Source organism: Streptomyces montanus (assembly GCF_005786655.1).
GTDB lineage: Bacteria > Actinomycetota > Actinomycetes > Streptomycetales > Streptomycetaceae > Streptomyces > Streptomyces sporangiiformans.
Map to the genome: position 1 here is coordinate 1 of NZ_VBZC01000062.1, position 54678 is coordinate 54678.

Sequence of the window (54678 nt, forward strand, 5' to 3'; positions counted from 1 at the left end):
CTCCTCAAACGCCGGAGGGGCTGACTTTCACGGGGGTCTGGGGGCGGAGCCCCCAGGTACGGGATGGGACGGGTAGGGGCGGCGGGGGCGAGGAAACCCTGCGGCGCCCGCCGGCAGCGAAGCCGCTACGCCCCCTGGCGTGCGTGGTACGTCTTGCGCGTGTGCTCCGTGTGGGCGCGCATGACCTCCGTCGCGCGCTGCTCGTCACGCGCCGCGATCGCGGCGATGAGGTCGCGGTGCTCGATCCAGGACTGGTGGCCGCGCTGCCGGGCGACCGGTGTGTAGTACCAGCGGACGCGACGGTCGACCTGACCGGCGAGTTCGGCGAGGACCGCGTTGCCCGCCAGCTCCATGACCTTCGCGTGGAAGCGGGCGTTCATCGCGACCGCGCCGTCCACGTCGTCGGCGGCGACCGCCCGGTCACCCTCGGCGCACAGCTCCTCCAGCGCGCTGATGCCGGCGCTGCCCGCGTTGGCCGCGGCGAGCCGGGCCGCCTCGGCTTCCAGCAGCGTGCGGACCGTGAGGAGCTGGTCGGCCTCCTCCTCCGTCGGCTCGTGCACGAACGCGCCCTGTGCGGGCCGCAGATCGACCCAGCCCTCCGTGTTCAACCGCTGCAACGCCTCGCGCACCGGCTGCCGGGAGACCCCCAGATGTCCGGCGAGTTCGCTCTCGACCAGGTGCTGGCCGGGCTGGAGGGCGCGCGTCGTGATGAGTTCCAGCAGCGCTTCGTAGACGCGGTCCCGCAACGGCCCCGGTCGTTCGAGCTTGGGCACAGCCCCCTGCGGCAGTCCGGACGACAACATCGCGGTCCCCCTCTTGGGCATGTCCCCTCCCGGGGCTGCTCAGAAGCCGGAATGGATCGGCTTTGAAGCCGGAATGGATTGGCTTTCGTCTACAGTCTACCGAGCACAATGGCCAGGACCAGGGGGAGTTGGCCTCGTCACACCGCGGGGTCGGCGCACGTCAGGGACAGTGGACCACCTGTCCCGCGTACGAGAGGTTCCCGCCGAACCCGAAGAGCAGCACCGGGTCGCCCGTGGAGATCTCGCCGCGCTCGACGAGCTTGGACAGCGCGAGGGGGATGCTCGCGGCCGAGGTGTTGCCGGACTCCGTGACATCGCGCGCGACCACGGCGTTCACGGCGCCGATCTTCTCGGCGAGCGGCTCGATGATGCGCAGGTTCGCCTGGTGCAGCACGACCGCGGCGAGGTCCTCGGGGGCGAGGCCCGCGCGCTCGCACGCCTGGCGCGCGATGCGCGGGAGCCGGGTGGTCGCCCACCGGTAGACGCTCTGGCCCTCCTGCGCGAACCGCGACGGGGTGCCCTCGATGCGTACGGCATGCCCCATCTCGGGCACGGAACCCCACAGGACGGGCCCGATGCCGGTCTCGTCGGCGGCCTCGACCACCGCGGCCCCCGCCCCGTCCCCGACAAGTACGCAGGTCGTGCGGTCCGTCCAGTCGGTGACGTCGGACATCTTGTCCGCGCCGATCACGAGCACCCGGGTCGCACCGCCGGCGCGTACGGCGTGGTCGGCGGTGGCCAGCGCGTGCGTGAAGCCCGCGCAGACGACGTTGATGTCCATCACCGCCGCGGACGGGATACCGAGGCGGGCGGCGACCCGTGCGGCCATGTTCGGCGAACGGTCGACCGCGGTGGACGTGGCCACCAGGACCAGGTCGATGTCGCCGGGAGCGAGCCCCGCCGCCGCGAGGGCCTTGGCCGCGGCGTGCGCCGCCAGCTCGTCGACCGGTTCGTCGGGCCCGGCGACATGCCGTGTGCGGATGCCCACCCGGCTCCTGATCCACTCGTCGCTGGTGTCGACCAGGCCCGCCAGGTCCTCGTTGGTGAGTACCTTGGCGGGCTGATAGTGACCGACAGCGGCGATGCGTGAGCCCTTCATGGGCGGGTCCCCCTTGTTGCCTGGGTAGCGGGACCCACCAGTCTGATCAAGTACTCACGGGTACGAGGACAGGTGAAGCCACAGGAAAGGCGCGTCAGGCTTGTCGGCTTCCGTCACACCATCCGGACGCCCGAGTACGTACGCGGACGCGCCGGTACGCCCTCGGACCTCCGTGCGGTCACCCCGTGAACAGCTGGGTCGCCTTCCGCACCAGTTCGTACAGACCGTAGGCGAGCGGTACCAGCACCCAGAGCCAGGCGAGGGCGATCAGCCCTCGGCGGCTAGGCGGACTGCTGTCGCTGCTGGACATCGGCGGCCTCCCTCGGGGCGGGGATGTGGTGGCGGGCATCGACGGGACGGACGAGTTCGTTGGCGACGAAGCCGACGACGAGCAGCCCGATCATGATCATCAGGGACAGGCCGTAGAGGGACGCGCCGGATTTGCCCGCCTCCTCCTGCCGGTCCGCGATCCAGTTGACGATCAGTGGGCCGAGGACGCCGGCGGTCGACCAGGCCGTGAGCAGCCGGCCGTGGATCGCGCCGACCTGGTAGGTGCCGAAGAGGTCCTTCAGATAGGCGGGGATGGTCGCGAAGCCGCCCCCGTAGAAGGAGAGGATCACCAGCGCGCAGACGATGAACAGCGGCTTCGAGGAGTCCCCCAGCCATGCGATGAGGGCGTACATCAGCGCACCCGCGCCCAGATAGACGCGATAGATGTTCTTGCGCCCGATCAGGTCGGACGTCGACGACCAGCCGATACGGCCCGCCATGTTGGCCGCCGACAGCAGCGCGACGAATCCGGCCGCCGCGGACACCGAGACCGGCGTCGAGGTGTCCGCGAAGAAGTCCGTGATCATCGGGGCGGCCTTCTCCAGGATGCCGATCCCGGCGGTCACGTTCATGCAGAGCACGATCCACAGGCACCAGAACTGCGGGGTGCGTACGGCATTGCGGGCCGAGACCTGCACCCCGTCGAGCGGCCCGGGACCGCCGCTCACCGCGGGCTTGTCCGAGCGCGGCACGCGCACGAGCAGCACGCCGAGCGACATGAACACGGCGTACGTCAGTCCGTGCACGAGGAACGCCGCCGCGATGCCGGAGTTGTCGGAACCGAACGACTCCAGCATCTGCGCGGACCAGGGCGAGGCGATCAGCGCGCCGCCGCCGAAGCCCATGATGGCGATGCCGGTGGCCATGCCCGGCCTGTCCGGGAACCACTTGATGAGGGTCGAGACGGGCGAGATGTAGCCGATGCCGAGGCCGATTCCGCCGACGAAGCCGTAGCCGAGGACGATCAGCCAGTACTGGCTGATGGCGGCGCCGAGGGCGGAGATCAGGAAGCCGGACGAGAAACAGCACAGGGCGACGGTCATCGCCCAGCGCGGCCCGTTGCGCTCGACGAGCGTGCCGCCGAACGCGGCGGACAGCCCGAGCATCACGATGCCGAGCTGGAAGGGCAGCGCGCTCTGCGTACCGCTGAGGTCGAGCGCGGACTCCAGGGACGGCTTGAACACGGACCAGGCGTAGGCCTGGCCGATGGAGAGGTGGACCGACAAGGCTGCGGGCGGGACCAGCCAGCGACTCCAGCCGGGCGGCGCTATGGGGGGACTCATGATCCCGAACGATAGGAACCGGGCGGCCAGTTGGGAAGGCGGCAGGCCCGAACTCGTCGACGGTATGCGATGAACGGTATCCCGCGTCCGACGAACGGTCGTTGAGGGCCGACAAACGGCATCCCGTGGCGCGTTTTCCACCTTTCCGCGGATGGAACAGAAGGAGCCGGGCCGGAACACAACCATCAGTTGTCCTGTCAGGCTCACGAGTTGTTTGATCCAATATGTCAGCCAGGACTGTGATGGCGCTCCCGACAACTCACCGTTGTACTCCAGGAGTCGTCGCGTCCCGGTCCTTCACGCACTTGCACGTTCACACCCGGGCGCCACGCGAAGGTACTCCGTAGCGGGTTCCTTCGGTTCTTGTGGGGTTTCAGGCGTCTTATGTTCACTTCATTGACACGAGTCACCTCCGGCCGTAGCTTCCACCGCGTACCCGTGTCACCTGACGGCATTTCAATCGGCCCTGCACCAGAGCGCGTTCAAAGGTCGAACCCCCACTGCCGCCGCCGATGACACGTGTAACCCGGCACAACGACGTGCCCGCGCACCGAAGGAGTGACGGCTCATGTCCGACACCGTGTCCCGGCGATCGGCCCTGCGTCTGCTGGGCGGTTCGATCGCGGTCGCAGCCGCGGCCACCTCCACCGGATTCACCACCTCCTCGCACACCGCCGCGCACGAGAGAGCCGAACCGAGCGCGGGCCCGCGCGTGGAAGGCCTGATCGTCAAGCTCACGCTCGACGAGAAGATCTCGCTGCTGCACGGCGCCACCGACCCGGAGTCACTCGGCCAGGCCGGCTACATCCCCGGTGTGGAGCGCCTCGCCATCCCTCCGCTCCGTCTCGCCGACGGCCCCGCCGGAGTCCGTATCACCCGGCATGCCACGGCCCTGCCCGCTCCCGTCCTGCTCGCCTCGGCCTTCGACCCCGAACTGGCCCGCCGCTACGGCCAGGTCATCGGCCGCGAGGGGCGCGCCCTCGGTCAGGACGTACTGCTCTCACCGATGGTCAACGTCATCCGCACCCCGTACGCGGGCCGCAACTTCGAGACCTTCAGCGAGGACCCGCTGCTCTCCGCGGACCTCGTGGCAGAGGAGATCAAGGGCATCCAGGGCGAGGGCCTCATCGCGACGGTCAAGCACTATGCCATGAACAACCAGGAGAAGGACCGCATGACCATAGACGTGCGGGTCGACGAGCAGACGATGAACGAGGTCGAGCTGCGCGGCTTCGAGTCCGCCGTCCGCGCCGGCACGGGCGCGTTCATGGGCGCCTACAACAAGGTCAAGGGCACCTACGCCTGTGAGAACCAGGAGCTCCTCACCGACATCCTCCGCGACCGCTGGGGCTTCGAGGGCTGGGTGATGTCCGACTGGTACGCCACCCACAGCACCGTCGCCGCGATCACCGCCGGCCTCGACATGGAGATGCCGGACGGCAAGTACCTCGGCAAGGCCCTGAGGACGGCGGTCGAGAACGGCAGCGTCTCCGAGGAGTACCTCGACCGCGCCGTACGCCGCATCCTCGCGATGATGGACGGCTTCGGGCTGCTCGACGGCAGCGCCCCGCCCCGCCCGGACCGCGACCCCGCGGCGGGCGCGGCGGTCGCCCTGGACGTGGCCAAGGCCGGAGCCACGCTGCTGCGCAACGAGAACCGTGTCCTGCCCCTGACCGGCGCCGCCGCCCGGAGTATCGCCGTCATCGGGCCCACCGGCTCAGTCCCGTTCGTCAGTGGCGGTGGCAGCGCCCATGTCATTCCGGACCGGGCCGACAGTCCGCTCGACGCCATCAAGTCCCGTGCGGGGCACGGCGCCCGCGTGTCCTACGCATTGGGCGAGGACATCTTCGGCAAGGCCATCCCCGAGGGCGCCTTCTCGCCCGGTCTCGACACCGAAGGGCAGCGGGTCGCCGCCGGGGAGACCTGGACGTACGAGGGAACGCTCACCGCGGAGGACCCCGACGAGTGGACCTTCGTCATCCACTACTCGGGTACTACGCGCCCCAAGGTCCTCCTCGACGGCGAGGAACTCTTCCCGGTGCTGCCCGACTTCGGCGAGTACTTCACCGGCGGCCTCGTGTCGGCGGCGCCCGACGGGCTCGCCGTGCGCCGCAAGACACTCGACCTCGCCGAGGGCAAGCACAAGGTGGAGATCACGGCGAAAGGCGGCGACGAGGGGCAGTTGTTCCGGCTGCGGCGCGTCACCGGCGCGACCCGTGCCCGGGACGTCGCCCAGGCCGTGCGGGCCGCGCGCGCCGCACACAGCGTCGTGCTCTTCGCATACGAGGACGCCACCGAGGGCCAGGACCGCACGACTGTCGCGCTGCCCGGTCACCAGGTGCGCCTGATCGAGGCGGTGACGGCGGTGAATCCCCGTACCACCGTCGTCCTCAACACCTCGTCCTCCACGTCGATGCCCTGGCTGCGACGAGTCGCCGCCGTGCTGCAGATGTATTACCCGGGCCAGGAGGGCGCTGCCGCCACCACCGCCGTCCTGTTCGGCGACTGCGACCCTGGCGGACGCCTCACCCAGTCCTTCCCGGTGGACGACGATCACCACCCGGTCGCCGGCGACCCGCGCCGCTACCCGGGCGTGAACGGCACCGAGGAGTACTCGGAGGGCATCCACCTCGGCTACCGCTGGTACGACGCCGAGGGCGTGCGCCCGCTTTTCCCGTTCGGGCACGGCCTCTCGTACACCACGTTCTCCTACAGTGAGCTGGGCGTACGCAAGTCACGAGATGGCCTGGAGGTGACCTTCACCGTGCGAAACACCGGGCGGCGCGACGGCGTCGACGTCCCGCAGGTGTATGTGGGCCCCTCGCCGGACCTCCAACTCGACCAAGCGGTACGGGTCTTGTGCGGCTATCAGCGACTCGTGCTGCGGGCGGGAGAGAGGCGCCGGGTCAGCGTGCGCGTCGACGAGCGCACTCTGTCCTCATGGGACGCCGAGCGACACGACTGGGTGCTCGGCACCGGCCGACGGGACGTATGGGTCGGGGCCTCGGCGGGCGATCTGCGCCTGCGTACCGTCGTGGAGGTACACGCGTGATCCGTGACGGCATGCGACGCTGACACGGTGAAGGCCCTCACCCAGGGCTCGACATGCAACGCCGGTTCCGCCCGATGCGCGTCACCGCGTTCTGCATTCCCGGCGTGTGCCGCGAGGAGGCGCACGCCGGGAAGTCCACGGGGTCAGTCAGCCGGCCCCACCACCGTCCCACAGATCACACTTGTGTTCCTGGTGCACGGTCCTGCTCAGAGTGATCCCACCCTTCGACGCCGTCTTCAGCGAGAGCACCACCCCGGGGCGGCCGGGCATCGTGGGCTGTCCGTCGGCACGCGGCACCCCGTCCCGTACGAAGGAGCCCCAGTACTGGACCATCTGGCGCGCCAGCACCTTCTGCTCGGCGTTCAGCGGGGTCTCCAGACCGAAGTGCTTGAAGAGATACTGGATTTCGTTGACGTGTGTCGCGCCGAAGTCGAAGTCCGTGTTCAGGTTGCGCAGCGAGGCGAAGGGCGGTGACGTGCGGTCGGCGAACTCGTACGCGTAGACCGGGCCGCGCCGGGCGAGCACGCGGTCGAGCCCCAGCGCGGGGCAGGCGAAGACCGCGTCGCCCATGGCGGTGGCATACGCGATCGTCGGCGACGGGTAGTCCGCCAGCGGATAGCGCGCCGGCGCATCCTCGCCGAAGTCCGACCGCAATACCTCCGGGTACTGCTCGGCCGTGAGCGGATTGCCGTTCAGGTCGAACTGGGAGAAGGCGAACAGCCGTCCCTCGTCCTTGTTCGCCCCGTTGATCACGGGCACCCGTGCCGAGGCCCCCTCCGCCAGGGCCTCCACGGGCTGCAGGGGCAGGAAGTCGCCCCCGACCACTGGGTTCCACTCGAAGTCACCCTGGGCGGCGAGGATATCGGCGGCTGACCTGCCGCGCAGGCAGGCCAGGGTCGTGCAGCCGAGCCTCTCGGCGAAGGCGGCTCCCGAGGTCACCGCGTACTCGTGGTCACGGGTGTAGCACTCGTCGTACGCGCCGCTCTCGATGATCCCCGACCGGAACAGGCCCTTCGCCGTGGGTGAGGCCAACTGGCTGCAGACCGAGCGGCCGCCCGCCGACTCGCCGGCGATGGTGACGCGGCCCGGATCACCGCCGAAGCGGCCGATGTTGGCGCGCACCCAGCGCAGCGAGGCCTGCTGGTCGAGCATGCCGAAGTTGCCGGAGACGCCGTCGCTCGTCTCGCTGTCCAGGCCTGCCGTGGCAAGGAAGCCCATCGCCCCGAGGCGGTAGTTGACGGTCACGACCACCGTTCCGGTCTGCCGCGCGAAGACGTCGGGGACGACATCCTGGCCGGCGCCGCCGGTGAATCCCCCGCCGTGGAACCAGACCAGGACCGCGCGCCGGGCGGAGCCTTCGGGGACGTACACGTTCAGGTCGAGACAGTCCTCGGCGTACGAGGGCTGTTCGTAGCCGGGGTCCCAACTCGACTCCTGCACACACTTGTTGCCGAAGTCCTGTGCGGATCGCACCCCTTGCCAGGGCTGCACGGGCTCCGGCGCCCTCCAGCGGAGCTTCCCGACAGGCGGCTCGGCGTACGGAATGCCGAGGAACTGCCGTCCCTCGGCGGTGGTTTCCCCGCGTACCGAACCGGCGTCGGTGCGGACGACCAGGTCGCTCTGCTGGGCGGCCTGCACGGGTGCGGGGGCGACGAGCGCGGCTGCCAGAGCCGTCAGCCCGATGACGATGCGTCTTATCACGATCACACCTCCACGCTCGTACGCAGCCGCAGGTCTCGCGAGGAGGCTCCGACCCGAACGGAGCATGGCCGGCACCGAGCACCCAATCGTGACGCTTCGGGCCTCATGAGGACAATGTGCGTGCAGCTACTTCGTTCGGGCACAACTGCCGCCCGAAACCAGCCATCTTGGGCCTGCCGGTCTCTGCCCACCAGGTGGCTGACGAGCCCGATGCCGTAACCACCGCCGTGTGCGCGAACCCTTGCTGCCCCAACTCCCATACTGTAGACAATATTCCGTCGACAGATTTGCGACACCACAGTCACCTCCGCGGTAACCCTCGACCGAACGGAGACCCTCAAGTGAAAGTGGCAGTTCTCGGCGCCGGTGCGATCGGCGCCTACGTCGGTGCCGCGCTGCATCGCGCGGGCGCCGACGTGCACCTCATCGCCCGTGGACCGCATCTGGCGGCCATGAGGCAGCACGGCGTACGTGTGCTCAGCCCGCGCGGCGACTTCACCGCACGGGCCCACGCCACCGACGACCCGGCCGAGGTGGGCCCGGTCGACTTCGTCTTCCTGGGCCTGAAGGCCCACTCGTACGCGGCGTGCGGGCCGCTGATCGAGCCTCTTCTGCACGACACCACGGCGGTGGTCGCCGCCCAGAACGGCATTCCCTGGTGGTACTTCCACCGGCACGGCGGCCCGCACGACGGCCACCGGATGGAGAGCGTGGACCCCGACGGCGCGGTCAGTGCGGTGCTCGCGCCCGAACGGGCCATCGGATGCGTGGTGTACGCGGCAACCGAGCTGGCCGGCCCGGGAGTTGTCCGCCACCTCGAAGGCACCCGGTTCTCCATCGGTGAGCCCGACCGCTCCGTCTCGGCGCGGTGCACCGCGTTCAGCGAGGCCATGCGGACGGGCGGGCTCAAGTGCCCGGTCGAGCCGGATCTGCGAGGCGACGTCTGGCTCAAGCTGCTCGGCAACATCTCCTTCAACCCCATCAGCGCCCTCGCGCGCGCGACCATGCGTCAGATGTGTCTGCACGGCGGCACACGCAAGGTCATCGAGATCATGATGACCGAGACGCTCGCGGTCGCCCGGGCGCTGGGCTGCGAGGTTGGGGTCTCCATCGAACGGCGGCTGGCCGGCGCGGAAAGCGTCGGCGACCACCGCACCTCGACCCTGCAGGACCTGGAGCGCGGAAAACCGCTCGAACTCGACGTACTCCTCGCCGCCGTCGTCGAGTTGGCGGACATCACCGGCGTCGAGGTGCCCACGCTCCGCACCGTCCACGCCATCTCGGATCTGCTCGCATTGAGGATCGCCGCATGAGGAAACGCGACCGCACTCCGAAGACGTACACCCGACTCACGCACCCCCTGGTCCGCGACTCGCGTGACGAGCCCTTCCGGCAGGCCACCTGGGACGAGGCGCTGGACCGCGCCGCCCGGGGGATCGGCACCGCACGCGGCGCGTTCGGCATGTTCTCCTGCGCCCGCGCGACCAACGAAATGAACTATGTGGCGCAGAAGTTCGCGCGTGTCGTCATGGGCACGAACAACGTCGACTCCTGCAACCGCACCTGCCATGCCCCGAGCGTCGCGGGCCTGTCGGCGGCCTTCGGCTCGGGCGGCGGAACCTCCTCGTACGAGGAGGTCGAGCACACCGACCTCATCGTGATGTGGGGCTCCAACGCCCGCTTCGCGCACCCGATCTTCTTCCAGCACGTCCTGAGGGGGACCAGGAACGGCGCCCGCATGTACGCGGTCGATCCGCGCCGTACGTCCACGGCCGAGTGGGCGGAGAGCTGGCTCGGACTGAACGTGGGCACGGACATCCCGATGGCGCACGCGATCGGCCGCGAGATCATCCACGCGGGGCTGGCCAACCACGCGTTCATCGAGCGGGCGACGACCGGCTTCGACGAGTACCGGCAGCTCGTCGAGCCCTGGACCCTGTCGCTCGCCGAAAAGGTGACCGGGGTACCGGCCGCGGCGATACGGGAGCTGGCGCACGCGTACGCCCGCGCCGAGCGGGCCCAGCTGTGCTGGACCCTCGGTATCACCGAGCACCACAACGGCACGGACAACGTACGCGCGCTCATCAACCTGTCCCTGCTGACCGGCCATGTGGGGCGCTACGGCTCGGGGTTGCAGCCCTTGCGCGGCCAGAACAACGTGCAGGGCGGCGGCGACATGGGCGCCATCCCGAACCGGCTGCCGGGCTTCCAGGACATCCTCGACCCGGACACGCGCCTCAAGTTCGAGTCCGCGTGGGACACCGCCATCCAGCCGCACTACGGGCTGAACCTGACGGAGATGTTCGAGGCCATGGAGGAGGGCACGCTCCGGGCGGTCTACTGCATCGGCGAGAACCCGGCCCAGTCCGAAGCCGACACCGAGCAGGCGATCCGCCGCATGAGGGCCCTCGACTTCCTCGTCGTCCAGGACATCTTCCTCACGAAGACCGCCGAGCTGGCCGATGTCGTGCTGCCCGCGACGGCCGGCTGGGCGGAGACGGACGGCACGACCACCAACAGCGAGCGGCGGGTTCAGCGCGTCCGGGCGGCGGTCACTCCGCCCGGTGAGGCCCGCGAGGACATCGACATCATCTGCGAGCTGGCCGCCCGGCTCGGCCACGAGTGGAAGTACGCGGACTCCGAGGCCGTGTGGAACGAGCTGCGGTCGGTGTCACCGGACCACTACGGGATGACGTACGAACGCCTGGAGGAGCACCAGGGCATCCAGTGGCCGTGCCCGGACACGGAGCGGCTCGAACCGACGTACCTGCACGGTCGTCTGTGGTCGCCGGATCCGGCGGGGCGCGGCCGTCTCGCGCCCTTCGGGCTCGTCCAGCACGATCCGCCCGTCGACCTGACGGACGAGGAGTACCCGATCCGCCTCACCACCGGGCGGCGGCTCGACTCGTACAACACCGGTGTGCAGAGCGGCGGTTTCGCGTCTCCGTTGCGGCGCGGCGAGTACGTCGAGCTGTGCCCGGAGGACGCGGAGCGCTACGGCGTGGTGGTCGGCGAGGAGGTCCAGGTCTCCTCGCGGCGCGGTGCGGTGGTGGCGCCGGTGTGGATCGACACGGCGCTGCGGCCGGGGCTCGCGTTCATGACCATGCATTTTCCCGACGAGGTGGACACCAACCAGCTGACGATCGAGGCGAACTGCCCGATCGCGGGGACGGCGGAGTTCAAGGCGTCGGCGATCCGGATCGAGAAGCTGCCGGTTGCGACTCAGGTGAGGTGATCTGGTGGATCTGCACTTCGGTGACAGCAAGCCCACGGACGAGGAACGGGCGGCGGTCGACGCGCTGCTCGGGCCTCCGGAGTCGTCGTGGGAGGGCGCCGACCGTTCCGACGCCGACCTGAGGTGGGCCCGCGGGGGCCGAGCGGCGCGGGAGCGGCGCGACTTGCTGTTGCCGGGGCTGCACGCGATCAACGATCGTGTCGGCTGGATCAGCGAGGGCGCCCTGGACTACCTGTGCCGACGGCTGACGGTGCCACCGGCGGAGGCCTACGGGGTCGCGACCTTCTACGCGATGTTCTCGGTGAAGCCGCGCCCCGCGACGGTCCTGCACGTGTGCACGGACCTCGCGTGCGCGGCGGCGGGCGCGGCGGACCTGTGCGCCGGGGTCGAGGCCCGGCTGGGTCTCGGGAGCGGGGTGTCGGTCGAGCGGAGCCCGTGCCTGGGGCTGTGCGAGAGGGCTCCGGCGGCGTTGGCGGTGCGGGCGGGGGCGCCTGAGGCGGACTTCCACAGCCCGGGCCGGCACCCATCAGCCCGTCCGGCGATTGAGGACGAGGCCGTTCAGGCCGAAGGGGATCTGGGGGCAGCGCCCCCAGGGTCGGGAATGGGAAGGGGCGGCGGGGGCGACCCTCTCCGGGCCACCGCCGTCGCCGCACCCGCCACCGTCGAATCCGCCGTCCTCACGGCCACCGCACCCGGCTCGGCACCCGCGGAGCCACCCGCGTCGGTGGCCGTTCCTCAAGCCGGTGACCCGTCGCTGGTGCTGCTGCGTCGCGTCGGCGCAGTCGACCCCGCCTCCCTGGACGACTACCGAGCACAGGGGGGCTACACGGCCCTGCGCCGAGCCTTCGCACTCGGCCCCGCCGGGGTCATCCGCGAGGTATCCGAAGCCGGCCTGGTCGGTCGCGGCGGCGCCGCCTTCCCCACCGGCCGCAAATGGCAGGCCACGGCGTCCCAGCCCGACCATCCGCACTACCTCGTGTGCAACGCCGACGAATCCGAGCCGGGCACCTTCAAGGACCGCGTGGTCATGGAGGGCGATCCGTACGCGCTCGTCGAGGCGATGACGGTCGCCGGGTACGCGGTCGGCGCCCACCGGGGGTACCTGTATCTGCGCGGCGAGTACCCGCGCGCGCTGGAGCGCATGGAGCACGCGATCGGGCAGGCACGCGCGCGTGGCCTGCTCGGGGACGACATCCTCGGCCAGGGGTACGCCTTCGACATCGAGATCCGGCGGGGCGCCGGCGCGTACATCTGCGGTGAGGAGACCGCCCTCTTCAACTCCATCGAGGGGTACAGAGGAGAGCCGCGTTCCAAACCGCCCTTCCCTGTGGAGAAGGGTTTGTTCGGCAAACCCACTGCCGAGAACAACGTGGAGACACTGGTCAACGTGTTGCCGATCCTCACGATGGGGGCGCAGGCGTACGCGGCGATCGGCACCTCGACGTCGACGGGCCCGAAGCTGTTCTGTGTGTCGGGAAGCGTGGACCGGCCCGGCATCTACGAGCTGCCGTTCGGCGCGACGCTCGGTGAGCTGTTGGAGCTGGCGGGCGTACGGCAGGGATTGCGCGCCGTCCTGCTCGGCGGGGCGGCCGGTGGCTTCGTACGCCCCGACGAGCTGGACGTCCCGCTCACCTTCGAGGGCACGCGGGAGGCGGGCACGACGCTCGGCTCGGGCGTCGTCATGGCTTTCGACGAGACCGTTCCCCTCCCCCGTCTGCTCCTGCGCATCGCCGAGTTCTTCCGTGACGAGTCGTGCGGCCAGTGCGTGCCGTGCCGGGTCGGCACCGTGCGCCAGGAGGAGGCGTTGCACCGCATCGTCGAACGCTCGGGTGCCGACGCGGCGGGCGACATCGCTCTCCTGCGCGAGGTGGGCCGTGCCATGCGGGACGCCTCGATCTGCGGTCTCGGGCAGACCGCGTGGAACGCCGTGGAATCCGCCATCGACCGCTTGGGGGCGTACGAATGACCGGGACCTGCCGCACAGGAGCCGCCGTATGACCGTGACACCGCTGGGGATTCCCCGTCGTCTGCTGGCGTTCACGCTCGACGGCGAGCCGGTCCGGGCTCCCGAGGGGGCCACGATCCTCGACGCCTGCCGGGCAGCGGGCAAGGACGTGCCGACCCTGTGCCAGGGCGACACCCTGACGCCCAAGAACGCGTGCCGGGTGTGCGTGGTCGAGGTCGAGGGCTCGCGCACGCTCGTCCCGGCCTGCTCGCGGAAGGCGGAGGCGGGCATGGAGGTACGGACCGACACCGAGCGGGCCCGGCACAGCCGGAAGATCGTCCTCGAGCTCCTCGCCTCTTCAGTCGATTTGTCGACCACACCGCAGGTGGACGAGTGGATCAAGGAGTACGAGGCGAAGCCCGACCGTTTCGGCCCGGCAGCCGCCCGCCTGAACGAGGACCCGAAGATCGACAACGACCTCTACGTCCGCGACTACGACAAGTGCATCCTCTGCTACAAGTGCGTGGACGCCTGCGGCGACCAGTGGCAGAACACCTTCGCGATCTCGGTCACCGGGCGGGGCTTCGACGCCCGGATCGCGGTCGAGCACGACGCCCCGCTCACCGACTCCGCGTGCGTGTACTGCGGCAACTGCATCGAGGTCTGCCCCACGGGAGCCCTGTCGTTCAAGTCGGAGTTCGACATGCGCGCGGCGGGTACGTGGGACGAGTCGGCGCAGACCGAGACGACCACGGTCTGCGCGTACTGCGGAGTGGGCTGCAATCTCACGCTGCACGTGCAGGACAATGAGATCGTGAAGGTCACCTCCCCGCACGACAACCCGGTGACCCACGGCAACCTCTGCATCAAGGGCCGTTTCGGCTACCAGCACGTACAGAACCGGGGCTGATCAGGACATGGGACGAGTCACGGAACGACGCAAGGTGATCCGCATCCGGGACGGGGCGGTCTCCACCCGCCCGGACACGCTCGTCGCCGAGGAACCTCTGGAGATCCGGCTGAACGGCAAGCCGCTCGCGATCACGATGCGCACGCCGGGCGACGACTTCGCGCTCGCCGCGGGCTTCCTGGTCAGCGAGGGCGTGCTGGGCGCGGCGGACGAGCTGCAGAACATCGTGTACTGCGCGGGCGCGACGGTGGACGGCTCGAACACGTACAACATCGTGGATGTGAAGACGGCGCCGGGCGTCGTGATCCCGGACATCACGCTCGAGCGCAACGTGTACACGACGTCGTCCTGCGGCCTGTGCGGCAAGGCGAGCCTCGACGCGGTTCGTACGACGGCCCGCTGGACGATCGACGACGGAGACGGCACGCAGGGAGACGGCACCCACGGGGACGGCGCTCCCCCGATCCGTCTCGAACCCGAACTGCTCGCGAGTCTCCCCGACCGGCTGCGCGCGGCGCAACGGGTCTTCGACCGGACCGGAGGTCTGCACGCGGCGGCCCTGTTCAGCGTGGACGGCGAGCTGCTCGACATCCGTGAGGACGTGGGCCGGCACAACGCGGTCGACAAGCTGGTCGGCCGCGCCCTCCAGAACGGCACGCTGCCGCTCTCCCGCACGGTTCTGCTGGTTTCGGGCCGGGCGTCGTTCGAGCTCGCCCAGAAGGCGGTGATGGCGGGCATCCCGGTGCTGGCCGCGGTCTCGGCGCCGTCGTCGCTGGCGGTGGATCTCGCGGCGGAGACGGGTCTGACCCTCGTGGGCTTCCTGCGGGGTGCCTCCATGAACGTGTACGCGGGCGAGCACCGGATAGCCCTGCGGGCCGCGGCCGCCCAGAGCTGACCGGCTCCCCGCGACACGGCGGCGGGGCCCCCACCCGGCGGGGAGCGCCCCCTGCGCCGGAGGGGCCCCGCCTCAGTCCTCGGGGACCTCTAGACGAAGTGCACCTCCGAGCCGGTGACGACGGTTCCCAGCCGCGGGAAGTCCAGGCGGACGGCGGCTTCGTGCTCGGGGGCCGTGAGCGCGGCCATGGCGTCCTCGACGAAAACGAGGTCGTAACCGAGGTCACCGGCGGCGCGGGCGGTGGACTCGACGCCGAGGTTGGTGGCGACTCCGCCGAGCACCAGGGTGGAGATGCCGCGTTCGCGGAGCCGCTCGTCCAGACCGGTGCCCTGGAATCCGCCGAGGGTCCGCTTGACGATCTCCATGTCTCCGTCGGCGGCGAGTCCCGACACCAGTCCGCTGCCGGGCGGCTGCTCGGGGACGCCGGGCCGCTCGACGCGGACGAGTACGACGAGCGCGCCCACGGCCCGGAAGGCAGCCGCCAGCTCCTCGGCCGTGGCCAGCACTTCGTCGCCCTTGCGGGGTTCCAGGGGCAGTCCGACGATGCGGTCCATCAGGTCGACGAGCACGAGTGCGGTGCGCGCGGGGTCGACGGCGAGGCGGCGGCGTTCGGTGTCGGCTACGGTCATGGCCGAACGCTAGCCCGCGTCAGCGGTCCGTACCGGAAATCCGGTTCAACAGGTTCATGAACTGCTCGCGTTCGGTTTCCGAGAGCGGTGCGAGCAGTTCGTCACTCGTCCGAAGGTACCGGCACGGTGCGGGCACACCCCCGACGGCTCCTGGCTCGTTACTCCGGACGACCTCAACCGGGCCACGTCCGCGTGGCCCGTCGTCCAGGTAGGAGGCAGTTGCTTGGATGCCGGCACCACCCTGCTCGGCTCGTTACTGGCCTGTGTGGGCGTGCTGGGCGCGGCCCTGGTGGCGTACTTGGGGAAGCGGGGCGAGAACGCCCTGAACGGGTACTCCAGCCTGACCGAGAAGCTCCAGTCCGAACGCGACCGCCTCGAGCGCCAGATCGCCGAACGCGACACGCGCATCGACGAGTTGCACTCGATGCACGCCGCCGACCAGTCGGAGATCGCCCGTCTGCGACTCGACATCCACCGACTCGGAGGAGCGCCGTGACCTGGTTCCAGCGGCTGCTTGCCGCGCGCTGGCGCAGCGTCTTCCTCGTCTGCGTGCTGATCGCTCTCTCCGGCATCGCGGTGATCCTGTGGGCGCGGATCGACGCCGGTGATCGCAGGGCCGAGCAGTTGCGCGTCGAGACGGACCGGCGCGGCGAGGCCGTGTCGACGCTGGCGCAGGACGTACGGGATCTGCGCGCCCAGATCGAGGCCGGCGGCGGCACCCCGGCGGCACCCGACCCCGCCGAGGCGGTCGACGACCTGATGGACCGCGTTCAGGTACCGGCCGCGATCCCCGGTGAGCCGGGCGCCGAGGGCAAGCCTGGGGCGACCGGGGCGGGAGGGCAGCGCGGGCCCGGCGGGGAGCGAGGACCGCGAGGCGAGCCCGGACCGCCCGGCCCCTCGGGTTCGCAGGGCCCCTCCGGAGAGCCGGGCGAGCCGGGACCCCCGGGTGCCGACGGCACGGACGGCGTGAACGGCACGGACGGCGCGGACGGCTCCAGCGGTCCTGTCGGGCCACCCGGCGCCGAGGGCCCGCAGGGCTACCAGGGGCCGAAGGGCGATCCCGGGCCCCAGGGCGAGAAGGGCGACCCCGGCCCCGCATGCCCGGACGGGTACAGCCTCCAGGTGCCCGCGGACGACCCCGACGCCCTGGTCTGCCGCAAGACCGGCGCGGGCGACCCGGCACCGGCTCCCGAGCCGGCGGCGGTCCTGCCGGTCCTGCCACCGCCACTTCGACGGAGGGAACTCCCCTGAGCCCTGGCGGACCAGCTACGGCACGGCACAGCACGGAGGCAGGCGCGATACCGACGCGCACGCTTCTTGTGGGGTGGCTCACAGCCCAAGTAGCGTCTGTGGTGCGCACGTTGGACGTGGGATGTCCAGATGTCCAGACGCATGAAGGGCAGGTCGCACCATGCCGTCAAGTGTTCGCGCAGGACTCAGATCCAGTCTTCGCACGCGACTGAGATCCACCGTCACGGCGGTGCTCACCACCGCCGCGTTACTGGCGCTGCCGAGCCCCTCGCACGCCCGGCAACCGGCCGCGGAATCCACGGGCTTCGAGCAGCAAGTACTCTTCAAGGCCTCCCAGGATCCCGGATACGCCTGCTTCCGGATCCCCGCCGTCGTGAAGACGGCACAAGGCACACTGCTCGCGTTCGCCGAGGGCCGGGTGAACGACTGCAGCGACGCCGGCGACATAGACATCGTGCTGAAACGCTCCACCGACGGCGGCCGCACATGGGGCCCGCTCCAGGTGATCAACGAGGGCGCGGGCGACACGCACGGCAACCCGGCCCCCGTCGTGGACCGCGAGACCGGCCGCATCGTACTGGCCGAGACCTACAACACGGGCCGTACGGACGGCCGCAACTGCGACGTCCCCTGCGACCGCACCCCGCACATGCAGCACAGCGACGACGACGGCCTCACCTGGTCAGAGCCGCGCGACCTCAGCGACCAGATCCTTCCGGCGCACTGGAACTCCTGGTACGCGACCGGGCCCGTGCACGGCATCCAGCTGACCCGTGGCAAGCACGCGGGCCGCCTCGTCTTCGGCGTCAACACCGAGACGTGGAACGGCGAGCGAAGCGAGATGGGGGTCCCCCCGGCCGGAGGCTGGGGGAGGGTCTCCGCCAACCACGCCGCGCTCATCGTCAGCGACGACGGCGGCGACCACTGGCGGATCGGGGCGACGGACTCGTACCCGATACCGGACGGGGGCACGTTCCGGCAGAAGCCGTCCGAGATGACCATGACGGAGCGCGCCGACGGCGCGATCCTCGTCAGCGGGCGCGAACAGGACGGCACCGATCTCGGTCATCGCACGCAGGCGGTCAGCCGCGACGGCGGCGACAGCTTCGGCTCGTCCTTCCGTGCCCTACCGGATCTCTACACCCCCCAGGTCCAGGGCTCCAGCCTGCGGTGGGGCGACCGGATCCTGCTGGCCTGCCCCGGCGACCCGGACCGGCGCCGGACGATGATGATCCGTTCCTCGTACGACGGCGGCCGCACCTGGGACAGCGTGGACCGCGGCACGGTCGTCACGACGGACTGGTCCGGCTACTCGGACATGGTCGCGATCGACCGCGCCACCGTGGGCCTGATGTACGAGGGCGGCGCGGTCGACGCACGCGACGAGATCCGCTTCGCCCGCTTCACCGAGGACTGGCTGCGGCCCCGCCGCGGCCCGGACCCGACCACCGCCGACCAGGCCCCGGACGCCCGCCGCGCGTCGGTCCTCGGCGGCGCGCGGGCGACGGACGGAGTGATCGGCGGGGCTCTCCGATTCGACGGCACCGACGACGCCGTACGCCTGCCCTACCGTGAGCAACTGCGGCTCGGCACAAAGGACTTCACCGCGTCACTGTGGTTCCGCTACTCGGCCACGACCGGTGAGCAGCCCCTGCTGTGGATGGGCGGGGTCGGCAGCACGCAGCCTCAGGTGTGGCTGCGCGGCGAGCCCGCGAACAACCAAGTCCAGGGACTGATCACCGTCCGGGACGGTGCGTCGGCACCCAGGTCCGCGTCCGTGCGCACCACCGGCGCGTACAACGACGGCCAGTGGCATCATCTGGCGCTGCGTCGCGGCGGAGGACAGCTCACGCTGTTCATCGACGGCACACCGGTCAGCACGGCGGACGTGCCGGGTTCCGTCAGCCGCAACTCGCCGTTCGGCGTGCACATCGGCCAGAAGCTCGACAGCCGGGCTCACTTCACCGGCGCGATCGACGAAGTACGCGTCTACGACCGGGCGTTGAGCGACGCCGAGCTGACCGGTGTACGCACCACCAATGCCTCTGTGACCCAGGACACCGCCCTGTGGCTGCCCATGGACCGGGTGAGCGGCAGCCACTAACGTCCCGGGCGTGCCCGACGACACACGAGCACGACACCGTACGGGGGCCGGGCTGGGCCTGCTTCTGGCCCTGGTCCTCGGGGCCGCCCTGCTCACCGCCCTCCCGGACGAGGACGACGACCGGGAGGGCGGCTGCTCGGCCCGTACGGTCACCTCGTGGGCCGCGGAGCCGGACCTGACGGGCGAGTTCGCGCGGTACGGGGACGACGCCTCACGGACCGACGACTGGACCGGCGGCGACGGCACGCACTCGGTGCGACTGCCGGACGGGCGGGTGTTATGGCTGTTCTCGGACACCTATCTCGGCCAGGTGCACGGCCCGCCGAACCCGGTCGGCGAGTCGTACGCCTGGCGTGACCAGACCGCGCCGCTGGTGCGCAACTCCGCCGTGGTGATGTCCGACGGCCACCTCCGGAGGACCCTGCCCGCCCCGCTGTTCCAGGACCCGGCCCCCGGGCAGTGGCGCTGGCCGGTCGCGGCCCGGGTCGAGTCCCGCTCCCCCGGGTCCTCCGAACAGGTCGTACGCGTCCTGCTGTGGACCCGCACGTCCGGCGCGTACCCCTGGATCTACGGCATGCCCACCGCCACCGAGGTCGCCACGCTCTCGCTGCCCGATCTGAGGGTCGAGGGCATCGTCAAGGTCCTCGACCAGCAGCAGGTGCCGGATCCGGCGCGGCGGGTGCTGTTCGGGACGACGGCGGTGGCCGGTGACCGGAACTGGACGTATGTGTTCGGCGGCGACGACGGGCAGGCCGCCTCGCGCCCCGCCTCGAAGGCGTATGTCGCGCGCGTGCCCCGCGACCGGCTCGCGGAACCGGACGCGTGGCAGTACTGGGACGGCACGGCGTGGTCCAGCACCTCGGCGCGTATGAAACCCGTCCTCGGGGACGGCCGGCGCAAGGGCGTGGGCAGTGCGTTCACGGTCGTGCGCGACGGCGGCACCTGGGTGCTGTTCACGATGGCGGCGGGCGCCGAGGGACTGACGACCGTCACCTCGTACTGGGCCTGCTCACCCACCGGGCCCTGGCGCGGGCCCGCCAAGGGCTTCAGCCCGCCGCTGCCCGAACAGAAGTCGGGCGTGGCGGCGTACAACCCGCAGGTTCACCCGGCGCTCGGCGGCAGGCTCGTCCTCAGTTACGACGTCAACTGGCTGGACGCGACCGGGACCACGGCACAGTCGAACCTCAGCCGGAACGTGTCCCTGTACCGACCGCGGTTCGTGACTCTTCGGCTGGGACGGGGGTGAGGTCCGGCTCGGGGTCCTGGGATTCGGGGTCCTGGGAGCGGCGCTTGGCGATCACCGCGCAGACCATGAGCTGCATCTGGTGGAAGAGCATCAGCGGCAGCACGGCCAGCGAGGCCTGCGCCCCGAACAGCACGCTCGCCATGGGCAGACCGGAGGCCAGGGACTTCTTCGATCCGGCGAACTGGATGGCGATCCGGTCCTCGCGGCTGAAGCGCAGCGCCTTCGACCCGTACCAGGTGAGCGCGAGCATCACGGCCAGGAGCACCGCCTCGACCGCGAGCAGGCCGGCCAGTCGCACCGGGCTGACCTGGTGCCAGATGCCCTGCACCATGCCCTCGCTGAACGCGGTGTAGACGACGAGCAGGATCGAGCCCCGGTCGACGAGGCCGAGGACCTTCTTGTGGCGCGCTATGAACTCTCCGATCCAGCGGCGCAGCACCTGCCCCGCCACGAACGGCACGAGCAGTTGCAGCACGATCTTGAGGATCGAGTCCGTGGAGAAGCCGCCGCCGGCGCTGCCGAGGAGCGTCGCCGCGAGAAGCGGGGTGATCACGATGCCCGCGAGGGAGGAGAAGGAGCCCGCGCAGATCGCGGCGGGCACATTGCCGCGTGCCATGGACGTGAACGCGATGGAGGACTGGACCGTCGAGGGCACCAGCGTGAGGAAGAGCAGTCCGGTGTAGAGCGAGTGCGTCAGGAACACCGGCTCAAGGCCGCGGGCTGCCAGGCCGAGCAACGGGAACACCACGAACGTGCAGGCCAGAACCGTGACATGGAGCCGCCAGTGGCGCAGGCCGTCCAGGGCCTCACGGGTCGAAAGGCGTGCCCCGTACAGGAAGAAGAGAAGGGCGATCGCGCCGGTCGACGCCCCGGACGCGACATCGGCCGCTGTTCCCCGGGCGGGCCACAGCGCCGCCAGCCCCACCGTCCCGAGCAGGAGCAGGATGTACGGGTCGATCGGCAGCCAGGACGGCCACTTCAGGCGTTTCACGATGCTCCGTTGCTGAGTCGGTTCATGTGTCGAGATCGGTTCAGGGTGTCGATCTTGGTGCGGGATCGTGCCCTCTCCATCGTCCCCCTCCGACCCGTGATCGGGAATCCGGCATACCGCTCTGACTGTCATCACGAATCGCGATAGCCTTGGTACTGTGTACGACCCTTCGCAGCTGCGCACCTTCCTGGCCGTGGCCCAGACGCTGAGCTTCACGCAGGCCGCCCGGCGCCTTGGTCTGCGCCAGTCGACGGTGAGCCAGCATGTGCGCCGCCTGGAGGACACCGCCGGGCGGCAGTTGTTCTCGCGGGACACCCACTCCGTGGAGCTGACGGAGGACGGCGAGGCGATGCTGGGCTTCGCGCGCCGCATCCTTGAGGCGCACGAGCAGGCGGCGGCGTTCTTCACGGGGACGCGACTGCGCGGCCGGCTGCGCTTCGGCGCGTCCGAGGACTTCGTCCTGACCCGGCTCCCCGAGATCCTGGAGGGTTTCCGGTACGACCACCCCGAGGTCGACCTGGAGCTGACGGTGGAGCTCTCGGGCACCCTGCACGAGCAGCTCGCCGACGGGAAGCTCGACCTCGTACTGGCCAAACGGCGCCCCGAGGACCCGCACGGCGAACTGGTGTGGCACGACCGGCTGGTCTGGATCGGCGCGGAGCGCCTCCGGCTCGACCCCGAGCGTCCGGTGCCGCTGATCGTGTACCCGCCGCCGGGGATCACCCGCGCCCTCGCCCTGGAGGCCCTGGAGAAGCAGGGGCGGGCCTGGCGCATCGCCTGCACCAGCGGCAGCCTCAACGGTCTCATCGCCGCCGCCCGGGCGGGACTTGGCGTGATGGCTCACTCCCGGGGACTGATCCCCCCGGGGCTCGTCCCTGTCCCGGACCGCGCGGACCTGCCCGAGCTGGGCGAGGTCGACTTCGTTCTGGTCCACGGCCGACGCCGGACCGCGGCACAGGGAGCGGCCGACGCACTGGCGGCGACGATCCTGGCGGGCGGGGACCGGTTGCACCGCGGGCGGCGAGCCCGGTAGCGTCCCGCGCCCCTTCACACCCTGGCGCGGGTGCTCCCGCAGCGTAATCACGCGGTACAGATTCCGTGGAGATTACGGGCCCGAAACTTACTGCGGAGTAAGCATTCTGTCCGACCCTTCCCCATCTGAGCACTTTCCCACCGGTCGGTCACCACATATGTGACACATGCCCGGTTCCTCGCCCTCTCCCGTGCGGTCCCGAGGTGGGGTAGCTTTCACGGCGCTGTGCGGAGCGCCACAAGGAGCGGGGATTGCGCGAGTTCACCAACCCTCCATTGGCGTCGGCGCCGCCGGTGGGCGGCCTGGCCGATGCTGTCTATGACCATGCCCTGGAAGACCCACTTCATGTCTCGCTCGGCCGCAAGGACGAACGGGACCAGTGGCGCGATGTGACCTCCGCCGAGTTCCGAGACGAGGTGCTGGCCCTCGCCAAGGGGCTGCTCGCCCAGGGAATCCGGTTCGGGGATCGGGTCGCGATCATGTCCCGTACCCGCTACGAGTGGACGCTGTTCGACTATGCGCTGTGGTCGATCGGTGCCCAGGTCGTGCCGATCTATCCGACGTCCTCGGCCGAGCAGGTCTTCTGGATGCTGCACGACGCCGAGGTGGCGGCCGCGATGGTGGAGCACGAGGACCACGCGATGACGATCGCCACGGTCATCGACCGCCTGCCGGTGCTGCGCCGGCTCTGGCAGCTGGACGCGGGCGCGGTGCACGAGCTGTACGAGGCGGGGGCGCACCTCGAGGACGAGGTGGTGCACCGGCACCGGCGCGCTGTCACGCCCGAGTCGACCGCGACGATCATCTACACGTCCGGCACCACCGGCCGCCCCAAGGGCTGTGTCATCTCGCACGGCAACTTCATGTTCGAGGCGGACACGGTCATCGATCGCTGGGAGCCTCTGTTCCACTCGAAGAAGGGCGACCAGGCGGCCACCCTGCTGTTCCTGCCGCTCGCGCATGTCTTCGGGCGGATGGTCCAGGTCGCCGCCATCCGCGGCAAGGTCAAGTTCGGCCACCAGCCGCAGCTCAGCGCGGCGGCCCTGCTGCCCGATCTGGCCGCGTTCAGGCCGACGTTCTTCCTGGCCGTGCCCTACATCTTCGAGAAGGTCTTCAACGCGGCACGCAGGAAGGCCGAGAAGGAGGGCAAGGCGGGCCCGTTCGAGAAGGCCGTCGAGGTCGCCGTGCGGTACGCGGACGCGGTCGAGGCGAAGGCCTGGGGCATCGGCCCCGGCCCTTCGGCGGCCCTGCGGGTGCAGCACCAGCTCTTCGACAAGCTCGTCTACTCCAAGATCCGCGAAGCGATGGGCGGCCGCGTGAAACGCGCCATGTCCGGCGGCTCGGCGATGGACCGGCGGCTCGGGCTGTTCTTCGCGGGCGCCGGCGTCCAGATCTACGAGGGGTACGGTCTCACCGAGTCCACGGCCGCCGCGACCGCCAACCCGCCCGAGCGCACCCGGTACGGCACCGTCGGCCAGCCCATCCCCGGCACCACCGTGCACATCGCGGACGACGGCGAGATCTGGCTGCGCGGCCCCAATGTGTTCCAGGGCTATCTGAACGACCCCAAGGCCACCGACGCGACCCTGCACGACGGATGGCTGGCCACCGGCGACCTGGGCTCGATCGACGAGGACGGCTTTCTCACCATCACCGGGCGCAAGAAGGAGATCCTGGTGACCTCCGGCGGCAAGAGCGTCTCGCCCGGACAACTCGAGGAGCGGGTGCGCGACCATCCGCTGGTCGCGCAGTGCATCGTCGTCGGCAACGACCGGCCGTACGTGGCGGCGCTCGTCACGCTGGACGCGGAGGCGGTCGAGCACTGGCTCCAGATGCACGGCAAGCCGAAGCTGTCCCCGGCCGAGCTGGTGCGCGACCCGGACCTGGAGACCGAGGTGCGCCGCGCCGTGGTCGCCGCGAACACACTGGTGTCGCAGGCGGAGTCCATCCGTACGTTCCGCATACTGGCCCATCAGTTCACCGAGGAGCACGGGCTGTTGACGCCCTCACTGAAGCTGAAGCGGAAGGCGATCGAGAAGGCGTACTCGTCCGAGGTGGACGCGCTGTACCGGGCGTAGCGATGCCGCAGCTCGTCACACGAGTGGGTAGCGCCGCAGGTTTTTCATGTACGTGCACCAAGTTCAGTCACCTGAGATGGAGCGGCATGACGGAACGCGGTCAATGGTCTGGGGACCGATAGGGTCGGGACTGTCGTCAGTGTCCGGCCATCCCCGAATCGGTCAGCGAAGAGGGGGCAGGAATACACGACGGTCCCATGATGGTTGACCATGGGATAACCCAACCGACGACTGAAGGATCGAGAGCTCGTGAGCAAGGTCCCCCCGATCATCCTGAACAACGGCGTCGAGATGCCGCAGCTGGGTTTCGGTGTCTGGCAGGTGCCGGACGACGAGGCTGAGCAGGCGGTCGCCACCGCGCTGGAGGCCGGGTACCGCAGCGTCGACACCGCCGCGATCTACGGCAACGAGGAGGGCACGGGCAAGGCTCTCAACGGCTCCGGAATCGCCCGCGAGGACCTCTTCGTCACCACCAAGCTCTGGAACAGCGAGCAGGGGTACGACTCGACGCTGCGTGCCTTCGACACGTCCCTGGAGAAGCTCGGCCTCGACTATGTGGACCTGTACCTGATCCACTGGCCGCTGCCCGCCAAGGACACGTACGTGGACACGTACAAGGCCTTCGAGAAGCTTCTCGCCGACGGTCGCGCCAAGTCCATCGGTGTCTCCAACTTCCTTCCGGAGCACCTGGAGCGGCTGATCGACGCGACGTCCGTCATCCCGGCCGTCAACCAGATCGAGCTGCACCCGCAGCTGCAGCAGCTCGCCGCGCGTGAGTACCACGCGGAGCAGGGCATCGCCACCGAGGCCTGGTCGCCGCTCGGCCAGGGCCAGGGGCTCCTGGAGGTCCCGGCGATCGTGGCCATCGCCCAGAAGCACGGCCGTACGCCCGCGCAGATCGTCCTGCGCTGGCACCTCCAGCTCGGGAACGTGGTGATCCCCAAGTCCGTGACGCCGTCCCGGATCAAGGAGAACATCGAGGTGTTCGACTTCTCCCTCGACGCCGAGGACATCGCCGCGATCAGCGCGCTCAACGAGGACCGTCGCCTGGGCCCGGACCCGGCGACGTTCAACATGGCCTGACCCGCGGGTCGTACGCACGCGGAGCCGCCGCCCGATCCGCTCGGGCGGCGGCTTCGGCGTTCGCGGCACGCACGGAGCTCCGGGCGCGTGCTGACCGCACGACCGAGCGCCGGCTACGCCGCCTTGACGCCGACGTACACCGTCTGCGCCGCCAGCACGAACACGTCCGGCCTGTGGTGCACGCTGGCCTTGTCGTCCGGGTCGAGGAGCCGGTCGAGGGTGGCCAGGTCGTCGGCGTCCAGGCCGTCGGCGAGGCCTTCCCGACGGTGGGTGAGTGTGGTGACGACCCAGGCGCGGGCCTCGTCCGAGAGGGGGGCGGGAAGGTCGAGGAGGAAGGTGCGGGTCGCGGTGTGGCGCAGGCCGGCGGCGGTCAGCAGGGCCGGCCAGTCCTCGGTCTCCTCGGCCGCTCCGGGCAGCTCGGCCCGCATCCTGGTGAACCACTCCTCCAGGACCGCGTCCAGGCGCGCCTGGAGACCGGGGCGGCCGATGCCGATGTCGCGCGGGAGGTAGCGCGCGGGCAGGCCGCCCTCCAGGAGTGCCAGGGTGCCGCCGGGCGCGAGGCGGCTCGCGAAGTCGGTGAGGGCGGCACGCTGGTCGCCGACGTGGTGCAGGGACCTGCTGGCCCACAACAGGTCGGCGGGGTACTCCAAGTCGCCCAGGCCGTCGGCGAGTTCGGCCTCCAGGGTGCTGAAGCGGTCGGCGATCCCGAGGCGGGCGGCACGGGCGCGGGCGTGTTCGAGGAGGGATCCCGCGCCGTCCACGGCGATGACCCGCGCCTGCGGGAACGTCTCGGCGAGGAGGCAGGAGATGACGCCGGGGCCGCTGCCCACGTCCGCGATCAGCTCCGGCTCCGGCTTCCGCTCCCGCAGCCAGGCCGCCGCCTGACGGTAGAGCGGAGTGAACAGCTCGGCTTCCTGCTCCAGCATGGGGAGCATCTCGGCGAAGTCGATCTGAGTGTGGTCGTGATGGTGTGGCACGATTCCTGCCCTCTCGTTCGGGATGCGCCCAGCGTGCTCCCGGCTCCCGGAAACGGCCACTCATGTTGCGGAAACAGCAAGGTGGATCGGCCGAAAGGCCCAGCCGGAAAATCAGATGCGTCCACCCGGCCCGGACAACGAGGATGACGCCATGGACGACGAGACGGTGGAGCGCTTCCTCGAAGACGGCTTCGTGAAGATCGAGGGCGCCTTTCCGCCCCGCGTCGCCACGCACTGCGCGCGGCTGCTGTGGCGGGAGACCGGCTGCGACCCGGACGATCCGTCGACCTGGGACAAGCCGGTGCACTGGGTGCCCGACATGGCGCAGGGACCGTTCGCCGCCGCGGTCAACACTCCCGCCCTGCATGAGGCGTTCGATCTGCTGGTGGGCGAGGACCGGTGGCTGTCGCGCTACTCGCTGGGCACTTTCCCGCTGCGCTTCCCGCACGAGGAGGAACCGGACGACGCGGGCTGGCACATCGAGGGGAGCTATCAGCCCGAGGGCGCCACCTGGCCGTACACCAATGTCCGCTCGAAGGACCGGGCACTGCTGATGCTCTTCCTCTTCAGCGAGGTCACCGAGGAGGACGCGCCGACACGCATCCGGGTGGGCTCACATCTCGACGTCCCCAGGATCCTGGAGCCGTACGGCGAGAAGGGTGTCTCGGGGCTGGAGATCGCCCCGCAGCTGGTCGAGGCCTCCGCACACCGCCCGCTCGCGTACGCCACGGGCCGCCCCGGCGACGTATACCTGTGCCACCCGTTCCTGGTGCACGCCGCGCAGCCGCACCACGGCAGCCGCCCGCGCTTCATGGCGCAACCACCACTGCTGCCCGCGGTGCAGTACGAGCTTGAGCGACCCGACGACGACTACTCGCCGGTGGAGTTCACGATCCGTCAGGGGCTGGGCAGGGGCAACTGACGCAGTTCCTCCGCGCCCCGAAAGGGGCGCGGAGGAACTGCGCGACCGGCCACGACGAACCCGCAGCTCGAACCGCCCTGCGAGCGGAGCTCAGAGCGCCGGGTACGCGTTCTTCATGAGCTCCTGGAACTGGGCCGAGAACCAGTGGCCCGAGATCGGCGCGTCCGCCAGCGCGCCCGACATGTTGTTGCCGTTGCGGGGGTTACCCGTGTACGTCGGGTCGCACATGCGGTCGAAGCCCTTGCCCTCGTCGTTGTCGATGGCCTTGCTCGAACCGTCGGACTCACCCGGGGGCTTCATCCACACGTAGGCGTCGATGCCGGCGGCCGGTGCGGCCTGCGGGCGCTCACCGAGGCCGGCGCCGGACTGGTTGCACCAGTTGCCGGTGTTGATGCGGCGGTCGTAGCGGCCGCCGTCGACGTAGGTGTCGACGCTGGTCGTCGCGCCGGGGCCGGAGGGCCGTGCCGTACCGCCCCAGCCGTTGCGGGAGGTGTCGATCAGCATGCCGATGCCCGAGGGGAAGCCGACCGAGACCAGTTTCTGGCGGAAGGCCTGCGCGAAGGACAGCTCGTCGACGTAGCGGTTCCAGTCGACCCACTTCGACTCACGCACGGACTTGCCCGCCACGTTGTCGTTGATCGTGAAGTTGTTCTCCTTCAGCGCGCTGTAGTTGGCGGTGTTGGTGATGAAGCCGTGCACGTCGTTCACCGTCGCGCCCTCGGCTGTCGCCGCCTGCTTGAACAGGTCCGCCGACGGGCCGAAGTTGTCGTCCCAGCCGATCCAGCCGTGGTGACCGGCGTCCACGTAGTTGTAGACGTTGGGCACGTCACCGAGCTTGTTCAGCGCGTAGCCGACACCCTTGACGTAGTTGCCGTTGGCCTTCATCACGTCGCACTCGGGCGTGGCCGTCGGGCGACCGCCGGTGTTGGTGACCAGGTTCGGCAGCGAGTCGATCTCGACCGTCGTCACGATCCGCAGCGCGGCGTACTTGGGGTCTGCGAGGATCGCGGCGATCGGGTCGATGTACTGGGTCTTGTACTTGTCGATCTCCGTCGGGCCGAGTTCGCCGTTGGAAGCGAGCGCCGAGCAGTCACGGCCGGGCAGGTTGTAGATGACGAGCTGGACGACCAGTTGGTCCGAACCCTTCTGCTTCAGAGCCTCGTCGAGGTGGGCGCGCAGACCCATCTTGCCGCCCGCACCGTTGACGGCGGCGATCCGGTCCAGCCAGACGCCCGTGGGCTGGCCCGCGATCCGGCTGCCGCCGGTCTCGGCCCTGGCCTTCGCGGACCAATCCGGGTTCACGTAGACCTTGGCGCCGGTGTACGGGTTGTCCACCCGGTCACCGGGTCCCGTCGGGTCGGGCGGATCCGTGGGACCGCCGCCGTCGACGTTGCAGGTCACGCCGTCGAGCGTGAAGGTCGTGGGCAGGGCGTTCGTGCCGCTGTAGGAGGCGTTGAAGCCGAAGCTGATCGAACCGCCGGTCGACAGCGTTCCGTTGTAGCTCTCGTTGGCGGCGGTGACCGCGGTGCCGCTCTGGCTGATGTTGGCGTTCCAGCCGTTGGTGATCTTCTGGTTTCCGGCGTACGACCACTTCACGGCCCAGGACGTCTTGGCCGCGGTGTGGTTGGTGACCGTGACCGCGGCGGTGAAGCCGGTGTCCCACTGGTTCTGCACCTTGTAGTCGACGGTGCAGGGGACGGCGGCCGCGCCGGTGTCCGCGGGTATCGCCGCGACGGCGGTGCCCGTCCCGGAGGCGAGCAGCGCCAGGGCTGCCAGTAATGCTGTTCTGGTACGACTCATGGTGTGCGGGTTCCTATCCGTCGAGGGAGCGCAGATGATCGCGCAGCCCGATGCCGAACGACGTGGGTGTGCCGTCGTAGTGGGAGATCAGGGCCGGCCCGGAGTTGCAGTTCCAGGTGTTCCAGGTCCAGCCCAGGTAGGACAGGTCGCGCTCGTCGAACCACGCCATGACGCGGTCGATGAAGGAGTGCGCGCAGGTGTTCTCGCCGATCTCGCCCGCCACGAGCGGGACTTGGGCGGCGACCGGGGCGAGCGTGGAGCCCCAGCAGCTTTCGTTGGCGCAGGTGTTGAAGTTGTAGACGTGCCAGGCGGCGCCGAGATTGCCCGTCGGGTCGTTGGGCTTGTACGTCAGCCACTGGCTCAGGTCGTTCGAGTACGCGAGACCGCCGGCCAGGATCACGTTCTTGGCGCCGGTGGCGCGGATCGCGTCGATCAGGTCCTGCGTTCCGGCGACCTCGTATCCGATGCCGGGGCAGGTGCCGCCGTCGCGCCAGCAGGTCCACGCCTGGGTGGCGGTGGATGTCGCGCGGTCCGGGTAGGGCTCGTTGAACAGGTCGAAGACGACGGTCGGTTCGTCCTTGAAGGTGCTGGCGACCGAGGCCCAGAAGGACGGGGTGTACCGCATGTTCGGCATCGGCTTCTGGCAGCTGGCGTGCACGTCGGAGCAGCCGGCGGAGTTGCCCGTGTACTGGCCGTAGGACCAGTGCAGTTCGAGCATCGGCGTCATGCCGTGCGCCTTGACCTTCGCCACCAGGTCCTTGACCGCGTTGATGTAGTTGGCGCCGGCGTACTCGGGCTTGATGTTGGACAGGCCGAGCCAGCACTCCTCGTTCAGCGGAATGCGGACGGTGTTGACGTTCCAGTCGGCGATCGCCTTCACGGAGGCGTCGTCGACCGGGCCGTCCCAGATGCCGTAGCCCTGGACACAGGCGAACTCGCCGCCGGAGCGGTTGACTCCGAGCAGTCGCCGGGTGGCGCCGCTCTCGTCGACCAGCTTGTTGCCGGAGACCTTCAGCACCGGCGGGCCGTCCGTGGGATCCGGCGGATCGGGTGGATCCGGCGGGTCGGGCGACGGCTCCGCGTCCACGTTGCACAGGGTCCCGTTGAGCTTGAAGGACGTGGGCACGGCGTTGCTCCCCGACCACGAGGCGAGGAACCCGGCGCTGACGCTCGCGCCGGAGGCCAGCGAGCCGTTGTAGCTCTCGTTGGCCGCCGTCACGGTGGTCTGGGACTGGGACCACTTGGCGTTCCAGCCCTGGCTGAGCTTCTGTCCGCCGGCCAGGTCGAAGGTGAGACCCCACCCGCTGAGCGCGGCGGCGTTGTTGGTGATTTTCACGGCGCCCTGGAAGCCGGTGTCCCACTGGCTGGTGACGGAGTACTCCACCGTGCACGCGGGTGCGGCCGCGGAAGCCGTGACGACCGGGGCGATCGCGGTGCCCATGAGGGCCACGGCCGCACCGACCAATAAAAGAGGTAAACGCGGGGGGTGTCGCATGAGCGACTCCTTGCAGCTCTGACCCGCCGTGACGGCCGCGTCGACTGATGGAATCGCTCCCACTGGTGCGGAAGAAGGTAGCGCCAAGTGATGGCAAAGGACAGAGGAGTTGCACTGTTGATCTATCGAATCATTTCGAGTCTTCAAACACCTTGACCCCTTGACCCCCTCTCCCCAATATGGGAGCGCTCCCACTGGTTCAAGGCTTGTTGCTCCTCCCCCACATTTCCGAGCCGCAAGGAGAGGAACCAGAACATGGCACGCAAGAAGAGACGTCGCGCGCGGCGGTTGTGGACCGCAGTCGCGGCGGCCCTCGCGCTCCCCCTCACCACACTGGCTGCGGGATCAACTCCCGCTCAGGCAGCGGCAGTCCAGTGCAGTGTCGACTACAAGACCAATGACTGGGGCTCCGGTTTCACCACGGAACTGACCCTCACCAACCGCGGCTCCGAGGCCATCGACGACTGGACCCTGACGTACGACTACTCGGGCAACCAGAAGCTCTCGAACGGGTGGAGCGGCACCTGGTCGCAGTCCGGCAAGTCGGTCACCGTGAAGAGCGCCTCCTACAACGCGAAGATCGCCGCCGGAGCCGCCGTCACCACCGGTGCGCAGTTCACGTACAGCGGCACGAACGCCGCGCCGACCAAGTTCACCGTCAACGGCACCACCTGCGCCGGCGCCCATCAGCCGCCGATCACCGTACTGACGAGCCCGGCCCCGGGCGCCGTCTACACGCGGGGTGACGCCGTCCCGCTGGCCGCCACCGCCGCGGCCGCCGACAACGCGACCGTCAGCAAGGTCGAGTTCTACGACGACACGACGCTGTTGGGCACCGACACGACGTCCCCCTACACGCTGTCGGCCAATAGCTTGACCGTGGGCAGTCATTCCCTGGTGGCAAAGGCGTACGACAGCCTGGGCGCCTCGGCGGAGTCCACACCGGTCGGCATCACGGTCGCCTCGGGTCCCGCCGTGGTGGCCTCGCCCGCCCAACTGGGCGTCCAGCAGGGGAAGACGGGCACATTCGACGTGAAGCTGTCGACGCAGCCGTCCGCCGACGTGACCGTGTCGACGGCCCGCACGAGCGGCAACACGGGCTTGACCGTCACCGGCGGCTCGTCGCTCCGCTTCACTCCGTCGAACTGGAACACGGCCCAGAAGGTGACCGTCACGGCCGCCGCCTCCGGCACCGGCTCGGCGACCTTCGAGTCGACCGCCACCGGGCACACCAAGGCCACGGTCACCGTCACCCAGCTCGCCGCGACGAAGGCGTACGACGCCCGTTTCCTGGAGCTCTACGGCAAGATCACCAACCCGGCGAACGGCTACTTCTCCCCCGAGGGCATCCCGTACCACTCGGTCGAGACCCTGATCGTCGAGGCGCCGGACCACGGTCATGAGACGACGTCGGAGGCGTACAGCTATCTGATCTGGCTGCAGGCGATGTACGGCAAGGTCACCGGCGACTGGACCAGGTTCAACGCCGCGTGGGAGACCATGGAGAAGTACATGATCCCCACGCACGCCGACCAGCCGACGAACTCCTTCTACAACGCCTCCAAGCCCGCGACGTACGCGCCCGAGCTGGACACCCCGAACGAGTACCCGGCGAAGCTCGACACCGGTGTCTCGGTCGGCTCGGACCCGATCGCCTCGGAGCTGAAGAGCGCGTACGGCACGGACGACGTGTACGGCATGCACTGGCTGCAGGACGTGGACAACGTCTACGGCTACGGCAACGAGCCGGGCAAGTGCGAGGCAGGTCCGACCGCCACCGGCCCGTCGTACGTCAACACCTTCCAGCGCGGCTCGCAGGAGTCGGTGTGGGAGACGGTGACGCAGCCGACCTGTGACGCCTTCAAGTACGGTGGCAAGAACGGGTACTTGGACCTGTTCACCGGTGACGCCTCCTATGCCAAGCAGTGGAAGTTCACCAACGCGCCGGACGCCGACGCCCGTGCCGTGCAGGCCGCTTACTGGGCCGACATCTGGGCCGAGGAGCAGGGCAAGGGCTCCCAGGTCTCGGCGACCCTCGGCAAGGCCGCGAAGATGGGCGACTATCTGCGCTACTCCATGTACGACAAGTACTACAAGAAAATCGGCAACTGCGTCGGCCCGTCGGCCTGTGCGCCCGGCACCGGCAAGGACGCCTCGCACTACCTGATGTCCTGGTACTACGCCTGGGGCGGCGCCACCGACACCGCGGCGGGCTGGGCCTGGCGCATCGGCTCCAGCCACGCCCACGGCGGCTACCAGAACCCGCTGGCCGCGTACGCGCTCAGTTCGTACGCCGATCTGAAGCCCAAGTCGGCGACGGGGCAGGCCGACTGGGCCAAGTCCCTGGACCGGCAGCTGGAGTTCTACCGCTGGCTGCAGTCCAACGAGGGTGCCATCGCGGGCGGTGCCACCAACAGCTGGAAGGGCCGCTACGCGACCCCGCCGGCCGGCACGCCCACCTTCTACGGCATGTACTACGACGAGAAGCCGGTGTACCACGACCCGCCGTCCAACCAGTGGTTCGGCTTCCAGGCGTGGTCCATGGAGCGGGTCGCCGAGTACTACCAGCAGACGGGTGACGCGGACGCCAAGACCGTCCTCGACAAGTGGGTCGACTGGGCGCTGTCCAAGACCACGGTCAACCCGGACGGCACCTTCCGCATCCCGAACACGCTCCAGTGGTCGGGCGCGCCCGACAGCTGGAACGCGTCGAGTCCCGGTGCCAACAGCGGACTGCACGTCACCGTCGCCGACTACACCAACGACGTGGGCGTGGCCGCCGCGTACGCCAAGACCCTGACGTACTACGCCGACAAGTCCGGTGACACGGAGGCGAAGACGACGGCTAAGGCGCTGCTCGACGGCATGTGGAAGAACAACCAGGACGCGCTGGGCATCGCGGTCCCGGAGACCCGCGCCGACTACAACCGCTTCGACGACAGCGTGTACATCCCGAACGGCTGGACCGGGAAGATGCCGAACGGCGACACGATCGACTCCTCGTCCACCTTCGCCTCCATCCGCTCCTTCTACAAGAACGACCCGGCGTGGTCGAAGATCGAGAGCTATCTCGCGGGCGGCGCCGCGCCCACGTTTACGTACCACCGGTTCTGGGCCCAGGCGGACATAGCCCTCGCCATGGGCTCGTACGCGGAGCTACTCGAATAGCCCCCGCCAAGCGCTCCACGGGAAGGGCGGTACCAAGGCTGCGGGCCCGTTGTGGCTGGGCCCGCCCACGCGGCGGAGCCGCACAACGTCGCAGCCCCGCGCCCCTGAGGGGGCGCGGTACGGCGCCGCACTTCGCCGGAGGCGCTTGAGCTCCGCGTACAGGGTCCTGACGTGACAGGGCCCCAAGGCCGGGCGGGTCCCTCGCATCCCGGGGCCCGTCCGGCCGTCGCGCCTTTCCATCCCCCGCTTCAGGAGAGGACCCCCACCGTGCGAAGAACCATCAGAAGGGGCCGCGTTCTCACGACCGTGCTCGCCCTGGCGGCCGGCCTCCTGGCGGGCGGCCCGTCCGCGCTGGCCGCCGAGGCCCCCAAGGCTGCCGAGAAGTCGGTACGCGTCGCCGCGGACACCTACACCTGGAAGAACGCCCGGATCGACGGCGGCGGCTTCGTCCCCGGCATCGTCTTCAACCGCAGCGAGAAGAACCTCGCGTACGCCCGCACCGACATCGGCGGCGCCTACCGCTGGCAGGAGTCGTCGAAGACCTGGACCCCGCTGCTCGACTCGGTCGGCTGGGACGACTGGGGCCACACCGGTGTCGTCAGCCTCGCCTCGGACTCCGTCGATCCGAACAAGGTGTACGCGGCCGTCGGCACGTACACGAACAGCTGGGATCCCGGCAAGGGCGCGGTACTGCGCTCCGCCAACCGGGGCGCGAGCTGGCAGAAGGCCGACCTGCCGTTCAAGCTGGGCGGCAACATGCCCGGGCGCGGCATGGGCGAACGGCTCGCCGTGGACCCGCACAAGAACAGCGTGCTGTATCTGGGCGCCCCCAGTGGCAAGGGCCTGTGGCGCTCCACGGACTCGGGCGCCTCCTGGTCGCAGGTGACGAACTTCCCCAACGTCGGCAACTACGTGCAGGATCCGAGCGACACGAGCGGCTACGCCTCCGACAACCAGGGCATCGTCTGGGTGACCTTCGACGAGTCGACGGGCACGTCCGGGAACGCCACGAAGACTCTCTACGTCGGGGTCGCCGACAAGGACAACGCCGTGTACCGCTCGACCGACGCGGGCGCCACCTGGTCGAGGCTGGCCGGACAGCCCACGGGCCACCTGGCCCACAAGGGGGTCCTCGACGCCAAGAACGGCTACCTCTACCTCGCCTACAGCGACAAGGGCGGCCCGTACGACGGCGGCAAGGGCCGGCTGTGGCGGTACGCGACGGCGACCGGCGCCTGGACGGACATCAGCCCGGTCGCGGAGGCCGACACGTACTTCGGCTTCAGCGGACTGACCGTGGACCGGCAGAAGCCGGGCACGGTGATGGCTACCGCGTACAGCTCCTGGTGGCCGGACACCCAGATCTTCCGCTCGACGGACAGCGGCGGCACCTGGACGAAGGCGTGGGACTACACGTCGTATCCCAACCGCTCCAACCGCTACACGATGGACGTCTCGTCCTCGCCCTGGCTGACCTGGGGCGCGAATCCGTCACCGCCCGAGCAGACCCCGAAGCTGGGCTGGATGACGGAGGCGCTGGAGATCGACCCGTTCAACTCCGACCGGATGATGTACGGGACGGGCGCCACGGTCTACGGCACAGAGAACCTGACGCGGTGGGACAGCGGCGGCCAGTTCGCGATCAAGCCCATGGTGCAGGGCCTGGAGGAGACGGCCGTCAACGACCTGGCCGCTCCCCCGTCCGGCTCGGCCACGCTCCTCAGCGCGCTCGGTGACATCGGCGGCTTCCGGCACACGGACCTGACCAAAGTGCCGTCGATGATGTTCACCTCGCCGAACTTCACCTCCACGACGAGCCTCGACTACGCCGAAAGCAACCCGGGGACGGTGGTACGGGTCGGCAACCTCGACTCCGGACCGCATGTCGCCTTCTCCACGGACAACGGCGCCAACTGGTTCGCCGGCACCGACCCTTCGGGGGTCTCGGGTGGCGGCACAGTCGCGGCCGCGTCCGACGGCAGCCGCTTCGTGTGGAGCCCGGCGGGCACCGGCGTCCAGCACACGACCGGGTTCGGCTCGTCGTGGTCCGCCTCCAGCGGGATTCCGGCGGGCGCGATCGTGGAGTCCGACCGGGTCGACCCGAAGACCTTCTACGGCTTCAAGTCGGGGAAGTTCTACGTCAGTTCGGACGGTGGCGCGACCTTCACCGCCTCCTCCGCGACGGGGCTGCCGAGCGGTGACAGCGTCCGTTTCAAGGCGTTGCCCGGCACCAAGGGCGACATCTGGCTGGCGGGCGGGGCGAGTGACGGCGCCTACGGGCTGTGGCACTCGACGGACGGCGGCGCGACCTTCACCAAGCTGTCCGGCGTCGAGCAGGCCGACACCATCGGCTTCGGCAAGGCCGCGGCCGGCGCCTCGTACCAGACGCTCTACACCAGCGCCAAGATCGGCGGCGTACGCGGCATCTTCCGCTCCACGGACAAGGGCGCGAGCTGGACGAGGATCAACGACGACGCCCACCAGTGGGGTTGGACGGGCGCCGCCATCACCGGTGATCCTCGCGTCTACGGGCGGGTGTACGTGGCGACGAACGGGCGCGGGGTCATCTACGGCGACTCCTCCGACACCGGCGGAGGCGGAGAAGGCGGAGGTGGCGGCACGGATCCGACGCCCACGGGTGCCTGCGCGGTGACGTACCAGGTCACCAGTCAATGGTCGGGAGGTTTCCAGGCGGACGTGCGGCTCGCCAACACCGGGACGAGCGCCTGGAGCGGCTGGTCGCTCGGCTGGTCCTTCCCCGACGGGCAGAAGGTCACTCAGATGTGGAACGCCGACCACACGCAGTCCGGAGCGGCCGTCACAGCGAAGAACCTGGGCTGGAACGCGAACGTCGCGGCCGGTTCCTCGGTGAGCTTCGGCTTCACAGGAAGCTCGACGGCGTCGAACGGCAAACCGACCGCCTTCAAGCTGGGCGACCGGACCTGCTCGGTGTCGTAGCCCCCTGGCGGGGCAGGGAGGGCGCGTGCCGGTCTCGGCACACGCCCTCCCTTCAGGTGAGAGACTGGCGTCCTTCGGCGTGCAGCTCACGACCGTCATCGAAGAGTTCCGTGAACACGCCGGGCCGGAGCGTCTGGGCGAGGAGTCGACCACATGATGGCCCGCACCAAACTGATCCAGGAACTACGCCGCGAGGGCGCCGGCCACAGCAGAACGAGTGCCGCGCTCCTCGTCGAGGACTACGCCCACGTGCTCGCGGTCCAGTTGAGGGAGGCCGGGCACCGCGAGGCCGCGGATCTCATCGACCCTCGCGCCGGGCAGTGCACATGCGGCGCGCCCGACGGAGACGACGAGGACAGCGCGGAGACGCGCCGTTACTGGGAGCACTCCCGGTCGTGCCCGCGGGGAGCGTGAGCGGCGGGGCTGATTGCGGTTACGGTGACTGTTGCACCGACGATTGGAGCCACCATGCCGGAGGAGCCGAAGCCGGGCCCGTTGGGTACGGCGATGCGGAAGGTCACTTTCCCGGACGGATCTCGGGGGATCATCCTGGTGGACGCGGGCACATCGCAGGAGGACGCGGACCTCTTGGCCGCGCAGGTGTGGGCGGACATGCCGGAACCGGGCGTACCGAACGAGTAGACGCGGGGCCGTCGGTTTGTCTACAACGCCTGTCCGGCCGCCGGCGGCGAGGCGCGGGTGCCGGGTGCGGCCGTGGGCGTCTCGACTGCCGCTTCGGGCCCATGTGGGCGCAGGGATCCCGTCTGAATGCCCCCGTGCGACATGCCCGGTGAGGTCGCACGCTCGCGGTATGGGGTCCGTTGACGAGGGGGCGCGGCCTTGGGGCCGCGGGCAGGTCTTCGCGTGTCCGTACTGCGGGTTGCCGCAGGACCGGGTGCCGACGTTGGAGCAGGACTGGGTGCTGCTGGAGCCGGGCGTCGATGTACTGGCCCATCTGGTACCGGCGGAGCACCGGTGGATTGTCCTGTCGGACGGGCGGGTGACCGTGTACGGGGTGTGCCCGCCGGATCCGTTTCAGCGCTGCCGCATCGAACACCGGCTGGCGTGTCCCGGGCAGAGGCTGCCGGACCTGTGGCGTTGGCTGACGGCGATGCGAGCGGAGAACGCGCGCAGGTCGGAGCGGCAGGCGGGCTCGAAGGCGGGGCCGGAGCTGCCGCCGGACCTCGGGTTGCCGGACGTCGGGTAGGCCCCGTGAGCACGCCGCGGCGCCCCCACTCGGATCGGTGCGGATGAGGGCGCTTCGCTTGTTCAGCGGTGTCGCTACTTCACGTTTCCTGTGAAGATCGCGGTCTCCGAGTCGTAGTCGGGTGCGACCTCCACCTGGAGGAACTTCTCTCCCTTGGGCAGTTCGCAGCCCCAGGGGACGGACAGCGAGCGGCCCGCGAGGATGCGGGTTTCCGGGAGGCCGTTGAGGCCCTCGTCGAAGATGGCTTCGCCTTCTTTGCCTTCGTCGCCGTAGGCGCAGTTGACGGACATCTCGTCGGCGTTGAGGGTTTCGTCGGACTTGTTCACGATCTTGATGGTGAACTTGGCGTACGGCATGTTCTCCGGGGAGGCGTAGTCGCTGGATACGCCGCGCGAGAACTTCGACAGGCCGACTTCCACGTCGGTCTCGTAGGTCACCGTGTCGCCGAGGCCGTAGACGCCGTCGCTGGTGTCCTCGGGCGTCGGTGCGGGATCTGTGTCGGCCGCGGCTTCGGTGCCCTCGGCCGCTGTGGTCTCGGTGACGGTGACGGTGGGGGCGGCTTCGGCGTCACCGCCGCTGGTGACACCGGCGGTGATGGCCGCCGAGACGGCTGCGGCCACAACGGCGGCGGCCACGGCGACGACGACCGTGTTGGTCTTCTTCGGAGGCGGTGGCGGTGGCGGCGCGTAGACCGGCATGGTCGGCGGCGGTCCGAAATCGTGGCTCATGATCCCCCCCAGGGATGGTGCTGTTGAGTGGCGAATCATCTCTTGAGGACACCGTCTTGTGGAGATGCTGTGATGAAAATGTTCCCGTAATGAGTAAATCGGCGGCCATCCGAAGGACTTGGATGGCCGCCGTGTGGTCTCTCGCTCAGTGCATGTCTCGCCGCTCAGGGTGCGCTCAGGGCGTGTAGACCGTCGGCCTGGGGGCCGTCGCCATGCCGCTGCCGATGTGGAAGCTTGGGTGCGGCGGCTGGTTGTAAGCCGTGTTCTGCCAGGCCAGCGCGGTGCGGTACATCGTGTCATGGAGCAGGGTGGTGATCTTCGCGCTGGTCTCGTACGGCGTGGAGTAGATCCGCAGGGCCGTGTTGTCCGACGTCGGCCAGACGACCTCCTCGCGCCAGTCGCCGAAGATGTCGCCGGAGAGCGACGGGGTGGCCTTCGTGCCGTTGTTGGAGTGGACGGAGGCGCCGGTCAGCAGGCGGGTGTCGCCCGAGGTGCCGTACTTGTCGATGCGGGTGCCGTCGAGGAGTTCGCGGGTGGTGTCGCCGTCCCACCAGCTGACGAAGTTGATGCTGGACGGCTCCCGGCCGAGGGAGGCGCCGGTGGCCGAGCGGAGTGTGCTGTCGGCCGCGGACCAGGACTCGGCGCCGGCCGAACCCGCGTAGATGTCGGCCGAGACACCGCGGCCGTTGTCGGAACCGGAGGCCGTCTGCCACAGGATCTGCCCCGTGCGCGCGTCGGCCAGCCAGGAACCGGGCTTGGAGCTGTCCTCGGAGACCTTGAAGTACTCCAGGCCGGCGCGGGACGGGTTGAGGTCGCCGACATGGCCCGCGTCACCATGGCCCAGCTTCGTCGTCCACAGCCCGTTGCCGTTGTCGTCCACGGTCATGCCGCCGTAGACGATCTCGTCCTTGCCGTCGGCGTCGACGTCCGCGATGGACAGGCTGTGATTACCCTGCCCGTCGTACCCCTTGCCCGTGTTGGTCGACGAGTTGGTGTCGAAGGTCCAGCGGCGCGTGAACTGGCCGTTCCGCCAGTCCCAGGCCGCGATCACCGTGCGCGTGTAGTAGCCGCGCGCCATGATCAGCGAGGGTCGGCTGCCGTCCAGGTAGGCCGTGCCGGCGAGGAACCGGTCGACCCGGTTGCCGTACGAGTCGCCCCACGACGCGACCGATCCGCGCGCCGGGACGTAGTCGACCGTCTGCATCGCCTTGCCGGTCTGGCCGTTGAACATGGTCAGGAATTCGGGGCCGGACAGGACGTACCCGCTGGAGTTGCGGTGGTCGGCGGACGAACTGCCGATCACCGCGCCGGTGCCGTCCTTCGTGCCGTCCGCGGTCTTCATGGCGACCTCGGCCTTGCCGTCGCCGTCGTAGTCGTACACCTGGAACTGCGTGTAGTGCGCGCCCGAGCGGATGTTGCGGCCGAGGTCGATGCGCCACAGCCGGGTGCCGTCGAGCTTGATGCCGTCGATGAATGTGTTGCCGGTGACGCCCGACTGCGAGTTGTCCTTGGCGTTGGTCGGCTGCCACTTCAGGACGAAGTCGAGGGCCCCGTCGCCGTCGAGGTCGGCGACGGAGGCGTCGTTGGCCTCGTAGGTGTAGCCGGAGCCGCCCGCCGGGGGCGTGATGGGCACGTCCTTGTATCCGGTGCGGAACTGGATGGCGTGCACGGAGTCGGCCTGCTCCACTCCGTCCACCACCGCGCGGACCGTGTAGTCGGCCTGGGAGGGGGCGCCGGAGTGGAAGTAGTTCGTGGAACCGCTGATCGGCGTCGAGTTGACCTTCGTACCGGCCCGGTAGACGTTGAACGACACGTTGTTCGGGTCGGTGCCGAGCCACCGCCAGCTGACCAGGTTGCCGCTGTCGGTGTGGACGCTGACGACGCCCCGGTCGAGCTTCTCGACCTGTCGGGCGGTCGCCGCCTGCGCCGGGCCGCCCGTGAGCGCGGTGAGCCCGGCGGCGGCGAGGGCGCCGGCGATCACGGTGGTGAGGAGGAGCCGGGTTCGCTTGCGTCTGCGATGCGTGTGCTGCACGGTGAGGTACCTCCTGAGAGGGGCAGACGGGATCTACTTCCCCAGTCGTCGCCGGAGGCACGGGAGTTGCCGCCTTTCAGCAAGCGCTCTCTATGGCGTACGCAGCGTACGTACGGGCCGGCCTCTACGCGTACGTACGGGCCAGCGCGGCGACCGTCGCGGCGATGCGTTCGCGCAGTTCGGCCGGTTCCAGCACCTCGATGCCCGTGCCGAGGCCCAGGAACTCGGCGTGCGCGTGGCCGACGGACTCGATGGGGACGGTGGCCACAGTCCAGCCATCCGTATCCACTGACGCGGTCGGCGTGCGCGCGCAGCTCACGCGGGAGGGCCGCGCGGACCTTCAGCTGGGCGGCGGCGAGGACCGAGCCCAGGCCCAGCTCGGCGGCAAGGGCGTGCGCGTGCGGTTCGTGTGGTCGGGGATCTCCGACACCACCGCCCGCTGGGAACAGGCGTTCTCGGTGGACGGAGAGAAGACATGGGTGACGAACTGGTTCATGGACTTCACGCGACGCGCGGCCCCGGTTTCCGGAACGACCTCAGCTTGAACTCCGGTTCGGCGCGCGGGACATGCTGGTCCGGCAGCTCCTCCAGGAGGGACGCCAGCTCCTCGGTGAGCGGGTCGCCGGGGCGGAGGAGCGTGTACCAGCCGCGCCGTACATCGGCGGCGGCCCGGGCGGGGGTGCGGCCCTGGCCTCGGCCGGGGAATGCCGAACGGCCCTCCGGGACCAGCCCGCTGTCGGCGGCGAAGCCGGTCACCATTCCGGCCTCGTCACGGGGAGCACGGCGTGGACGGGGAGCCATGACGGCGTCGATGTCACTGCCGACGTCGTGGGAGGCCGCCTTGTCGACGGTCGTGACGAAGACACCGCCCGGCCGCAGCACCCGCGCCGCCTCGGCGACCACAAGGGCCGCGTCGTCCAGCAGATGCAGCAGCCAGATGGCCGATACGGCGTCGAACGAGCTGCTGGAAAAGGGGAGTTGACGACTGTCGGCGAGTATGACGCGGCCCGGGAGCTGCTCGGCGGCCCGGCGCAGCATCCCGTACGCCGCGTCGACGCCCGTCACATCAAGACCCGTCGCCGCGAGGCGCCGGGTCACGGTGCCGGTACCGCAGGCGACGTCGAGGAGGGTGCGCGTCCCCTCGGGAAGCATCCCGAGTACGGCGCTCGCGGCCGCGGCGGCACGCGGCTCGCCGCCCCGGGACGCGTCGTACCACTCCGCCTCTTTGTTGTAGTCGAACACCAGCGAGCTCAACTCGCACCGTGCCCCGGAGCGATCTCCTCCACCCGGCGCGCCAGGTCGAAGTCCAGGTCGGTGACCGCGCCGCCCACGCTGTGCGTGTTCACCGTGAGGGAGACGGAGTGGTAGCCGAGCGTGAGGTCGGAGTGGTGGTCCAGCTCATCCTGCAGCTGGGCGATGTGCAGGACCATCGCGGCCGCCGCGAAGTGCGAGCCGAGCCGGTAGGAGCGGGCGATCCGGTCACCGTCGAGCGACCAGCCCGGCAACTCCGCGAGGCGGTCCTCGATCTCCTTCTGCGACAGCGGTTCGAGAGGCATGGCTGTGCTTCCTTCCGTCATCCCGTAACCCTCCGGCTCTCTCAGCGTGCCACAGCCGGACGGTTTCGGTCCTGGTCAGGCGGGTGACCGGGGTTCGACGGCGTACGCTTCCGGCGGCGAGGCGTACGGATTCGGCCGCCGTCCATGATCGTGCCACGATGCCCTTGTGTCACTCCGGTCGCACTCGGCCACTGCCCGCAGCCGCACCTCGACTACGGTCTTCCCATGACCAAGGGGATCGGCCCGCTGCTGCGGGGCTGGCGGGAGCAGCGTCGGGTCAGTCAGCTGGAGCTGGCCTTGCGGGCCGGGTCGTCGGCGCGGCACATCAGTTTCATCGAGACGGGCCGCTCCCGGCCGAGCGAGGAGATGGTGCTGCGTCTCGCCGAGCATCTGGACGTCCCCGTGCGGGAGCGCAACGCCCTTCTGCTGACGGCCGGTTACGCACCCCGCTATCCGGAGACCCCGCTGGACGACCCGGCGATGGGGGCCCTGCGGGAGGGCATGGAACGGCTGATCCAGGGATACGAGCCCTATCCGGCGATGGTGGTGGACGCCACCTACAACGTGGTCGCCGCCAACCGGGGCATCGCGATGCTGCTCGACGGCGTGCCCGAGCACCTGCTCGCCCCGCCGCTCAACGCGATGCGTCTGACCCTGCACCCGGAGGGCCTGGCGCCCAGGATCCGCAATCTGCACGAGTGGCGTGGTCACCTGCTGGACCAGATGGGACGGCAGATCGCCCTGCGCCGCTCGGAGTCGCTGCGTGTGCTGTACGAGGAGGTGGCGACGTATCCGTATCCCGACAACCCGTACCCCGAGGGCGCCGAAGCGTCCCCGGAGCCGGTCCCCCTCATCGCGCTGCCGATGCGGATCGAGCACGACGGTCGCGTCCTCTCCTTCATCTCGTCCATCTCGACGTTCAACACCCCCATGGACGTGACCGTCGCCGAGCTGGCCATCGAGACGCTCCTCCCGGCCGACCCGGCGACGGTCAAGTACCTTCAGTCGCTGATTCCCTGACGGTCACTCAGTCGCGATCGGCCGCCGCCCGCAGCGCCATGTACTGCAGGCCCGCGAAGCCGGCCACGGTCAGCGCCTGCACCGGCACCCACACCGCGCCCGCCGTACTCGGTGACAGCCACACGGCGAGCGCGACGAAACTCAGCGCCGCCCAGGCGAGGTTGGCCTCGATCACGGCGCGCACGGGAAGGACCGGCGGGCGTCGGCGCGTGGCGAGCCAGGCGACGCCCGCCGCGTAGGCCAGGAGGAACAGCCCGAGCCCGAGCAGCATCCCCGAGCCGATTCCGAGCAGCCGCCCGAGCGGTCCGGAGACGGCGGCGTAGGCGATGGCGTTCGCCCCGGTGACCAGTGCGTCGAGTGCCAGGAAGCGGCGCAGCATGGTCTGCGGCTCGCTGGTGCGGGCCAGGGCGGCGAGCTGGGCTGCGGACATGATGGATCACCTTCCGTCGATGTCGGGGCGGGCCGGCACGGGCCGGCGGGACCCGGATCCCGGGACGGAGTGCGCCGGCCCGGGACCCGGTGCGTCCACCCTGCCCGGCCGCGCGGACAGGCGTCGATTACCTGAGAGGTCATGGGCGCTCTGCCGTTCACGTGAGGGTTCTCCGGAAACATGGCAAACTTCTGGCGATGCTCGGCGCTTGGGGAGGCGTGGCGTGAGTGAACGGCGTCCTGCGCCGACCGTGGGCCAGGTGGTGCTGGGGAGACGGCTTCAGGAGTTGCGCGAGGCGACCGGGCTGAGGCGGGACGAGGCCGCGCGGATCCTGCGGGTCACGGCCGCGACCGTCCGCCGGATGGAGATGGCCGAGGTCGCCCTGAAGATCCCGTACATGCAGGTGCTGCTGTCCACGTACGGAGTGCCCGACGACGAGATCGCGGTGTTCGTCGCGCTCGCCGAGGAGGCGAACCAGCCCGGCTGGTGGCAGCGCTTCCACGACGTCCTGCCGGACTGGTTCAGCATGCATGTGAGCCTCGAGGGCGCGGCCTCGGTCATCCGGTCGTACGAGCCGCACTTCGTGCCCGGCCTGCTGCAGACCGAGGACTACGCGCGCGCGGTCCTGGAGGCCGGCACCGTCGGACAGACGCGGCCCGAGGAGATCGAACGGCATGTGTCACTGCGGCTGGCCCGGCAGAAACTACTGACCCGCGAACACGCGCCCCGCCTGTGGGTGATCATGGACGAAACGGTGCTGCGGCGGCCGGTGAGCATCCGCGGCGAGGTGATGCGGGATCAGCTGGACCGCCTCCTGGAGGCCGTCGAGAACGACCGCATCACGCTGCAGGTCGCCGAGTTCGAGTCCGGCCCGCATCCGGGCACGTACGCGCCCTTCGCGCTGTTCCGATTCGCGGAGCCCGAGCTGCCGGACATGGTCTACAGCGAGTATCTGACCGGCGCCCTCTATCTCGACACGCGCGCGGAGGTCGCCGCGCATCTGGAGGTCCTGGACCACATGACGGCCCGAGCGGCCTCGGCCCAGCGCACGAAGCACCTCATCGAGAGCCGCCGCGACGACTTCTGACGGAGGGGTTTCGCTGGGGCTCCGCCCCCAGACCCCGCTCCTCAAACTCCCCCAGCTACCGCTGGGAGGTGCCCCCAGAGGGGCTGAAATCTTCAGCCCGTCCGGCGTTTGAGGACGAGGCCGCAAGGCCGATACGGGGTCTGGGGGCGGAGCCCCCAGGAACAGGATGGGACGGGTAGGGGCGGCGGGGGCGAAAAACCCACCCCTAGGCAGCGCCGCCCTTCGTGTCCTTCTCGTCGTCCACGATCTCCGCGTCCACGACCCCTTCCTCGTCAGAGGCTTCCGAGGACGACCGCTCGGCGCCGGGCTGTTGGTCCGCAGGGCTCTGCTGCGTCTGGGCGTACATCGCCTGGCCCATCTTCTGGCTGACGCCTGCCAGCTTCTCGACCCCGGCCCGCAGGGCACTCGTGTCGGCGCCGTCGCGGTCCTCCAGCAGCGTCTTGAGCTCGGCGACCGAGGACTCCACCTCGGTCCTGGTCTCCGCCGGGATCCGCTCCTCGTTGTCCCGCAGGAACCGCTCGGTCTGGTACACGAGCTGCTCGGCCTGGTTGCGTGTCTCGGCCGCCTCCCGCCGCTGGCGGTCCTCGTCCGCGTACTGCTCCGCCTCGCGCATCATCCGGTCGATGTCGTCCTTGGGGAGCGCGGAGCCGCCGGTGACGGTCATCTTCTGCTCGCGCCCGGTGGCGAGGTCCTTCGCCGAGACGTGCATGATGCCGTTGGCGTCGATGTCGAAGGCGACCTCGATCTGCGGTACCCCGCGCGGCGCGGGCGGCAGGCCGGTGAGGTCGAAGACGCCGAGCTTCTTGTTGTAGGCGGCGATCTCGCGCTCGCCCTGGAAGACCTGGATGCCGACCGAGGGCTGGTTGTCCGTGGCCGTGGTGAAGATCTCCGAACGCCGCGTGGGAATGGTCGTGTTGCGCTCGATGAGTTTCGTCATGATGCCGCCCTTGGTCTCGATGCCCAGGGACAGCGGGGTGACGTCGAGGAGGAGTACGTCCTTCACGTCACCGCGGATGACGCCCGCCTGCAGCGCCGCACCGAGGGCCACGACCTCGTCGGGGTTGACTCCCTTATGCGGATCCTTGCCGGTGAGTTCCTTGACCAGTTCCGTCACGGCGGGCATCCGTGTGGAGCCGCCGACGAGGATGACGTGGTCGACGGCGGCGAGCTTCACGCCCGCGTCCTTGACCGCCTGGTGGAAGGGGGTCTTGCAGCGGTCGAGCAGATCACTGGTGAGTTCCTGGAACTGGGCGCGCGTGAGCTTCTCGTCGAGGTGCAGCGGTCCTTCGGAGGAGGCGGTGATGTAGGGCAGGTTGATGGTGGTCTCGGTGGACGAGGACAGCTCGATCTTGGCTTTTTCGGCACCCTCGCGCAGCCGCTGGAGCGCCATCTTGTCCTGGCCGAGGTCGATGCCGTACGAGCCCTTGAACCGTTTGACGAGGTGGTCGACGATCCGCTGGTCCCAGTCGTCGCCGCCCAGTTGGGTGTCGCCGTTGGTGGCCTTGACCTCGATGACGCCCTCGCCGATCTCCAGGAGCGAGACGTCGAAGGTGCCGCCGCCCAGGTCGAAGACCAGGACGGTCTGCTCCTCACCGCGGTCGAGCCCGTACGCGAGGGCCGCGGCCGTCGGCTCGTTGATGATCCTCAGCACCTTGAGGCCCGCGATCTCGCCGGCCTCCTTGGTGGCCTGGCGCTGGGCGTCGTCGAAGTAGGCGGGCACGGTGATCACGGCGTCCGTGACGTCCTCGCCGAGGTACGACTCGGCGTCCCGCTTCAGCTTCTGCAGCACCCGCGCGGACAGCTCCTGTGCCCGGTAGCGGGTGCCGTCGATGTCGCCCTTCTCCGGGAAGCGCCAGTTCGCGTCGCCCATGTGACGCTTCACGGAGCGCGCGGTGCGCTCGACGTTCGTCACCGCCTGCCGTTTGGCGACCTCGCCCACGAGGACCTCGTTGTTCTTCGCGAAGGCCACGACGGACGGCGTGGTCCGCGCGCCCTCGGCATTGGCGACGACGGTGGGCTCACCGCCCTCCAGTACGGCCACCACCGAGTTCGTGGTACCGAGATCGATCCCGACCGCACGTGCCATCTCCGTCCCCTTCCGCCCGGACTCTTCCACCCACCAGCACAAAACTTGAGTGCGCTCTTGTCAATCCCGTATACCCCGGAATGGCGGGACGCACCGCCCGGAGACAATCCCCGCACACAACGATGCCGCGCCCTTCCGGAGGAAGGGCGCGGCATCGAGGCGTATCGGGCGCTGACGGGGCGATCGAGACCTGTCGAGCGCGTGTCGGGCGCGTATCGGGCGCTGCCGAGCGTCAGGCCAGCTCAGCCGTCAGCGTGATCGTCGTGCCGGTGAGGGCCTGGCTGACCGGGCAGTTCTTCTTGGCGTCCTCGGCGGCCGCCGCGAAGCCCTCCGCGTCCAGACCCGGCACCTCGCCGCGCACGGTGAGGTGGATTCCGGTGATGCCCTCGCCGGGCTGGAAGGTGACGTCGGCCTTGGTCTCCAGGCGGGTGGGCGGAGTGCCGGCGCCGGTCAGGCCGTGCGACAGGGCCATGGAGAAGCAGCTGGAGTGAGCACCGGCGATCAGCTCCTCCGGGCTGGTCTTGCCGTTCGCCTCCTCGGCACGCGACGGCCAGGACACCGGCTGCGAGCCGATGCCGGAGGAGTCGAAGGTGACGGTGCCGCTGCCCTTGAGCAGTTCGCCCTCCCAGACGGTGTGTGCGGTGCGCGTGGTTGCCACGATGGTTCCTTTCGGATGGGATCCCTGGATCGGTTCCGTCCGGGCCATCCGATCACATCCGGGCTCGACACACCCAAAGGTTCGCGAGCCCACAGCGGCACGTGGGGCGGTGCGACATGCCCGTGGCACGGCAGCGATGGCCGGAATACGAGCTGGGCAAACGTCTTCGGCGGTGACATTTTGGGGCCCTCGTCGAGGTGCGGCCGCGGATCCGGTACTTGCGGCAGCGCGCACTGATCGTGATCGACCAGTCCGGCAGCGCGTGCACCACACGCCGCGCAGGGTGGTCGCTCCGTTCGGGCCGGTGAGTCGGGGAACATCGGCCCGACAGGCGGGCGGCTCCTCCGTCATGGGGGTACGGAGGGGCGGCCCGCCCTTGCCGGGGCGGCCCGCTCGTCTTCGTCAGGCGGCCCGCTCGTCTTCGTCAGGCGGCCCGCTGGTCGCGGTGGGCCTCCAGAGGCACCTGCGGGCCGACGGACTCCCGCAGCCAGCGCCTGAGGACGCGGTGCAGCTGCTCCGCGCCGACCAGCTCCCGACCGTCCTCGACGGGGGCGGAGAGCGAGAGGGGCGATATCAGGAACGGCTCGCCCTGCGCACCGCCGAGGCCGCCGTGCGAACCGATCTGCTCCTCGAAGGCGAGGACTTCGCCCTCGTCCGGGTCGTACCAGGAGTTGACCATGACATCGGCGGCATGCGGGAAGGAGTGCGTACGGCGTACGGCGGCGGCCGCGGCCGGGCCGAACTCGGCGAGCGGGCCCGGATTCTCGTCCAGCTCGTCCACGGGGATCTCCGCGCCGTGCGCGCCGAGCACGAGACCGCCGTGCTTCTCGCTCTTGACCAGGACGAAGCCGATGCCCGGGTGGTTGGCGAGCGTGGACAGCAGCGCCGGGTGGCGCTCGTCGATCTCCTCACGGGTCATCCGGTGCGATACGTCCGGGAAGGACACCAGTCCGAGGTTGCCCGAGGCCAGCACGACGGGCTCCGAGCGGCGCGCCGGGCGGTGCTGTTCGCCGCCCTCCTCGACGGGCCGGTGCAGGGCGGCCCGTACGGCGGCCCGGGCCTCGGCACCGCTGTGCGTGCGCCGCACCTTGCGGGGTACGGGCAGCCCGCAGCCGGCCCGGACGAGTTCGCCGAGGGCGAGTCCGTAGCGGCCGCGGAAGGTCTCGCCGGGGCTCTGGCCGTGGTCGGACAGGACGACGATGCGGTACATGCGCGGGGCGTGCTCGGCGACCTTCGCGATCAGGGCCAGCGAGCGGTCCATACGTTCCAGGACCTTCTCGGCGTCGCGGCTGCGCGGGCCCGAGTGGTGGGCCACCTCGTCGTACCCCACCAGATCCGCGTAGACCGCGGCGCGGCCCGCGAGCATGTCCCCCGCCACGGCGGTGACGACGACGTCCCGCTCGACGACGGTCGCGAAGGCGCGGATGAAGGGGTAGAGGCCGCCGCGTTTGACGCGGGGGCGCTGCTTCTTCAGGCGGGCGCGGATGGATTCGCCCATCTCGCGGCCCACGTCGGCGACGAAGGACATGGCGGTACGGACGGCGTTGGCGGGGTCGGAGAAGTAGGCGAAGTACCCGGCCCGTGAACGGTTTTCCCGGCCCCTCCTCGCCGCCACGGAGAGCACCAGGGCCAGTTGGTCCGCGCCGCCGCTGAAGAGGTTGCCACGGCTGGCGCCGTCGACGGTGAGCAGGCCGCTGTCGCCGGTGCGGCGGATGGCCCGGCGCTGCAGTTCGGCGGCGCTGGCGGGCCGGTTGCAGACCATCACCTCCCGGCTCTCCTTCTCGTACCAGCGGAAGGCTGGGACGTCGTGGTTGGAGCCGTGCAGTATGCCGAGCTGGCTGGCGCCGGTCTGGCTGGACCAGTCGGTGCGCCAGGGGGTGAGCCGGTGCGTGGGGCGCGCACGTTCACCCTTGCCCAGCCAGGCGGCGACCGTGGGCATCAGGCCCCGCTCCACGGCGTCCAGAAGCACGTCGTGGCCCACGCCGTCGAGCTGGAGGAAGACGGTGCCGGGGGAGGTCGGCCCCGGGCCGGTCAACTCGGCCGTGCGGCGGCGGTCGGCCAGGCGGTAGAGCCGTCTGCGGTACGCGTCGTCGTCCCGGACGGCGAGGGCGGCGCCGGTGGCGGAGGCGACGGCGGACATCACGGCGGCGACCACGACCGCGGTCTCCGGAGCGGCCTCGCCGTGTCCCGAGGGGTTGATGCGCAGGGCGACGAGGAGGAGTGATCCGTTCAGGAAGAAGACGAGCAGTCCGAGGACGAGGGCGGGCACGAGGAGAAAAGCCCGGACGAGCAGGGGCCACACCAGGGCCGAGAGCAGGCCGAAGGCCCCGGCACCGAGCGCGGCGGTGACGGCGATACGGGTGGCGCTGTCCCCGTCGTCCGACTGGATCTGGAAGTCCGGCAGGATCCCGGCGAGCACCAGCATGGTGACGGTGGACACGGCCCACACGGCCACGATCCGCCACGCGGCGCTGCCGAGCCTCCGCCATCGCCTCCTGTCGCCCACACCCGCCTCCCACTGACCGACCTGTGCCCCACCTTGTCACAACGGGTGACGGCGCACGGATGGTGCGGGACAAGGGTGGAAGTGCGACGCTCAGCGCCCTTCGTACCCGGCTTCAGCGCCCTTTGTGCCTGGCCTCAGCGCCCTACGTACCCGGCCTCAGCGCCCGTCGTACCCGGCCGTCGGCATCGACAGCCGCCGGTGAATCCGCGCCTTCATCTGCGCGTCGTACGCCGGTTCCGCGCGGCCGACCGTCTCGATGCGTACGCCGCGCCGGGCGCACTCGGCGGTGAACTCGTCGACGGAGGCGAGCGCCAGCTCCAGGACGCGGCGGCTCGGCGCGACGAACAGGTCGACGAGGCCCGCCTCGACGTCCTTCCAGAGCGCGCAGTGGTCGGGGCGCAGGCCACGCACGAGCAGTTCCCGGGTGACGACGTACCCCCGCTCGGCCGCCCAGCGCGCGCACATGGCGTGCTGACTGCGCGAGTCCACGAGGAACGGGTCCGCCTCCAGCTCCTCCAGGGGCGTCAGGCCGGCGATCGCGGTGACGCGAAGCATGCCGGAGGTGCTGTGTGTGTCTCCCATGGCGTCCCCCCTCACCTCTGGTTTCGCCGTTGACCCTACATCTGCCCGTAGGCTCTGGGGGAGTCGCGCGAAGGAGGCAAAGGGAGTGCCGGTGGAGGTCACGTGGTGGGGTCACGCCACCTGCACGGTCGAGGACTCGGGTACGCGCCTGCTGACCGACCCGCTCTTCGCCCGCCGGCTCGCGCATCTGCGCCGGCGCCGCGGGGCGCCGCCCCCGCCCGAGGCGGCCGTCGCGGACGTGGCCCTTGTCTCGCATCTGCACGCCGACCACCTGCACGTTCCCTCGCTGGCGCGGCTGGCTCCGGGAACCCGGGTGCTGGTGCCGCGGGGCAGCCCCCGCGCCGTACCCGGGCTGCGCAGGCTCGGTCATCTGCGGCTCACCGAGATGGCGCCGGGCGACCGGACGCAGGTCGGTGACCTGGTCGTACGGGCCGTGTACGCGCGGCACGACGGGCGGCGGCTGCCGGTCGGTCCGCACCGTTCGCCCGCCCTCGGCTATGTGATCGAAGGGGAAGCGCGGACGTACTTCGCCGGGGACACCGGCCTGTTCGAGGCGATGGCCGAGGAGGTCGGACCGGTCGATGTGGCCCTGCTGCCGGTCGGCGGCTGGGGGCCGTATCTCGGGGAGGGACATCTGGACGCCGGGCGGGCCACCGAGGCGCTGGCCCGGCTGCTGCCGCGCAGCGCGGTGCCGGTGCACTACGGCACGTACTGGCCGATCGGCTTGGACGGCGTGCGCCCCCATGAATTCCACTCCCCCGGCGACGAGTTCTTCCGCCTGGCGGCGGAGCGGGCGCCGGAGGTGGCGGTGCACCGGCTGACGCACGGCGAGAGTGTGCGGCCGGAGGTCGCCCGGTGACGCTCGTGGCTGCCGTGGTCACCACGGTGCCGACGGAGTCCACACAGCAGGTGGTCGGCTATCCGTCGTTGTTCCTGCTCGTGTTCATCGGCGCACTGGTGCCGGTGGTGCCGACGGGCGCGCTGGTGAGCTCGGCGGCGGTGGTGGCCTTTCACCATGCGGCGCCGTTCACTCTGCTGCTGGTCTTCGCGGTGGCGGCGCTCGCGGCGTTCCTCGGCGATGTCGCGCTGTACTGGCTCGGGCGGCGCGGCATGGGCTCGAAGAACGGCTCGCGCTGGCTGGCGGCGATCCGCGACCGCGCACCCGAGGACCGCCTCGCCCAGGCCCAGGTGAAGCTGGCCGATCACGGGGTGGCGGTCCTCGTGCTGTCCCGGCTGGTCCCGGCGGGCCGTATCCCCGTGATGCTCGCCTGTCTGCTGGCGAAGTGGCCGGTACGCCGCTTCGCCCACGGTGATGTGCCGGCCTGCCTGGCCTGGGCCCTGGCGTACCAGCTCATCGGCATCCTGGGCGGTTCGCTGTTCAGGGAGCCCTGGCAGGGCGTGGTGGCGGCCGTGGCGCTGGCGCTGATGATCAGTGCGGTGCCCGGCCTGTGGCGGCGGGTGCGTCAGCGCTCCGCTTGAGGCGGGGTACAGCCGTACAGCAGGTACGTCGAGTGCGGATCCTGTGTGGCTGGTCGCGCAGTTCCCCGCGCCCCTGATGGGGCCGCGGTCGTGCCCGGTTTCAATCCAGTACCCGGGACGCCCCCACCGGCAGGTCCCACAGGTCCTCGCGGGCCAGGCCCGCCTTTTCCCAGGCCGTACGCACCCGGGTCAGCGGTTCGAGGACCGGCTCCGCCGAGAGGACGAACGTGGCCCAGTGCATGGGCGCCATCCGCCGCGCCCGGAGGTCCTGCGCCGCCCGGACCGCCTCCTCGGGGTCGCAGTGGACATCGCCGAGCCACCAGCGGGGCTCGTACGCGCCGATCGGAAGCAGCGCCAGGTCGATGCCGGGGTAGCGGTCGCCGATCCGGGAGAACCAGTGGCCGTATCCCGTGTCGCCCGCGAAGTACACGCGCCGCGCGTCGGGCGCGGTCAGCACCCAGCCGCCCCACAGGGTGCGACAGGTGTCGTGGAGGCTGCGCTTGGACCAGTGGTGGGCCGGCACGAAGTCGAAGCGGACCCCTCCCAGTTCGGCCGCCTCCCACCAGTCCAGCTCGGTGACGCTCGTGAAGCGGCGGCGCCGGAACCAGCGGCCGAGCCCGGCCGGAACCAGGACGGGGGTGTCGCGCGGGAGTCTGCTCAGGGTCGGGGCGTCCAGGTGGTCGTAGTGGTTGTGGCTGATGACGACCGCGTCGACGCGCGGCAGTTCACTCCAGGGCACGCCAACGGGCGTGATCCGGGCGGGAGTTCCGAGGATCTTGCGGGACCAGACCGGATCGGTGAGGACCGTGAGACCGCCGATCCGGATCACCCAGCTCGCGTGCCCCGCCCAGGAGACGGCGATCGTGTCCGCGTCCACCCGTGGCAGCGGGGCCGGCTCGTACGGCAGCCGCGGTATGTCGGCGAGTCCCTCGGGGCCGGGACGCAGCGCGGCCTCACGTGCCAGCCTCGCGAAACCCCTCAGGCCTGGCAGCGGAGCGGTCAGCCGGTCGGCGAAGGACCGCGGCCACAGACGCCGCTCGCCCAGCGGGCGGGGTGCGGCGAGCCGGGATCTGGACGCGGGCGCCGCGGATACGGAGGACGACGTCGGCTCGTCGGCGTGCGCGGACCTGGGCGTGGACGTGGCTGCGGCTGTGGATGTGGAATGGGTGAAGTCGGTGGAGTTGGTGGTGTCCGTGGACGTGGTGGCCGTCGTGGTCGGCTTGGACTGCTGCGTCATCGAGGGGACTCCCATCGCCGAGCGTCGTCGCGGAGATCGTCGAAGACCGATCCCAGCAAGGTCAACGCGCGTTCCACATGCGGCAATTCCAAGGGTTCGGGTGAGGTGAGGGATTCCATGCGCTCCTGGTCGGTGGCGCCGAGGAGCGGACCGGTGGCCAGGCGTACGCGCAGGGCGCCGAGGTCGTCGCCGAAGCGGTGTCCGCCGGGGGCGGGCATGCCCAGGCGGGCGGTGAGGAAGTCCTCCAGCTCCTGTGCGTCACCGACGCCGTACGCGCTGAGGGCGGACCGGAGCGGGGCCAGGTCCGCGTAGAGGTGACGGCCTGCCTGCGGGGGCCGGGCAAGGGCGCCCGCGGACACCAGGGAGTGGTGCACGGCGGCCGCCACGCGCGCGTGCAGCCGGACGGCCGCGGTGAGCCGCGAGGTGATCTCGTCGGGCTCGCCGAGCGCGTACGCGGCGGCCTCGGCGACCGGGGTGGCGAGGCGGGCACCGAGCGCGGTGAGGACGTCGAGGACGCGGTCGCGCAGCCCGGTGCCGAAGTCGTTGTCGGGGAAGCGGGCGAGCGCCGCGGGCCAGCCGGGCGGCAGAAAGGGGCCGGCCAGGTCGGTGATCACGGTGATCCCGTCGGGGACCATCTCGGCCGGGCTCAGCAGGACCGTGTCCTGCGGCTGGTGCAGGGTGTCGCGCCAGGTCTCGTCGCTGACCAGGTGCAGTCCCTCTCCCGCGGCCGCCTCCACGATCTCGTGGACCACTTCCGGCGGGGCCACGGTGGCGGTGGGATCGTCGGCGATCGAGAGCACGAGCAGCCGCGGGTCGCCGCCCTCGGCCCGCACCCGGCGCACGGTCTCCAGGAGGGCGTACGGGTCCGGGACACCACCGCACTCGGCGGGCGTCGCCACATGGAACACGGTCGTGCCCAGCAGGCGTGCCGTGGGCTCCCACCAGGCGGCGCACGGGCGCGGCATCAGGACATCGCCGCCGAGCGCGGCGGTCAGCGCGAGGAGCAGGGCCGGGGCGCCGGGCGCCGCGGCCGTCCGGCCGGGGTCCGTGGGCAGGCCGCGCCGGTCCCAGTAGGCGCGGGC

At 70.1% G+C, this 54678-nt stretch carries 47 protein-coding genes; 25 read left to right on the plus strand and 22 right to left on the minus strand.

The annotated features are described in order from the left end of the window. Positions 1-125 precede the first annotated feature (125 nt). From FE633_RS37935 to FE633_RS37945, 4 genes are all read right to left on the minus strand, one after another. Positions 126-803 (minus strand): GntR family transcriptional regulator, encoded by a 678-nt coding sequence (locus FE633_RS37935; RefSeq protein ID WP_119104637.1) that lies wholly within the window; start codon positions 801-803, stop codon positions 126-128. Positions 804-963: 160 nt separating this feature from the next. Next, entirely contained in the window at positions 964-1902 is a 939-nt protein-coding gene (locus FE633_RS37940; protein WP_138049717.1) for a beta-ketoacyl-ACP synthase III, read from the minus strand. A 178-nt stretch (positions 1903-2080) separates the two neighbouring features. Beyond that, positions 2081-2212, minus strand: a complete 132-nt coding sequence (locus FE633_RS49370) for an MFS transporter small subunit (RefSeq protein ID WP_276147176.1) — start codon at positions 2210-2212, stop codon at positions 2081-2083. Further along, positions 2184-3515: an OFA family MFS transporter gene (locus FE633_RS37945; RefSeq protein ID WP_138049718.1), complete on the minus strand. Its 1332-nt coding sequence runs from the start codon at positions 3513-3515 to the stop codon at positions 2184-2186. The genes FE633_RS49370 and FE633_RS37945 overlap by 29 nt, the downstream gene beginning before the upstream one ends. Before the next feature lie 568 nt (positions 3516-4083). Here FE633_RS37945 and FE633_RS37950 point away from each other — a divergent pair. Then, on the plus strand, positions 4084-6567 hold the full coding sequence (locus tag FE633_RS37950; RefSeq protein WP_138049719.1) for a beta-glucosidase family protein: 2484 nt from the start codon (positions 4084-4086) through the stop codon (positions 6565-6567). 147 nt (positions 6568-6714) lie between these two features. On the opposite strand, the gene FE633_RS37955 is transcribed toward FE633_RS37950, so the two are convergent. Further along, positions 6715-8268: a carboxylesterase/lipase family protein gene (locus tag FE633_RS37955; protein ID WP_246114016.1), complete on the minus strand. Its 1554-nt coding sequence runs from the start codon at positions 8266-8268 to the stop codon at positions 6715-6717. Positions 8269-8609: 341 nt separating this feature from the next. Here FE633_RS37955 and FE633_RS37960 point away from each other — a divergent pair, with 341 nt between their 5' ends. From FE633_RS37960 to fdhD, 5 genes are read left to right on the plus strand one after another with little or no spacing between them, the layout of a single operon-like run. Continuing rightward, on the plus strand, positions 8610-9581 hold the full coding sequence (locus FE633_RS37960; RefSeq protein ID WP_138049721.1) for a 2-dehydropantoate 2-reductase: 972 nt from the start codon (positions 8610-8612) through the stop codon (positions 9579-9581). Continuing rightward, complete coding sequence (locus FE633_RS37965) at positions 9578-11503, plus strand: molybdopterin oxidoreductase family protein (RefSeq protein WP_138049722.1); 1926 nt, start codon at positions 9578-9580, stop codon at positions 11501-11503. The genes FE633_RS37960 and FE633_RS37965 overlap by 4 nt, the downstream gene beginning before the upstream one ends. Before the next feature lie 4 nt (positions 11504-11507). Continuing rightward, positions 11508-13469 (plus strand): NAD(P)H-dependent oxidoreductase subunit E, encoded by a 1962-nt coding sequence (locus FE633_RS37970; protein WP_138049723.1) that lies wholly within the window; start codon positions 11508-11510, stop codon positions 13467-13469. Positions 13470-13497: 28 nt separating this feature from the next. Continuing rightward, entirely contained in the window at positions 13498-14358 is an 861-nt protein-coding gene (locus FE633_RS37975) for a 2Fe-2S iron-sulfur cluster-binding protein (RefSeq protein WP_138049724.1), read from the plus strand. Between the two features lie 7 nt (positions 14359-14365). Beyond that, positions 14366-15253, plus strand: a complete 888-nt coding sequence (gene fdhD, locus FE633_RS37980) for a formate dehydrogenase accessory sulfurtransferase FdhD (protein ID WP_138049725.1) — start codon at positions 14366-14368, stop codon at positions 15251-15253. Between the two features lie 89 nt (positions 15254-15342). Here the strand turns inward: fdhD and FE633_RS37985 are convergent, their stop codons facing one another. Next, positions 15343-15882, minus strand: a complete 540-nt coding sequence (locus FE633_RS37985; protein ID WP_138049726.1) for an isochorismatase family protein — start codon at positions 15880-15882, stop codon at positions 15343-15345. 223 nt (positions 15883-16105) lie between these two features. On the opposite strand from FE633_RS37985, the gene FE633_RS37995 reads away from it, so the two are divergent. The 4 genes from FE633_RS37995 to FE633_RS38010 all read left to right on the plus strand — a co-directional run bounded on the left by FE633_RS37995 (position 16106) and on the right by FE633_RS38010 (position 20483). Continuing rightward, positions 16106-16378 (plus strand): hypothetical protein, encoded by a 273-nt coding sequence (locus FE633_RS37995; protein WP_138049727.1) that lies wholly within the window; start codon positions 16106-16108, stop codon positions 16376-16378. Further along, the gene (locus tag FE633_RS47535) at positions 16375-17133 is read left to right on the plus strand and encodes a collagen-like domain-containing protein (RefSeq protein ID WP_171060291.1); all 759 of its coding nucleotides are present in this window, start codon (positions 16375-16377) and stop codon (positions 17131-17133) included. The genes FE633_RS37995 and FE633_RS47535 overlap by 4 nt, the downstream gene beginning before the upstream one ends. Before the next feature lie 160 nt (positions 17134-17293). Then, positions 17294-19237, plus strand: a complete 1944-nt coding sequence (locus FE633_RS38005; RefSeq protein ID WP_138049728.1) for a sialidase family protein — start codon at positions 17294-17296, stop codon at positions 19235-19237. A 10-nt stretch (positions 19238-19247) separates the two neighbouring features. Beyond that, a complete protein-coding gene (locus FE633_RS38010) occupies positions 19248-20483 on the plus strand; it encodes a DUF4185 domain-containing protein (protein ID WP_138049729.1) in 1236 nt (411 codons plus the stop codon). Here the strand turns inward: FE633_RS38010 and FE633_RS38015 are convergent. Continuing rightward, positions 20422-21474 carry a bile acid:sodium symporter family protein gene (locus FE633_RS38015; protein ID WP_138049730.1) on the minus strand — a complete coding sequence of 351 codons (1053 nt, stop codon included), beginning with the start codon at positions 21472-21474 and terminating at the stop codon, positions 20422-20424. The two genes, FE633_RS38010 and FE633_RS38015, sit on opposite strands and share 62 nt — an antisense overlap. A gap of 157 nt (positions 21475-21631) precedes the next feature. On the opposite strand from FE633_RS38015, the gene FE633_RS38020 reads away from it, so the two are divergent. The 3 genes from FE633_RS38020 to FE633_RS38030 all read left to right on the plus strand — a co-directional run bounded on the left by FE633_RS38020 (position 21632) and on the right by FE633_RS38030 (position 25668). Next, complete coding sequence (locus FE633_RS38020) at positions 21632-22507, plus strand: LysR substrate-binding domain-containing protein (RefSeq protein ID WP_138049731.1); 876 nt, start codon at positions 21632-21634, stop codon at positions 22505-22507. 251 nt (positions 22508-22758) lie between these two features. Further along, the gene (locus tag FE633_RS38025) at positions 22759-24585 is read left to right on the plus strand and encodes an AMP-dependent synthetase/ligase (protein ID WP_138049732.1); all 1827 of its coding nucleotides are present in this window, start codon (positions 22759-22761) and stop codon (positions 24583-24585) included. Between the two features lie 291 nt (positions 24586-24876). After that, entirely contained in the window at positions 24877-25668 is a 792-nt protein-coding gene (locus FE633_RS38030) for an aldo/keto reductase (protein ID WP_119105968.1), read from the plus strand. A gap of 113 nt (positions 25669-25781) precedes the next feature. Here FE633_RS38030 and FE633_RS38035 read toward each other — a convergent pair whose 3' ends face one another. Beyond that, positions 25782-26603 carry a class I SAM-dependent methyltransferase gene (locus FE633_RS38035; RefSeq protein WP_138049752.1) on the minus strand — a complete coding sequence of 274 codons (822 nt, stop codon included), beginning with the start codon at positions 26601-26603 and terminating at the stop codon, positions 25782-25784. A 193-nt stretch (positions 26604-26796) separates the two neighbouring features. Here FE633_RS38035 and FE633_RS38040 point away from each other — a divergent pair, with 193 nt between their 5' ends. Beyond that, positions 26797-27567, plus strand: a complete 771-nt coding sequence (locus FE633_RS38040) for a phytanoyl-CoA dioxygenase family protein (RefSeq protein WP_138049733.1) — start codon at positions 26797-26799, stop codon at positions 27565-27567. A gap of 90 nt (positions 27568-27657) precedes the next feature. Here FE633_RS38040 and FE633_RS38045 read toward each other — a convergent pair whose 3' ends face one another. Both FE633_RS38045 and FE633_RS38050 read right to left on the minus strand, forming a co-directional pair. Beyond that, complete coding sequence (locus tag FE633_RS38045) at positions 27658-29367, minus strand: glycoside hydrolase family 6 protein (RefSeq protein ID WP_138049734.1); 1710 nt, start codon at positions 29365-29367, stop codon at positions 27658-27660. Positions 29368-29380: 13 nt separating this feature from the next. After that, positions 29381-30862, minus strand: coding sequence for a cellulase family glycosylhydrolase (locus FE633_RS38050; RefSeq protein ID WP_138049735.1), 1482 nt, complete (start codon positions 30860-30862; stop codon positions 29381-29383). 255 nt (positions 30863-31117) lie between these two features. Between FE633_RS38050 and FE633_RS38055 the strand changes: the two genes are divergently transcribed. The 6 genes from FE633_RS38055 to FE633_RS38070 all read left to right on the plus strand — a co-directional run bounded on the left by FE633_RS38055 (position 31118) and on the right by FE633_RS38070 (position 38195). After that, the gene (locus FE633_RS38055) at positions 31118-34030 is read left to right on the plus strand and encodes a glycoside hydrolase family 48 protein (RefSeq protein WP_138049736.1); all 2913 of its coding nucleotides are present in this window, start codon (positions 31118-31120) and stop codon (positions 34028-34030) included. 279 nt (positions 34031-34309) lie between these two features. Next, complete coding sequence (locus FE633_RS38060; RefSeq protein ID WP_138049753.1) at positions 34310-36988, plus strand: cellulose binding domain-containing protein; 2679 nt, start codon at positions 34310-34312, stop codon at positions 36986-36988. Positions 36989-37013: 25 nt separating this feature from the next. Beyond that, complete coding sequence (locus FE633_RS49375) at positions 37014-37145, plus strand: hypothetical protein (protein WP_281291319.1); 132 nt, start codon at positions 37014-37016, stop codon at positions 37143-37145. Then, positions 37142-37402, plus strand: a complete 261-nt coding sequence (locus FE633_RS38065) for a hypothetical protein (RefSeq protein ID WP_138049737.1) — start codon at positions 37142-37144, stop codon at positions 37400-37402. The genes FE633_RS49375 and FE633_RS38065 overlap by 4 nt, the downstream gene beginning before the upstream one ends. A 54-nt stretch (positions 37403-37456) precedes the next feature. Beyond that, complete coding sequence (locus tag FE633_RS47540) at positions 37457-37630, plus strand: hypothetical protein (protein ID WP_171060292.1); 174 nt, start codon at positions 37457-37459, stop codon at positions 37628-37630. Between the two features lie 169 nt (positions 37631-37799). Further along, positions 37800-38195, plus strand: coding sequence for a DUF6083 domain-containing protein (locus FE633_RS38070; protein ID WP_171060293.1), 396 nt, complete (start codon positions 37800-37802; stop codon positions 38193-38195). Between the two features lie 74 nt (positions 38196-38269). Here FE633_RS38070 and FE633_RS38075 read toward each other — a convergent pair whose 3' ends face one another. The 3 genes from FE633_RS38075 to FE633_RS38085 all read right to left on the minus strand — a co-directional run bounded on the left by FE633_RS38075 (position 38270) and on the right by FE633_RS38085 (position 41223). Further along, a complete protein-coding gene (locus FE633_RS38075) occupies positions 38270-38923 on the minus strand; it encodes a hypothetical protein (protein ID WP_138049738.1) in 654 nt (217 codons plus the stop codon). Positions 38924-39098: 175 nt separating this feature from the next. Further along, positions 39099-40955, minus strand: coding sequence for a rhamnogalacturonan lyase (locus tag FE633_RS38080; protein ID WP_138049739.1), 1857 nt, complete (start codon positions 40953-40955; stop codon positions 39099-39101). Positions 40956-41079: 124 nt separating this feature from the next. Continuing rightward, on the minus strand, positions 41080-41223 hold the full coding sequence (locus FE633_RS38085; protein WP_342791250.1) for a WCX domain-containing protein: 144 nt from the start codon (positions 41221-41223) through the stop codon (positions 41080-41082). A 34-nt stretch (positions 41224-41257) separates the two neighbouring features. On the opposite strand from FE633_RS38085, the gene FE633_RS38090 reads away from it, so the two are divergent. Continuing rightward, complete coding sequence (locus FE633_RS38090; RefSeq protein WP_138049741.1) at positions 41258-41500, plus strand: hypothetical protein; 243 nt, start codon at positions 41258-41260, stop codon at positions 41498-41500. On the opposite strand, the gene FE633_RS38095 is transcribed toward FE633_RS38090, so the two are convergent. Beyond that, a complete protein-coding gene (locus FE633_RS38095) occupies positions 41457-42197 on the minus strand; it encodes a class I SAM-dependent methyltransferase (protein ID WP_138049755.1) in 741 nt (246 codons plus the stop codon). The genes FE633_RS38090 and FE633_RS38095 overlap by 44 nt on opposite strands. 8 nt (positions 42198-42205) lie before the next feature. Continuing rightward, positions 42206-42511, minus strand: coding sequence for a 4a-hydroxytetrahydrobiopterin dehydratase (locus tag FE633_RS38100; protein WP_138049742.1), 306 nt, complete (start codon positions 42509-42511; stop codon positions 42206-42208). 225 nt (positions 42512-42736) lie between these two features. Here FE633_RS38100 and FE633_RS38105 point away from each other — a divergent pair, with 225 nt between their 5' ends. Beyond that, positions 42737-43531: a helix-turn-helix domain-containing protein gene (locus FE633_RS38105; RefSeq protein ID WP_138049743.1), complete on the plus strand. Its 795-nt coding sequence runs from the start codon at positions 42737-42739 to the stop codon at positions 43529-43531. 7 nt (positions 43532-43538) lie between these two features. On the opposite strand, the gene FE633_RS38110 is transcribed toward FE633_RS38105, so the two are convergent. Then, positions 43539-43961, minus strand: coding sequence for a hypothetical protein (locus tag FE633_RS38110; RefSeq protein WP_138049744.1), 423 nt, complete (start codon positions 43959-43961; stop codon positions 43539-43541). Between the two features lie 223 nt (positions 43962-44184). Here FE633_RS38110 and FE633_RS38115 point away from each other — a divergent pair, with 223 nt between their 5' ends. Next, positions 44185-45048, plus strand: coding sequence for a helix-turn-helix domain-containing protein (locus tag FE633_RS38115; protein ID WP_138049745.1), 864 nt, complete (start codon positions 44185-44187; stop codon positions 45046-45048). 205 nt (positions 45049-45253) lie between these two features. On the opposite strand, the gene dnaK is transcribed toward FE633_RS38115, so the two are convergent. The 4 genes from dnaK to FE633_RS38140 form a co-directional block, all read right to left on the minus strand. After that, complete coding sequence (gene dnaK / locus FE633_RS38125; RefSeq protein ID WP_138049746.1) at positions 45254-47134, minus strand: molecular chaperone DnaK; 1881 nt, start codon at positions 47132-47134, stop codon at positions 45254-45256. Positions 47135-47366: 232 nt separating this feature from the next. After that, complete coding sequence (locus FE633_RS38130; protein ID WP_138049747.1) at positions 47367-47792, minus strand: OsmC family protein; 426 nt, start codon at positions 47790-47792, stop codon at positions 47367-47369. A gap of 424 nt (positions 47793-48216) precedes the next feature. Next, complete coding sequence (locus tag FE633_RS38135) at positions 48217-50298, minus strand: phage holin family protein (RefSeq protein WP_281291320.1); 2082 nt, start codon at positions 50296-50298, stop codon at positions 48217-48219. Positions 50299-50454: 156 nt separating this feature from the next. Further along, positions 50455-50880, minus strand: a complete 426-nt coding sequence (locus FE633_RS38140; RefSeq protein WP_119105090.1) for a hypothetical protein — start codon at positions 50878-50880, stop codon at positions 50455-50457. A gap of 85 nt (positions 50881-50965) precedes the next feature. On the opposite strand from FE633_RS38140, the gene FE633_RS38145 reads away from it, so the two are divergent. Both FE633_RS38145 and FE633_RS38150 read left to right on the plus strand, forming a co-directional pair. Continuing rightward, the gene (locus FE633_RS38145) at positions 50966-51739 is read left to right on the plus strand and encodes an MBL fold metallo-hydrolase (RefSeq protein WP_119105091.1); all 774 of its coding nucleotides are present in this window, start codon (positions 50966-50968) and stop codon (positions 51737-51739) included. Beyond that, positions 51736-52359, plus strand: a complete 624-nt coding sequence (locus tag FE633_RS38150; protein ID WP_138049748.1) for a DedA family protein — start codon at positions 51736-51738, stop codon at positions 52357-52359. The genes FE633_RS38145 and FE633_RS38150 overlap by 4 nt, the downstream gene beginning before the upstream one ends. A gap of 100 nt (positions 52360-52459) precedes the next feature. On the opposite strand, the gene FE633_RS38155 is transcribed toward FE633_RS38150, so the two are convergent. After that, positions 52460-53596 carry an MBL fold metallo-hydrolase gene (locus FE633_RS38155; protein WP_138049749.1) on the minus strand — a complete coding sequence of 379 codons (1137 nt, stop codon included), beginning with the start codon at positions 53594-53596 and terminating at the stop codon, positions 52460-52462. Next, positions 53593-54678, minus strand: a 1086-nt coding sequence (locus tag FE633_RS38160; RefSeq protein WP_138049750.1) for an aminotransferase class I/II-fold pyridoxal phosphate-dependent enzyme, incomplete at its 5' end; no start/stop codon positions are given. The genes FE633_RS38155 and FE633_RS38160, both read right to left, overlap by 4 nt.

Excerpts from the sequence above, each read along its gene's own strand:
- FE633_RS37935 (WP_119104637.1), bottom strand. The coding sequence starts at position 803 with ATGTTGTCGTCCGGACTGCCGCAGGGGGCTGTGCCCAAGCTCGAACGA.
- FE633_RS37940 (WP_138049717.1), bottom strand. The coding sequence starts at position 1,902 with ATGAAGGGCTCACGCATCGCCGCTGTCGGTCACTATCAGCCCGCCAAG.
- FE633_RS49370 (WP_276147176.1), bottom strand. The coding sequence starts at position 2,212 with ATGTCCAGCAGCGACAGCAGTCCGCCTAGCCGCCGAGGGCTGATCGCC.
- FE633_RS37945 (WP_138049718.1), bottom strand. The coding sequence starts at position 3,515 with ATGAGTCCCCCCATAGCGCCGCCCGGCTGGAGTCGCTGGCTGGTCCCG.
- FE633_RS37950 (WP_138049719.1), top strand. The coding sequence starts at position 4,084 with ATGTCCGACACCGTGTCCCGGCGATCGGCCCTGCGTCTGCTGGGCGGT.
- FE633_RS37965 (WP_138049722.1), top strand. The coding sequence starts at position 9,578 with ATGAGGAAACGCGACCGCACTCCGAAGACGTACACCCGACTCACGCAC.
- FE633_RS37975 (WP_138049724.1), top strand. The coding sequence starts at position 13,498 with ATGACCGTGACACCGCTGGGGATTCCCCGTCGTCTGCTGGCGTTCACG.
- fdhD (WP_138049725.1), top strand. The coding sequence starts at position 14,366 with ATGGGACGAGTCACGGAACGACGCAAGGTGATCCGCATCCGGGACGGG.
- FE633_RS37985 (WP_138049726.1), bottom strand. The coding sequence starts at position 15,882 with ATGACCGTAGCCGACACCGAACGCCGCCGCCTCGCCGTCGACCCCGCG.
- FE633_RS38005 (WP_138049728.1), top strand. The coding sequence starts at position 17,294 with ATGCCGTCAAGTGTTCGCGCAGGACTCAGATCCAGTCTTCGCACGCGA.
- FE633_RS38030 (WP_119105968.1), top strand. The coding sequence starts at position 24,877 with ATGCCGCAGCTGGGTTTCGGTGTCTGGCAGGTGCCGGACGACGAGGCT.
- FE633_RS38035 (WP_138049752.1), bottom strand. The coding sequence starts at position 26,603 with ATGCTCCCCATGCTGGAGCAGGAAGCCGAGCTGTTCACTCCGCTCTAC.
- FE633_RS38040 (WP_138049733.1), top strand. The coding sequence starts at position 26,797 with ATGGACGACGAGACGGTGGAGCGCTTCCTCGAAGACGGCTTCGTGAAG.
- FE633_RS38045 (WP_138049734.1), bottom strand. The coding sequence starts at position 29,367 with ATGAGTCGTACCAGAACAGCATTACTGGCAGCCCTGGCGCTGCTCGCC.
- FE633_RS38050 (WP_138049735.1), bottom strand. The coding sequence starts at position 30,862 with ATGCGACACCCCCCGCGTTTACCTCTTTTATTGGTCGGTGCGGCCGTG.
- FE633_RS38055 (WP_138049736.1), top strand. The coding sequence starts at position 31,118 with ATGGCACGCAAGAAGAGACGTCGCGCGCGGCGGTTGTGGACCGCAGTC.
- FE633_RS38065 (WP_138049737.1), top strand. The coding sequence starts at position 37,142 with ATGATGGCCCGCACCAAACTGATCCAGGAACTACGCCGCGAGGGCGCC.
- FE633_RS47540 (WP_171060292.1), top strand. The coding sequence starts at position 37,457 with ATGCCGGAGGAGCCGAAGCCGGGCCCGTTGGGTACGGCGATGCGGAAG.
- FE633_RS38070 (WP_171060293.1), top strand. The coding sequence starts at position 37,800 with ATGGGGTCCGTTGACGAGGGGGCGCGGCCTTGGGGCCGCGGGCAGGTC.
- FE633_RS38075 (WP_138049738.1), bottom strand. The coding sequence starts at position 38,923 with ATGAGCCACGATTTCGGACCGCCGCCGACCATGCCGGTCTACGCGCCG.
- FE633_RS38100 (WP_138049742.1), bottom strand. The coding sequence starts at position 42,511 with ATGCCTCTCGAACCGCTGTCGCAGAAGGAGATCGAGGACCGCCTCGCG.
- FE633_RS38105 (WP_138049743.1), top strand. The coding sequence starts at position 42,737 with ATGACCAAGGGGATCGGCCCGCTGCTGCGGGGCTGGCGGGAGCAGCGT.
- FE633_RS38110 (WP_138049744.1), bottom strand. The coding sequence starts at position 43,961 with ATGTCCGCAGCCCAGCTCGCCGCCCTGGCCCGCACCAGCGAGCCGCAG.
- dnaK (WP_138049746.1), bottom strand. The coding sequence starts at position 47,134 with ATGGCACGTGCGGTCGGGATCGATCTCGGTACCACGAACTCGGTGGTG.
- FE633_RS38140 (WP_119105090.1), bottom strand. The coding sequence starts at position 50,880 with ATGGGAGACACACACAGCACCTCCGGCATGCTTCGCGTCACCGCGATC.
- FE633_RS38155 (WP_138049749.1), bottom strand. The coding sequence starts at position 53,596 with ATGACGCAGCAGTCCAAGCCGACCACGACGGCCACCACGTCCACGGAC.